49 protein-coding genes and 4 pseudogenes (1 of these 53 running past the window's edge) are annotated in these 57,671 nt (G+C 35.2%); 41 read left to right on the top strand and 12 right to left on the bottom strand.

From position 1 onward, the window contains the following. Positions 1-123, bottom strand: the 5' portion of a protein-coding gene (gene trpB / locus LS65_RS04280) for a tryptophan synthase subunit beta (protein WP_034361225.1). 1,137 nt of this gene lie to the left of the window's left edge; the window shows 123 of its 1,260 coding nt (coding positions 1-123); its start codon is at positions 121-123; its stop codon lies beyond the left edge, outside the window. Positions 124-242: 119 nt separating this feature from the next. On the opposite strand from trpB, the gene trpA reads away from it, so the two are divergent. Together trpA and LS65_RS04270 are read left to right on the top strand one after the other, a co-directional pair. Beyond that, positions 243-1,055: a tryptophan synthase subunit alpha gene (gene trpA / locus LS65_RS04275; protein ID WP_034361227.1), complete on the top strand. Its 813-nt coding sequence runs from the start codon at positions 243-245 to the stop codon at positions 1,053-1,055. A gap of 10 nt (positions 1,056-1,065) precedes the next feature. Further along, positions 1,066-4,026 carry a DUF2339 domain-containing protein gene (locus tag LS65_RS04270; RefSeq protein ID WP_034361229.1) on the top strand — a complete coding sequence of 987 codons (2,961 nt, stop codon included), beginning with the start codon at positions 1,066-1,068 and terminating at the stop codon, positions 4,024-4,026. Between the two features lie 73 nt (positions 4,027-4,099). Here the strand turns inward: LS65_RS04270 and LS65_RS04265 are convergent, their stop codons facing one another. Together LS65_RS04265 and LS65_RS04260 are read right to left on the bottom strand one after the other, a co-directional pair. Beyond that, on the bottom strand, positions 4,100-4,456 hold the full coding sequence (locus LS65_RS04265) for a methionine-R-sulfoxide reductase (protein ID WP_034361964.1): 357 nt from the start codon (positions 4,454-4,456) through the stop codon (positions 4,100-4,102). 2 nt (positions 4,457-4,458) lie between these two features. After that, positions 4,459-5,385, bottom strand: a complete 927-nt coding sequence (locus LS65_RS04260; RefSeq protein ID WP_138129767.1) for a lysozyme inhibitor LprI family protein — start codon at positions 5,383-5,385, stop codon at positions 4,459-4,461. Positions 5,386-5,601: 216 nt separating this feature from the next. On the opposite strand from LS65_RS04260, the gene LS65_RS04255 reads away from it, so the two are divergent. Continuing rightward, positions 5,602-6,027 carry a type I restriction endonuclease gene (locus LS65_RS04255; RefSeq protein ID WP_052061030.1) on the top strand — a complete coding sequence of 142 codons (426 nt, stop codon included), beginning with the start codon at positions 5,602-5,604 and terminating at the stop codon, positions 6,025-6,027. On the opposite strand, the gene LS65_RS04250 is transcribed toward LS65_RS04255, so the two are convergent. Together LS65_RS04250 and LS65_RS04245 are read right to left on the bottom strand one after the other, a co-directional pair. Next, a complete protein-coding gene (locus LS65_RS04250) occupies positions 6,008-6,946 on the bottom strand; it encodes an adenine-specific methyltransferase EcoRI family protein (RefSeq protein ID WP_034361232.1) in 939 nt (312 codons plus the stop codon). The two genes, LS65_RS04255 and LS65_RS04250, sit on opposite strands and share 20 nt — an antisense overlap. After that, a complete protein-coding gene (locus tag LS65_RS04245) occupies positions 6,947-7,795 on the bottom strand; it encodes an EcoRI family type II restriction endonuclease (protein ID WP_034361234.1) in 849 nt (282 codons plus the stop codon). 89 nt (positions 7,796-7,884) lie between these two features. Between LS65_RS04245 and LS65_RS04240 the strand changes: the two genes are divergently transcribed. The 12 genes and pseudogenes from LS65_RS04240 to LS65_RS10465 all read left to right on the top strand — a co-directional run bounded on the left by LS65_RS04240 (position 7,885) and on the right by LS65_RS10465 (position 15,991). Then, on the top strand, positions 7,885-8,559 hold the full coding sequence (locus tag LS65_RS04240; protein ID WP_034361236.1) for a type I restriction-modification enzyme R subunit C-terminal domain-containing protein: 675 nt from the start codon (positions 7,885-7,887) through the stop codon (positions 8,557-8,559). 109 nt (positions 8,560-8,668) lie between these two features. Continuing rightward, entirely contained in the window at positions 8,669-9,892 is a 1,224-nt protein-coding gene (locus LS65_RS04235) for an AAA family ATPase (RefSeq protein ID WP_138129766.1), read from the top strand. Between the two features lie 9 nt (positions 9,893-9,901). Next, entirely contained in the window at positions 9,902-10,555 is a 654-nt protein-coding gene (locus tag LS65_RS04230; protein WP_034361239.1) for an RloB family protein, read from the top strand. Between the two features lie 113 nt (positions 10,556-10,668). Continuing rightward, entirely contained in the window at positions 10,669-10,902 is a 234-nt protein-coding gene (locus tag LS65_RS09775; protein WP_034361240.1) for a hypothetical protein, read from the top strand. Beyond that, positions 10,871-12,004 carry a hypothetical protein gene (locus tag LS65_RS04225; RefSeq protein ID WP_034361241.1) on the top strand — a complete coding sequence of 378 codons (1,134 nt, stop codon included), beginning with the start codon at positions 10,871-10,873 and terminating at the stop codon, positions 12,002-12,004. Before LS65_RS09775 ends, LS65_RS04225 begins: the two co-directional genes overlap by 32 nt. Beyond that, positions 12,004-13,311, top strand: coding sequence for a restriction endonuclease subunit S (locus tag LS65_RS04220; RefSeq protein ID WP_138129764.1), 1,308 nt, complete (start codon positions 12,004-12,006; stop codon positions 13,309-13,311). The genes LS65_RS04225 and LS65_RS04220 overlap by 1 nt, the downstream gene beginning before the upstream one ends. Positions 13,312-13,381: 70 nt before the next feature. Continuing rightward, positions 13,382-13,618: an AbrB/MazE/SpoVT family DNA-binding domain-containing protein gene (locus tag LS65_RS04215; RefSeq protein ID WP_052061047.1), complete on the top strand. Its 237-nt coding sequence runs from the start codon at positions 13,382-13,384 to the stop codon at positions 13,616-13,618. Continuing rightward, on the top strand, positions 13,618-13,953 hold the full coding sequence (gene mazF, locus LS65_RS04210; protein WP_236096623.1) for an endoribonuclease MazF: 336 nt from the start codon (positions 13,618-13,620) through the stop codon (positions 13,951-13,953). The genes LS65_RS04215 and mazF overlap by 1 nt, the downstream gene beginning before the upstream one ends. A 78-nt stretch (positions 13,954-14,031) precedes the next feature. Then, the gene (locus LS65_RS04205) at positions 14,032-14,259 is read left to right on the top strand and encodes a ribbon-helix-helix protein, CopG family (protein ID WP_034361444.1); all 228 of its coding nucleotides are present in this window, start codon (positions 14,032-14,034) and stop codon (positions 14,257-14,259) included. Then, entirely contained in the window at positions 14,259-14,516 is a 258-nt protein-coding gene (locus LS65_RS04200) for a type II toxin-antitoxin system RelE family toxin (protein WP_034361445.1), read from the top strand. The genes LS65_RS04205 and LS65_RS04200 overlap by 1 nt, the downstream gene beginning before the upstream one ends. Positions 14,517-14,560: 44 nt before the next feature. After that, the gene (locus LS65_RS10500) at positions 14,561-14,710 is read left to right on the top strand and encodes a type I restriction-modification system subunit M N-terminal domain-containing protein (RefSeq protein ID WP_201274328.1); all 150 of its coding nucleotides are present in this window, start codon (positions 14,561-14,563) and stop codon (positions 14,708-14,710) included. Between the two features lie 181 nt (positions 14,711-14,891). Beyond that, positions 14,892-15,991 (top strand): annotated as a pseudogene (locus LS65_RS10465) (HsdM family class I SAM-dependent methyltransferase). A 10-nt stretch (positions 15,992-16,001) separates the two neighbouring features. Here the strand turns inward: LS65_RS10465 and LS65_RS04190 are convergent. From LS65_RS04190 to LS65_RS04165, 6 genes and pseudogenes are all read right to left on the bottom strand, one after another. Beyond that, positions 16,002-18,518 carry an AAA domain-containing protein gene (locus tag LS65_RS04190; RefSeq protein WP_034361447.1) on the bottom strand — a complete coding sequence of 839 codons (2,517 nt, stop codon included), beginning with the start codon at positions 18,516-18,518 and terminating at the stop codon, positions 16,002-16,004. 38 nt (positions 18,519-18,556) lie between these two features. Beyond that, positions 18,557-19,939, bottom strand: a complete 1,383-nt coding sequence (locus LS65_RS04185; RefSeq protein WP_052061048.1) for an McrC family protein — start codon at positions 19,937-19,939, stop codon at positions 18,557-18,559. Then, complete coding sequence (locus LS65_RS04180; RefSeq protein ID WP_052061049.1) at positions 19,936-22,101, bottom strand: McrB family protein; 2,166 nt, start codon at positions 22,099-22,101, stop codon at positions 19,936-19,938. Before LS65_RS04180 ends, LS65_RS04185 begins: the two co-directional genes overlap by 4 nt. Before the next feature lie 186 nt (positions 22,102-22,287). After that, a complete protein-coding gene (locus LS65_RS04175; protein ID WP_034363936.1) occupies positions 22,288-24,492 on the bottom strand; it encodes a DEAD/DEAH box helicase in 2,205 nt (734 codons plus the stop codon). A 363-nt stretch (positions 24,493-24,855) separates the two neighbouring features. After that, positions 24,856-24,967, bottom strand: a pseudogene (locus LS65_RS10460) (DNA methyltransferase); the annotation flags it as partial. A 194-nt stretch (positions 24,968-25,161) separates the two neighbouring features. Beyond that, positions 25,162-26,556, bottom strand: coding sequence for a site-specific DNA-methyltransferase (locus tag LS65_RS04165; protein WP_236096622.1), 1,395 nt, complete (start codon positions 26,554-26,556; stop codon positions 25,162-25,164). Positions 26,557-26,739: 183 nt separating this feature from the next. On the opposite strand from LS65_RS04165, the gene guaA reads away from it, so the two are divergent. The 22 genes and pseudogenes from guaA (at position 26,740) to LS65_RS04040 (ending at position 53,310) form a co-directional block, all read left to right on the top strand. Further along, on the top strand, positions 26,740-31,362 hold the full coding sequence (gene guaA / locus LS65_RS10135; protein ID WP_236096621.1) for a glutamine-hydrolyzing GMP synthase: 4,623 nt from the start codon (positions 26,740-26,742) through the stop codon (positions 31,360-31,362). A 3-nt stretch (positions 31,363-31,365) separates the two neighbouring features. Next, a complete protein-coding gene (gene yhdJ / locus LS65_RS04135) occupies positions 31,366-32,289 on the top strand; it encodes an adenine-specific DNA-methyltransferase (RefSeq protein ID WP_201274325.1) in 924 nt (307 codons plus the stop codon). Further along, complete coding sequence (locus LS65_RS04130; protein WP_034361013.1) at positions 32,286-33,368, top strand: hypothetical protein; 1,083 nt, start codon at positions 32,286-32,288, stop codon at positions 33,366-33,368. The genes yhdJ and LS65_RS04130 overlap by 4 nt, the downstream gene beginning before the upstream one ends. 5 nt (positions 33,369-33,373) lie before the next feature. Continuing rightward, positions 33,374-33,667 (top strand): annotated as a pseudogene (locus LS65_RS04125) (GMP synthase (glutamine-hydrolyzing)); the annotation flags it as partial. Between the two features lie 3 nt (positions 33,668-33,670). Next, the gene (locus LS65_RS04120) at positions 33,671-34,300 is read left to right on the top strand and encodes a hypothetical protein (protein ID WP_034363588.1); all 630 of its coding nucleotides are present in this window, start codon (positions 33,671-33,673) and stop codon (positions 34,298-34,300) included. Further along, positions 34,290-35,543 (top strand): Eco57I restriction-modification methylase domain-containing protein, encoded by a 1,254-nt coding sequence (locus LS65_RS04115; protein WP_201274324.1) that lies wholly within the window; start codon positions 34,290-34,292, stop codon positions 35,541-35,543. Before LS65_RS04120 ends, LS65_RS04115 begins: the two co-directional genes overlap by 11 nt. Before the next feature lie 63 nt (positions 35,544-35,606). Continuing rightward, on the top strand, positions 35,607-37,292 hold the full coding sequence (locus LS65_RS04110; RefSeq protein ID WP_034363591.1) for a DUF262 domain-containing protein: 1,686 nt from the start codon (positions 35,607-35,609) through the stop codon (positions 37,290-37,292). Next, positions 37,289-39,514 (top strand): GmrSD restriction endonuclease domain-containing protein, encoded by a 2,226-nt coding sequence (locus tag LS65_RS04105; RefSeq protein WP_034363594.1) that lies wholly within the window; start codon positions 37,289-37,291, stop codon positions 39,512-39,514. Before LS65_RS04110 ends, LS65_RS04105 begins: the two co-directional genes overlap by 4 nt. Then, positions 39,511-40,275: pseudogene (locus LS65_RS04100) on the top strand (restriction endonuclease). The gene LS65_RS04105 and the pseudogene LS65_RS04100 overlap by 4 nt, the downstream one beginning before the upstream one ends. 2 nt (positions 40,276-40,277) lie before the next feature. Further along, positions 40,278-40,589, top strand: a complete 312-nt coding sequence (locus tag LS65_RS04095; protein ID WP_034363597.1) for a DNA adenine methylase — start codon at positions 40,278-40,280, stop codon at positions 40,587-40,589. Between the two features lie 198 nt (positions 40,590-40,787). After that, a complete protein-coding gene (locus tag LS65_RS04090; protein WP_052061168.1) occupies positions 40,788-41,504 on the top strand; it encodes an RICIN domain-containing protein in 717 nt (238 codons plus the stop codon). A gap of 12 nt (positions 41,505-41,516) precedes the next feature. Then, entirely contained in the window at positions 41,517-42,338 is an 822-nt protein-coding gene (locus LS65_RS04085; protein ID WP_034363600.1) for a cytolethal distending toxin subunit B family protein, read from the top strand. A gap of 8 nt (positions 42,339-42,346) precedes the next feature. Continuing rightward, the gene (locus tag LS65_RS04080; RefSeq protein ID WP_034363603.1) at positions 42,347-42,898 is read left to right on the top strand and encodes an RICIN domain-containing protein; all 552 of its coding nucleotides are present in this window, start codon (positions 42,347-42,349) and stop codon (positions 42,896-42,898) included. Positions 42,899-42,993: 95 nt separating this feature from the next. Beyond that, positions 42,994-43,779 carry a TSUP family transporter gene (locus LS65_RS04075; protein WP_052061169.1) on the top strand — a complete coding sequence of 262 codons (786 nt, stop codon included), beginning with the start codon at positions 42,994-42,996 and terminating at the stop codon, positions 43,777-43,779. Positions 43,780-44,048: 269 nt separating this feature from the next. Beyond that, positions 44,049-44,465 carry a DMT family transporter gene (locus LS65_RS04070; RefSeq protein WP_034363606.1) on the top strand — a complete coding sequence of 139 codons (417 nt, stop codon included), beginning with the start codon at positions 44,049-44,051 and terminating at the stop codon, positions 44,463-44,465. Next, entirely contained in the window at positions 44,462-44,776 is a 315-nt protein-coding gene (locus LS65_RS04065) for a DMT family transporter (protein ID WP_034363608.1), read from the top strand. The genes LS65_RS04070 and LS65_RS04065 overlap by 4 nt, the downstream gene beginning before the upstream one ends. A gap of 181 nt (positions 44,777-44,957) precedes the next feature. Next, positions 44,958-46,583 (top strand): type I restriction-modification system subunit M, encoded by a 1,626-nt coding sequence (locus LS65_RS04060; RefSeq protein WP_138129763.1) that lies wholly within the window; start codon positions 44,958-44,960, stop codon positions 46,581-46,583. 318 nt (positions 46,584-46,901) lie between these two features. Continuing rightward, on the top strand, positions 46,902-47,174 hold the full coding sequence (locus LS65_RS10130; protein WP_236096620.1) for a hypothetical protein: 273 nt from the start codon (positions 46,902-46,904) through the stop codon (positions 47,172-47,174). Positions 47,175-47,204: 30 nt separating this feature from the next. Then, positions 47,205-47,447 (top strand): hypothetical protein, encoded by a 243-nt coding sequence (locus tag LS65_RS10125; RefSeq protein ID WP_236096619.1) that lies wholly within the window; start codon positions 47,205-47,207, stop codon positions 47,445-47,447. Between the two features lie 72 nt (positions 47,448-47,519). Next, the gene (locus tag LS65_RS04050; protein ID WP_052061170.1) at positions 47,520-48,701 is read left to right on the top strand and encodes a restriction endonuclease subunit S; all 1,182 of its coding nucleotides are present in this window, start codon (positions 47,520-47,522) and stop codon (positions 48,699-48,701) included. 58 nt (positions 48,702-48,759) lie between these two features. Then, positions 48,760-50,232, top strand: a complete 1,473-nt coding sequence (locus LS65_RS04045; protein ID WP_201274330.1) for an ATP-binding protein — start codon at positions 48,760-48,762, stop codon at positions 50,230-50,232. A 9-nt stretch (positions 50,233-50,241) separates the two neighbouring features. Continuing rightward, positions 50,242-53,310, top strand: a complete 3,069-nt coding sequence (locus LS65_RS04040; protein WP_138129762.1) for a type I restriction endonuclease subunit R — start codon at positions 50,242-50,244, stop codon at positions 53,308-53,310. 70 nt (positions 53,311-53,380) lie between these two features. Here LS65_RS04040 and LS65_RS04035 read toward each other — a convergent pair whose 3' ends face one another. Further along, complete coding sequence (locus LS65_RS04035; RefSeq protein ID WP_034362863.1) at positions 53,381-53,791, bottom strand: VOC family protein; 411 nt, start codon at positions 53,789-53,791, stop codon at positions 53,381-53,383. 95 nt (positions 53,792-53,886) lie between these two features. Between LS65_RS04035 and LS65_RS04030 the strand changes: the two genes are divergently transcribed. The 4 genes from LS65_RS04030 to LS65_RS04015 all read left to right on the top strand — a co-directional run bounded on the left by LS65_RS04030 (position 53,887) and on the right by LS65_RS04015 (position 57,572). Next, a complete protein-coding gene (locus LS65_RS04030; protein ID WP_034362861.1) occupies positions 53,887-54,309 on the top strand; it encodes a nuclear transport factor 2 family protein in 423 nt (140 codons plus the stop codon). A 15-nt stretch (positions 54,310-54,324) separates the two neighbouring features. Further along, positions 54,325-54,867, top strand: coding sequence for an MATE family efflux transporter (locus LS65_RS04025; RefSeq protein ID WP_084707955.1), 543 nt, complete (start codon positions 54,325-54,327; stop codon positions 54,865-54,867). A 125-nt stretch (positions 54,868-54,992) separates the two neighbouring features. Beyond that, a complete protein-coding gene (locus LS65_RS04020; RefSeq protein ID WP_138129761.1) occupies positions 54,993-56,924 on the top strand; it encodes a DUF1561 family protein in 1,932 nt (643 codons plus the stop codon). A 189-nt stretch (positions 56,925-57,113) separates the two neighbouring features. Then, on the top strand, positions 57,114-57,572 hold the full coding sequence (locus tag LS65_RS04015) for a MerR family transcriptional regulator (RefSeq protein WP_052061197.1): 459 nt from the start codon (positions 57,114-57,116) through the stop codon (positions 57,570-57,572). Positions 57,573-57,671 lie beyond the last annotated feature (99 nt).

The raw sequence follows: 57,671 nt of genomic DNA, 5'->3' as shown, positions 1-57,671 counted from the left end.
CTTTTCAAGTTCCTTTAATGCAGGGAGGAGAATTTCTGGAATGTATTGTCCCCCAAAGGCGTGTTTATCTCCCTTTTCCTCACCAAAGTAGCCATTCTTTGATTTTGTAAAGATTGTAGCCATTTATGCTCCTTTTTAAAAATAGTTGAAATTGTAAGCAAAAAACCATTAGCTTCACTTTAAAGTCAAGCACTTTTCAAGCAAAATATGATAGGATAAAGATTTATTTTTGGAGAAGCCAAATGAGTAAAAGTAAGAAAAAAATACCGCAAACACAACTTATGGGACATATCATTGCTGGTTATCCTAATATGGAATCTAGCTTGAATGCAGCACTTGGCATTTGCTATGCGGGAGCAAATTACCTTGAAGTGCAATTTCCATTCTCTGACCCAAATGCCGATGGAGCTGTGATTGAAGAAGCGTGTGATAAAAGTATAGCACAAGGATTCAAAGTTTCTAGCGGGTTTGCCTTGCTCTCTACTCTCTCCTCACTACTTAAACAAAATAAACGCAATACGCGTTTAATTGTGATGACTTATGCAAATGTGATGTTTCATTATGGGATTGAAGCATTTATCAAAGAAGCTAAAAAAAGTGGTGCGTGGGGGATTATCACACCTGATTTACCCATAGAATCTGATGAGGAACTTCGTAAATATGGTAAAAAACATCATATTGCAATTATCTCACTTATCGCACCTAAAAGTTCTACAAAGCGTATAGCAAAGGTTGCAAAGATAAGTGATGAGATTGTGTATGTTGTCGCTAGAGCAGGGACTACAGGTGAAAAAACACAACTCAATCGAGCTTTGTTTGATTATGTGAATCTTGTGCGTAAAAAGTGTAAAAAACCTATTGCGTTAGGATTTGGCATTAATTCTTATGAGCAAGTAAAAGCACTAGAGGGAAAAGTAGATATTATTGTTGCGGGAAGCTACTTTGTGCGCTTTATCAATGAACTTTCAAAGAGCCAAGAGCTCACGCCACAAGATTATATGCAAAAACTTCAATCACACGCACAGAATCTTATGGGTTGGGACAAGAATATCTAGGTAAAGAAAAATGATAGATTTCATTGTAATAGGCATTTTAATAAGTATCTTTGTCTTATGTGGGAGCATTGCTGGGCTTATAGCGTATTTTTCTACAAAAAAACTACAAGAGCATTTAAACGCACTCAATACGCAAATGATTGCCCTTAAATCGACCTTGAAAGAACTAAAAAGAGATGTTTTTAAAAATCAATTCGTTAAGTATAATTATGAGCAAAAAACAGAATCTACCCCAACTCCTTCACAGGTATTTTCACAAACTCATTTGAATCCTGTGAATCCTGTGGCGGATAATGTAGTAAAAAAAGCCTTTACAAATACAAGTCCGCAGCCCACAATCCAGCAAGATTCTCAAGTCTTAGAGCAACTACAAGCTTCTCCAATGAAAACTGCAACGGACACTCCCGCAATAAAAACTCCTCCAAAGGTAGCTACAATCACACAATCACAACCCTTTAAGCAAAAAGATTTTTTTGATTTTGAGTGGCTTTTTACGCAAAGGGTGATGGTATTTTTAGCAGGAATCTTCTTTATTTTTGCAGCCTTTTTTCTTATCCGCTATTCTTTAGAGCATAATTTGCTCACACCTGCTGTGCGCATAAGTTTATGTATATGTTTTGGAGCGATACTTTTTACAAGCGGTATATCTTTACATTTTGCTCATCATCGTAGTATTTTTTATCGAATCTACACTCTTGCGCTCCATAATCTAAAACGCATTACCAAAGCACAACCTAATGTTTCCACTTCACATTTTTCTATGGCAAATCTAACATTGCAAACCATTACCCAAACACTCATTGGCTCTTCACTTGTGGTGTTGTTTTTTAGTTTTTATGGAGGCTTTAAGATTTATGGCTTTTTTGGCGATTTTTTTACGCTCATAACTTTAAGTCTCATTGCACTTATAGGATTGGGCTTAAGTGTGCGTTTTGGTGTGATTATTGGTATTTTTGGATTACTTGGAGGCTTTGCAACGCCTATTTTGCTCTCAAGTGGATATTATAACGCACCTTTTCTCTTTGGCTATTTAGGAATATTTTATATCATAAGTATGTATTGTGTGCTACGATATGCTCAATCTAAGCCTCAACTTATATACTTAATAATGCTTGCAAATATCCTTATGGCTCTCTTTAGCTTACACTTTATAATATTTTACACTATGAGCAAGAGTGATTTATTCATAGCATTTTTGCTCTGCGTCGGTATGTTTTTAAGCAATATACTCTTACTTGCAAAATTTCATACCCTTAGAGAATCTCCTGTGTATAATAGCTTTATCGCCTTTAGTATTCTCTCTCCTGTATGCTTTGTGGTCTGTCTTTTTGGGCGAGATGATATGGCTATAACTTTTTCCTTTGTAGAATACGCTTTTTTAGCTGTGCTTTGTGTATTGACATTGCTTATCCCTTGTATGCTAAAAAATCTGAGTTCATTTGTGCTCCATACTCCTTTGATAGCGACTTTTCTCTCAATCGTAGCTCTTTTTATTAAAATAGACAATGCGCCATTTTTGCCCTTTTGTATCATATTTATGAGCTTTATCTCTGTGTATCTCTTCATATTTAAGCATAAGATTCTTTATCTGTGGCTGCAATTTATGGTTGTATGTGGATTTAGCATAATGATGGATATACATAACAAAGATGTATTGTATGTATATAGCGTATGGTTTGCGATGATTATTTTTGTATATAGCTATATTTACAAACATATCAACACAGAATGGGCAAAGGCAAAAAGCCTTGATTATCTTTTGCTACTTTATAGTGTTTTATGTGTTATAGGGGCACTTAATTTAAGTAATATGCCTTTTGTGATATGGGTAAGTAGTGGGCTGATACTTGCATATCTAGGTGGGCAGATTCTTAAACGCAATATTGCATATTTTGAATATATTTTTATTGCTCTTGGGATATTAGCAAATGTATTCTCAAAAGAGGGATTGTTTTATATTGATTCGGTAAGCGTTTACTCTCCAAATCCAAATATATTTATTACATTATCCGCCTTATTTGGAAAAACTATGCACTATCATTTTAGCACTCTTTTACTCTCTCTTGGCTCTTGTGCGATTTTGCTTTTTATTTTAAAAAATAAATCTTACGCATTTCACACCTGTGTCAATATCATCTTATTGAGTATTTGCTGCATAAGTGCAATTTTAATTGTGCAGGATCTATGCTCTATTCATCTTTTTGGACATCATCTTATCTCATATCCTCTAAGCACATTGTGTATTGGGTTTTTGGCACTTATTATGGGAAAATATTTATCTGCAATTAACACATTAAGCATAAAGGCACAACAGGCTTATGCTTTTATAGTAGGCTTTTTATGTGTGAAGTTTTATTATGATGTGGTTATTCTTGGTATATTTGCGTATAATCCGCTTATAATGCTTATCCCTCATTGGAATCTTTATGATATGGCTCTTTTACTTATTGGATTAATAGGTTGCCTTCTTATCGCATGGCACTTCCAAAGCATATTTACATATTTTCAAACACAAGATTATATGTTTAAAAAAGATTATAAGCACATCATTTCTGCTATCCTTTATGTAAATTATAGCCTTATTTTCGCACTCGGGCTTATAGTGCTACTTTTTGGAGTAGCTTATGGATTCTATGTATATTATTTTGTAGGAGATTTTATACATATACCTGATAGCACAATAAATTGGGATTTTTGGCTTATGTTTCCTTTGCAAAACTACACTTATTCGGTAACTTTAGTGCTAAGTGGAGTAATACTTTTATACTTCTACATCAAAAAGCATATAAAGATTTTTAGAATCTACTCCCTTCTCTTATTTATCCTTGCTACCTCAAAAGTCTTTTTACTTGATACAAGCTCTTTTGGTGGCATTGCCAAGATTGTGCTTTTTATTTTTATGGGTATTGTTTTTCTGCTCCTCTCTTATATTTATTCGCGATATATCGGCAAAGAACAAACTAAAGCATAAGATATAAGCAAAAATACAGAATGGGGGGTAAAAAGTATTTTAAGCAGAGAAATCGCCCTTAGATTCTATTATTTTATAAGTTTTTACGAAAACTAAGTGAGAGTGAATTTACACAATGGCGTATATTCTTAGGGGTAAAGCCCTCATTTTCAAAGATATGTCCTAAATGTCCGCCACAATGAGCGCAGACAATCTCAGTGCGCACACCATCACTATCAGGGACGCGCTTTATTGCACCTTGAATCTCATCATCAAAACTCGCCCAACCACAATGTGAAGGAAATTTTGCACTTGATTCATAAAGTGGTGCGCCACATTGCCTACACAGGTAGATTCCATTTTCAAAGCAATCTGTATAAGCACCGCTAAAAGGTGCTTCAGTGGCTTTATGTAAAAGCACTGCGCGTTCTTGCTCATTGAGTGGGGGCATTTTCATAATGAATCCTTTTTTTGAGACATAAAGACTTTTTGCAATGTTTTGTTTATATTCTCTATTTCATCTCTTGGGAAATTAAAGCCTAATTCACTGAATCTTTCCTCCATAACATTTCCTATACATTCGCTATTACCACTGCAAGATTCTCTCTTTTTCAAATACTCTCTTTGAGTGCTTAAAAGCTTTTTAAGCAGGAGGGATTTTTGTGTCTCTAGCTCTTGTTGCAGGGTGTTTATAAGCTTTGAATCTAGCTCATTGATAGACACTCTATTGTTTTCATCTGTGTCTGTGTATAGCGTAAATTCATCTTCTAAAGCGAGATTTTTTATATATTCTCTTGCACCAAGATACAGGGTATTGTTTATCCTATCATTATTTGCTAGAGAGGGGTGATAGCAAATGCTCTTTTCTGTTGCGCTTCTCGCCTTTGTGCAGTCAAATCCGGCTTTAAGCTTATAATATGTATCAGTGATATAGTATTCCTCTCCCACATCAAAACTGCATTTTTGTTCTAAAAATGCACAGGCTTTATTTGCCTTTTGCTCCTCTATATTGATATATAAATGTTGAGAATCTCTTTGCACCATAAGGGTGCATTGCGGAAAATTGGGGAATAGAATCTCTGCTTGTGTAGGGCTTAAAGGCTTTAAAAGTGCAGTGGGTCCATCTTTGCTCTCATTGTCTTCATAGCAAGAGCCTTCATTCCCCCATTCCCTAAGTCTAGCCCCACCATTTATCGCTTTTTCAAGTAGAAAGCCTAGCTGTAAAGTATTTTTATTGTGCTTTAGAATCTTTATACTAAATTCATCACTGCTTAGCCTTGATGTGCCAGAAAGTGGCGCATAGAAATAATCACTTGCAAAAAATTCCCCTATGTCGCTCCAAGATTTTAAATAAGGATTTATATGTGCTTGTTTTGGCATTGTATCCTTTTGACTTGCAAGGCTAGAAGTTGCTAAAAATACCACTACAAACAAGATTGTTAAAAAATAATGCTTATTCTTTATGGGAACTCCTTTTAGCTTTATTATACTTGCATTTCTTGAATGGTATTTTACCAAGAAATAGTTACGATTCCTTGCACATAACTTTTAAGTTTATTGTAAAATGCGATGAGGCAAAGAGAAAAAGGACAAGGTTTGGAACAAGATTTAAAGCCAGAGCAAAAGGCAAGAGAAGAGATTGATAAGCTTTTATCGCTAGCGGGATTTGAGTTAAGAGATTTTAAGGATTACGCTTTAGGGGATTCCACTCCCAATGCAGAATCTCATCTCGCCATAAGAGAATTTATCCTAGAAAATGGCACAAGGGCGGATTATTTGCTTTTTGTCAAAGGCAGAGCGTGTGGAGTGATAGAGGCGAAAAAATTTTCTTTGTCTCTAAGTGGGGCGGAAAACCAAGCTAAAAATTATGCTTATGCTCTTCCTGCGCATATTCCCTCTTTTCAAGGTATGTTGCCCTTTGTTTATACGAGCAATGCGAGTGAGATTTATTTTACAGATTTACATAATGTAATCCTAAGTTTTGCATCTTTGGATTTTGTTTTTAAACAATTCTCTTTATAAGAATGCGAAAATAAGGACATTTACCATTTATAGATAAGTCTTTATTATCATCTCCTTTTCGGAATTTGATGATTTCAAATTGATTTGGATTGAATTTATGTAGAAAGGTGATAGGGACTCCCATTGCTCCATAATAATCCATTGGAATATTTTTTGTTTGATTGACATTAATTCCATTGTAGTTATCATAGGTTGGATAATGTATTTCATTGCCTTTATATTTTTTAGTTAAAATAATATTTGTGTGTCTTATTTTATTGTCCAAATTTGTTAGCCATAAGCAATTATTGGGGGAAATAATTCTATCCCCATATTCATTGATTCTTGTTTCAGTGCCATATAATTCATATTCTGGAGGCACTATAAACCCAGATATTCCTCTTCCTAAATTCACTCCTAACCAAATTTTATTTTCTTTAATTAAATGAAAAATATCTTTATAAGTTATTGCATTGACATTTCCTATTATTAAGAATTTTTTTTTAAATTTTACAAGTTGATTAACATATTCTCTAAACAGAGAGAAAGGGGGGTTTGTTACAACAATATCACTTTGTTGCAACAATTTCTCGCTTTCTATACTTCTAAAATCACCATTTCCCGCAAATTTAGTAAGATCTTTAAGTGTGGGTTGTTTATTTTCATAACCAGTATATTCGTAATAGTATCCCCATTGATTATTTTTATTGTAACTTGCACATATAATTTTTTTTAGTCCTAGATTTTTAAAGTTTTGAACAAAATATTTAAAAAAATTACTTGTCCTTGCATCATCACAATTACAAAAAACTATTTTGTTGTAAAAATGTTCCTTATAGTGCTTCAATTCGTTGGCTATATCCACAAATTGTGTATAAAATTCATCTTTTTTATTGATTTTTGCTTGTTGTAACAAAATATGCTGAACTTTTCTTGTCATTTAAAATTCGCTTTTATTCGTCGTGGTTATTTGTTGAAACAAATCACTTGCTAGAATTTGTAACGAAGTTTTGGCTACATCATACATTATATTAAACATTTCTTGTTTGTTCCAACACTCGCCATTACCTTGCGTAAAAATGGAAGCTGCTTGAAGCATTATAATTCTATTATTTGACTTTACAAATTTATTGCGACAAAGATTTGTATTTATTGGTAATCCATAATTTGCAGAAGTTAAGCGATCTAGCCTATTGAGTGAGCCTGAATTATATTTGAGGGCAATAATTCTCCCATCTGGTCTTTTAATTGATACATTTTCGGTTAAAAAATTAGATCCCTCTAGAAACAAAACATAAGGAAAATGTGCTTCGCTCAGCATAAAATTAGCAATTTCTGATATATTTTTATGCGATCTTTCAATTGCATTTCCTGCAACCATTAGATCTTGATCGTTATTTTTGCCTACGAGTTTTCCTTGTTTAATATTTTCAATATCTTTACCCTGATGTTTGGCTTCAGATACCAAAACTATTCTCCACTGATTGTTATCATCTTTAACTTCAATTAAACCACCATCTGGTTTAATATTTGATTCTGGAACAAAAAGAGTTTGCCCCAAATCTTTGTCAATTTTCTTTAATGCAGTGTTTATCTCTCCTTTACTGATGACATTTCTATAACGAAAGGATAATTGAGGATATTCTTTTTGCAAACATTCTATTATATCTTTTGATACTCTACTGACAAGAGAATCGTGTTTTTGTGCTTCATCATTAAAAATACCTATTACACCTTGAGATTCTTTGTGTTGGTCTGTTAATCTGTGTGATTGATTCTTTTTTGACATATTTGCGTATTACCTATTGAAATAAATATTTACATATTGTATCAAATCATAAATTTATTTGCAAACAATATTTAGAGAGTGTAAATGTAGTGCACAATCCACTAGAGATTTTCACAAACGATACATTTTGCAAATTGCTTTTAGAGTTGGCAAAAAAGAGCAAAATCTATATTGATGAAATCTCGCAAGATTCTGTGCTTAGTGCAGAGTTTGACACGCAAAAAGCGCAGAATCTTATCGCGCAATTTAATGAATTTATTTTGCAGCATAGAGATGAAATTGCCGCCCTAAGTATTCTCTACTCGCAAAATTACAAAAACCGCCACCTAACTTATGAGGTGATTGCGGAGTTAGCGCATAAGCTCAAACAGGATTCTATGGATATTCCAAGCTTATGGAATGCGTATAAACTGCGTGATAAAGGCAAAGTGAGTAAGAATCCTAGCAAAAACCTAACCAACCTCATCTCCCTTGTGCGTTACGCGCTCAAAATAGATACAGAGTTGCAATATTTTGCGATTGGGGCGAATGCGCGTTATAATCTGTGGCGTGGGCGATGCAAGAAAAAGGGCATTGCATTTAGCTCCGAACAAGAGAAGTTTTTGGAGCTTATCAAAGAATACATTATCGCAAATGGCTATGCGGAAATTAAGGATATTCAAGAGATTTGCGCGGACTTGGGCGGGATTTATAGGGCAAAGGCGATTTTTAAGGAAAATTTAGGCGAACTCGTGGAGGAACTAAGCTTGGCATTGGTGGGGTAAGAATCCATAGTAATATTATTTTAGATTTAAAATTTACAATTTTTTAACAAATTATTGATTTAAAATAGTATATAATATAAATTTATATCATTTTATAAGGTTATTTTAAGTGTTGATTGAAGTAAAAATGAAAAATTGCTTTTCTATACAAGAGGAGCAGGTTTTAAGTCTCGTTGCAAGTAATGATAAACAACTTAAAGGAAATACTTTTCAAGCAGATAACCTTACCTTGCTTAAGAGTGTGGCAATTTATGGAGCAAATGCGGCGGGAAAGTCTAATATCATTAAAATTATGCAAGCAATCAGAGTGATAGTGTTACATAGTACTCTAATGCAAAGGGGTATAGAGTTTCCTTTAATGCCCTTTTTGCTTGGAAAAGATAAAGAAAAGCCATCAGAATTTGAAATATCTTTTATAGCGGAAAATGTGAAATATAGATATGGATTTACCGCTACGCAAAAAAAGATTTTAGAGGAATGGCTCTTTGCCTATCCTAATGGCAGAATGCAACAATGGTTTTTAAGGGCGTATGATACAAAGAATGATAAATATAAGTATGAGTTTGGCTCAAAGTTTTTGGGTGAAAAAAAGCTATGGGAAAACTCTACAAGAGAGAATGCACTCTTTTTATCTACTGCAATTCAACTTAATAGCAAGCAGCTTAGACCTGTTTTTGATTGGTTTCTTGGTAAGTTTAATATGAGTTCTATCTCTGGTTTGGGTGATTTTATTAATATTCTTAAGCAAAATCCACAGGAAATATCAAAATATTTAAAAGCGGTAGATTTTGATATTGAAAATTTAATTCTTAAAGAAGAAGAGGCAAACACGCAAGAAGCCTCTTGGGACTTGTTTAATGAAACAATAAGTATAGATTCTAGCGGTAAGGCAAAAAAATCAAGGGTTAAAGCCGTGCATTTAGACCAACAAGGACAACCTATTGAATTTGATATGGTATTAGAATCCGAAGGCACAAGAGAATTTTTTAGGTTTTTAGTGCCTATTATTAATATATTTCAAAAAGGAGGCATTTTAATTATAGATGAACTGCATAATCACCTCCACCCTTTAATGACAAAGTTTATTATCAATCTCTTTCATAATGAAAATATCAACAAAAACAACGCCCAGCTGATTTTTACCACACACGAGACATCTATTTTGGATAAAGATATTTTTAGAAAAGACCAAATTTATTTTTGTGAGAAACAAAACAAAGCAACCAAGCTTTATGCTATGAGTGATTTTAAGGGTTTAAGAGAGAATATAGACTTTGAGAAATCCTATCTTTTAGGACGTTTTGGTGCTTTGCCAAATTTGGGACAAATTTAAAGGTTTCCAATGGGAAGTGATGATTTGTTTAAGAAGCGTAAAGCTAGAGCGCAAAAGTCTCACAAAAGAAATACCAAAAATTTATTGCCTAAACAAGTTATTTTAATCGTTTGTGAGGGAGAAAAAACAGAGAAAAATTATTTTGAAACTCTTAAAAAACAGCTCAACCTTACAAATGCAAATATCATTATTGACCCAGATTCTAACCCCTCACCAAGTAACGTTGTAAAATACGCAAAACAAAAATTAGAACAAAATCCCAATGAATACGATGAAATCTATTGTGTCTTTGATAGAGATAGGCACAGAGATTTTAATGAGGCGTTAAATATGGTGAAAGATACGATAATTCAAACGATTGTTTCAGACCCTTGCTTTGAATTTTGGATTTTGTTGCATTTTACCAAAACAAGCAAGATTTTTGGAGAAAGTGGAGGCAGCCCCTGCAAAAAAGTGCAAGAGGAAAAAGCATTTAGGGAAAATGTGAAAAATTATGCTAAAGATTATGATTTTAAAGAAATCATAACACAGCACCTAGAAACCGCTATCAACAATGCTAAAGAAATCAATAGTCAAAATGAAGCACAAAGGCAAACGCCTTATACGCAAGTGGTGGTTTTGGTAGAGAGGTTGCAAGAGTTAGCAGGGGATAAGAAAGGTTAAGCTTGGCATTGGTGGGGCAAGAGGAAGTCAAGTTGATTTAGCAATTTGATAAGATATTAAATAGGGTTTTGATAAAATTTTATTTTAAATTTTAAACTTTGGGGGTTATTAAAATGACACGAGTAGAACAATTTGATACACAAGTAAGACAATTTTTACTTCAAATAAAAGATAAAGTAGAAAATTCAAATACAGCAAATTTAGACTATAATCAAATGTTAGAATTTGCTAGAGCAAAAAAAAGTCATAGAATACGCCTTAAACTACATAAATTTATTAGACCCCGATTTACTCCCATCAAACTTTTATACTCAAATGCAGCAAATACAGCAAAAAATTCAATCTAGCAATCAATCAATACAAGTTACACAGATTTTAGATGAAATTTTATCTATTTTGGCTTTTTATGGAAATATCTATATCCCAAAAAATCAAATTCCTAGTGCCATTAGTGAGATGATAGGTGCTTACAATGACACTATAAAAAAGTCTTTACAAGAAATTAATTTTCCTAAGGTTAAAAAAGATGCCAAAGCAATAGAAAATTATGAAGCTAGGTTATTAAGCGCAGAGGATAGTATTCAAAAGCAAATCACAGACTTTCAAACACAAATTCAAACTTGGTTTAATGAAATTCAAAAGTTTAGGAATAATTTTTTTGAAAAACAAGACAATAAAGAAATCTCCCTAAAAGCAGAAATTGAACAGATAAATAATAATATAAATGCCAGATATAAGGAAATTGACAATATGGCAATACAATTTGCACAAAAATTAATAGAACTAGACAACTTTCATATAGAGGTTTTTGGTAACTTAGAGGGTGATAAAAGAGTGGGTGGATTAAAACAAGAAGTGAAAGATAGGCTTAATGAGATAGATAAATACGATGAAACGCAAAAACAACAAATTCAAAAATGGAAAAATGAGATAAGGGATTTATTGGATATTGCCACAAATGCAAGTTTGGCAAGTTCTTATGAAAAGTCTAATAAAAGCTATAAATGCGCTATTATGGGTTGGAATGCAACATTTATTATTTCTATATTAGGTATTTTTGGTGTCGCCATTTGGGGTTTTGTTGAAATTGCAGACAAAATAAGCGACCCATTAGTCATTTTTGGAGCTATATTTGCACGATTGCCTTTTTATATCCCTTTAGCTTGGTTGGCTATTTTTGCAACGAATAGACGAAATGAAAACAAAAGATTGCAAGAGGAATATAAGCATAAAGAAACACTTGCTAAAGCTTATAGCGGATATAAGGAGCAAATAGAAAAGTTAGAGGATAGTAAAGCACAAGAGTTAGCAGAAAAATTAATGGATAAATTAGTTGAAATGACAAATGAAAATCCAAACAGAGCCTTAGATAAAGTCAAAAAAGAAAAAATGCCAACCTTTGAGATGATTGAAAAATTAAGTGATTTAATTTCTAAGGTTAAGAATTAATGGTAAAGCACAATCTCCCTAAAAATTGGGAAGTCAAAACACTTGGAGAATGCTTAACATACGAGCAACCCACAAAATATATAGTAAAAAATACTCAATATAGCGATGAATATGAAATCCCTGTTTTAACTGCTGGAAAAAGTTTTTTGCTGGGATATACAAATGATACAGAAAATATTTTTACCCAAACGCCTGTAATTATCTTTGATGATTTTACGACAGATTCTAAGTTTGTAGATTTTCATTTTAAAGTAAAATCATCGGCAATGAAAATTCTACACGCAACCAAAATTGCAAATATAAAATTTGTGTTTTATTTTATGCAAACAATTCAATACAGAAGCGACACGCATAAAAGATATTGGATTTCAGAATATGCGAAACTTCCTATCCCCCTGCCGCCCCTTGAAGTGCAAAAAGCCATAGTAGAAAAGCTAGAAAGTGCCTTTGCACATATTGATGAGGCGGTGCGTCATCTTAAGGCGGTTCAAACCAATATTCCGCGCCTTAAATCCTCCTTGCTCCACTCCGCCTTTAGCGGCAAACTCACAGAATCTCAAAATCAATCAAATGAAGTGCAAACCTTAAAAAGCATTGTCGGGGTGGAGGGAGAGTTTGAGAGGGAGGAGGGAGCGACTTCGCGCTCGTTTCGCAAGAAACTAGCCCAAACTTGCACATTCAAGCCCCTCCACCCTCTCATAAAAGCAGAAATTCCGCAAGGTTGGGAAATAAAAACACTTGGGGAAGTGTGCGAAATCGTTACAGGTTCAACTCCAAGCAAAGACAATGCAGAATACTATGGAGATGATTTTCCGTTTTATAAACCAACAGATTTAAATAATGGTTATTATGTTGAGGCTGCTTCAGACAATGTTTCACCAAAAGGGTTTGAAATATCAAGGCAACTTCCAAGTGGCTCTGTTTTGGTTACTTGCATAGGCGCAACGATTGGGAAAACAGGTTTAATTAGAAAGAAGGGAATATGCAATCAACAAATAAATGCTATTTTGCCATCACAAAAATTTATATCAGAATTTATATATTTTTATTGCATTTCTCCAAAAGTTCAAAATTTTATTAAAACAAATGCTTCATCTACGACATTGCCTATTCTTAATAAAGCAAATTTTTCAAAACTCCCTATCCCCCTCCCACCCCTTGCAACCCAAAACCAAATCGTGCAGATTTTAGAATCCAAATTTGCGCATTTGGAGAAGTTGGAGCAGTTTGTGAATGCAAGTCTAGAAAATCTCCAAAGGCTCAAATCCTCACTTTTAAACCAAGCGTTTAAGGGTGAGTTGGTGTGAAGCAAAACAAATTAAATCATTTAAGAAATTATAATGTATAATTGTATCAACAATGATACAAGGAGAAAGTATGACAAGTGAAGTCAAACTCAATAAATGGGGTAATTCATTAGCCTTGCGTATTCCTAGTAGTTTTTTGGAAAACTTGGGATTTAATCAAGATTCTAAGCTCAAACTTAGCATTCAAGATGAAAAGCTCATCATAGAAAAGCAAAAGGATTTAAAGCAAATATGCAAAGCGATGAATAAAAAGAATCTGAATATAGACAGCGTTTGGGAAAACGACACAATAGGCAAGGAATGGTAATGGCAAACTATGTGCCTCAAAGTGGTGATTTGATTTGGCTTGATTTTACTCCGCAGAGCGGACACGAGCAAAGGGGCAAAAGACCCGCACTTGTCCTAAGCCCAAAGGAATATAATCAAAAAAGCGGTTTGTGCCTTTGTGTGCCTCTTACGAGCAAGATAAAAGGCTATCCTTTTGAAGTGCCCTGTGTGATTGGAGAGAAAGAGGGAGCGATTTTAAGCGACCAGCTAAGAAATGTAGATTTTAAGGCAAGGGGAGCAAACTTTATAGAGCAGTGCGAAAAGGAAGTGCTGGAGCAAGTAAAATGTAATCTTGCTTTATTGCTTGGGATTTAAAGCAATAAAGGAGAATATTGATAAATATTTAAGAAATCTGTATCTATAATTGTAGATACAAAAGCAGAGGAGAGAGATATGAAAAGTGCGATTAATATAAGGCTTGATAAGGATTTGATACAAACACTTGATTATACTGCAAAGGAAATGAATCTCACGCGCACCGCTTTGATAGAACGAGCAATTATCGCATATCAAGACAGAATGGACGAAATGATAAGCGATAAAGTCATAGATGAGATTAAAGAGGGAAAAAGAAAAACAATACCCTATGATGAGTTTAAAAAGCAATTAGGTTGGGATTAATGTATCGTTTGGAAATTGCTGATTATGCAAAAAGTATTATTGCTAAGCAAAATCCAAAAAACCAAAGGCTTTTGCAATCAAAACTTGATGATTTAGAGCAGGGTAATTTTAGTGGAGATAAAGCCCTCAAAGGTCGCCATAAGGGTAAGTTTAGAAAGAGAGCAGGGGATTTTAGGATTATTTATCTTAAAAGTGAAGAAGTATTGCTTGTTTGTGTAATCCATATAGGACATAGAAAGGATATTTATAAGGATTAAAGAGGCTATGAAAATGTGCAATCAAAATGCGGGAGAGGGCAAAAATGAGTGAAAAGGCGATTGTCGCAAAGGTGTGGAATTTCGCAACGATTTTGCGTGATAGTGGCGTGAGCTATACCGAATATGTCGCGCAGTTAAGCTATTTGCTGTTTTTGAAAATGGAAAGCGAGAGGAAAAAGCATAGGAGAAAGTAGCAAAATCCCTGCAAACTGCAAATGGGAGCGACTCATAAACCTAGATGGGCTGGAGTTAGAGAGTGCGTATAATGCCGCACTCGCGCAACTTGCAAAGAGTGAGGGTGTAATAGGGCTTATCTACAATGACGCGCAAAACAAAATCAAAGAACCCGCAAATCTCAAAAAGCTTTTTGTGCTTATGGATAGTGAGACTTGGCTGGGCTTGAATATAGATGTCAAGGGCACGATTTATGAGGGACTGCTTGCAAAAAACGCCACAGAGACAAAGGCGGGAGCTGGGCAGTATTTCACGCCTAGAGTGCTGATAGATTCTATTGTGGGGCTAATGGAGCTAAGGCCTAATATGGAGGTATGCGACCCTGCGTGTGGCACGGGTGGATTTTGCTAAGTGCGTATGAGGCGATGAAAGCACAAACAAAGGACAAAGAGGAACTCAAACGCTTACGCAATGAGAGGCTTTATGGCAAGGATATTACGCCCTTAGTGGCGTCTTTGTGCGCAATGAATCTATATCTGCACGGAATCGGGGGAGAGGGAGGTGTGATAGAAATTGGGGATTCTCTAAGTGAGTTAGGCAATCGGCGGTTTGATAGGGTGCTAACCAATCCGCCCTTTGGCAAGAAGTCGGCAACTAAGATTCTAGCCGAAAATGGCAAGGTGAAAAGCCAAAAGGACGAGTATAATCGCGAGGATTTTTTCGCCACGACTTCTAATAAGCAGCTAAATTTCTTGCAACACATTATGAATCTCCTAAAAATCGGGGGTAAAGCGGCAGTAGTGCTACCCGATAATGTGCTTTTTGAAGCGGGAGCGGGGGAGAGGGTGCGCAAAAAGCTTTTAGAGGATTTTAATCTGCATACGATTTTGCGACTGCCCACAGGGATTTTTTATGCGCAAGGGGTGAAAGCAAATGTGCTGTTTTTTGACAAAGTCGCAACAAGTGAGGATTCCACGCAAAAGGTGTGGGTGTATGATATGCGCACGAATATGAATCTAAGCCTTGTAACAAGTCCTTTGAGTGCGGAACATTTGCGGAAGTTTGAAGCAAGTTTTTGCGTGGGGGCAATGGAAAATCGCAAAGAAAGTGAGCGATTCCGCGCTTTTGATATGGGCGAGATTCAAAAGCGTGATAAGATGAATTTAGATATTTTTTGGCTAAAAGATGAGAGTTTAGAGGATTTGGAGAATCTGCCAAGCCCAAAAGAGCTAAGCGAGGAAATTTGCATAAGTCTTAAGAATGCACTTAAGGAAATGGAGCAATTAGGGGCGGGATTGTGAAGATAGAAGTTTAGGGACAAGAATTTAATAGCTTATCCAAAAATGCTCTCACACGCGCAATTTCATCACTTTGGATTGTGCTAAGCCTAAGCAAAGGAATGCCACATTTTTGCAAAATCGCATTTTTTAACTCATCTCTTTTAATTTGTTTAGAATCTTCCTTGTGATAGGCAAATCCATCTATCTCTATGGCAAGGATAGGAAGCTTATTCATTGTGTTAAAAATGAGCAAATCAATATGACTTGAGGATTGCATAAACTCTTGCTCTGCTTCATTAAGGTTTTGAGTATTTATGATTCTATGTAGCGGTATATGCGTGATAATATCTAAATTCCCATAAGCACTAATGCAATCCTTTAAGTGATGATAAGCAAGATTTTCTGAATCATACAAAGAAATTCTCTTTTTGCCTTTTAAATATTCTAGTCTTGCTTTTGCATTTGCTTTATAAAGCAAGTCAAAAATAGATTTTACCTTGCTTTGGGTAACTTCAAAATTATGATAGTGTATATATTCAATTAAATCCTTTAAGTGATTATTTTCTTGGCAAATTTGGGCAGAGACAACCACCCTTAAATATCGTTTAGCACGACTTATAGCTACATTGAGTAAGTTTTTATCATTGATAAAATCATTGATTTCATTATCCACCGTGCTTAAAATTATCGCCTCTTTTTCTCTACCTTGATACTTATGAATCGTGTCTATTTGTAATGCACCTACGCTATCTCTTAAATGCTCCTTTTGTTTTTTATAAGGTGCAATAATGCCTATTTGTTCCTTTGTGAGATTTGCTTGTAAGGTCGGCAAAATTTCTTTTATGATTACATCAATTTGCCTTTGGTTATAGTGTCCCCTTGCGTGATTGCCCTCTTGTGTAACAAATACCCGTATTACATCTTTTTCCCCATTATCCTTGCTTAAGATAATAAGTTCATTGTTGTAGAATTTTTGATTGCAAAATCCAATGATTTTAGGGTGGCAGCGATAATGTTCTTTTAGCATTACTTTTGGCACATTTGGCAAAGTTGCTAGACAAGAACTTAATAAACTTTGTTTTAGAAAATCATAATGCAAAGGAATATGGTATTTTTGTGTGAGTTCTTGAATCAAAGGATATTTGCTTTGATTAATTACATTGGAGAGTTGCTTTGTATCCCCTACAATTACGACATTTTTCGCACTGCTTAATGCTAGAAAACCTGTAATCAAATCCACTTGTGAAGCCTCATCAATAATTACATAATCAAACAATTCCTCTTTAAGATTCAGTGAGGATTTAATAGAATGTGTCGTGCTTAAAATCACAGGATATTCTTGCAAGAAAGTAGCTGCATTTTGATTTAAATCCGATAATTCAAATTGCACTCTTTGTTGCTGGTTTTTGTATTTTGTTTTAAGATAAGATTTAAGTAAGAGTAAGGATTTATCTATAAGGTTTTGCAAAGGATTTGTTTGCTCTAAAGCTTTAAGAGCGGCTTTAGATGCTTCAATCTTTTTTGAAATTTCTAAATCTTTAAGGATATAATAAGTCTCATCTAAAGTATATAGAATCTGCTCTTTTGGGGATTTGTAAAATTTAAAATTACCAATTCTGCTTAAGAAAATCAATTTTAATTTCAGCCAAAAAGAGAGTTTTTGTTCTTGCTGTATTTGCACTTTTGCCCTTAAAACTTTATCAACATTTAAAGAATTAAGATTCTTTATTTCTAAAGGCAAATTATTTTCTTGTGCTTTAAAATACTTATATTCTAATCTCAATGCATTTAAAAATGCTTCATTTTTGGCAATATCATTGGTAAGTCTAAAACTTTCTAGTGCTTTTTGATTCAATATATTAATGTCTTGCTTTAGTTTTTGCGTATTTATCGTTGGTGTATCAAAAGAGGGATAAATACCACTTTGATTGGTAATAAAATTTTCTTTGTTTTCTTTATTGCCTAAAGTGGCACAAAAAAATCCGAATCCATTGCTTGAGAGCTTTTCAAATATATTTTGTGTAGCGGAGTTGTTGTTAGAAAGCATCGCAATACTTTTGTTTTGACAGATAAGATTAGCGATAATGTTTAAAATAGTCTGCGTTTTGCCTGTGCCCGGAGGTCCTTCAATAATGCTTATTTGATGGCACATTGCATTTTGCACCGCTTGATATTGGGAAGCATTAGAGCCAAAAGGAAAAATAAGCAAGGGTTTATCTTTAGAAACTTGCACAAAAGAGGAGGGATTAAGATAAATAGATAAGGCAGATTCCTTTGGGATTTTTTGCATTTTTTCATATTCTTTTAAAAGCACATTCAAATTGCCCTCTGGTGTCTCTATATTTGCTAAAATACAAAGCTCTTTGAGGTAATTAAAAAGGTTATAGCTTGTAGCCTTTCTGATAAGCGTGAAATTATCCTTTTTGTAAGTATAAATTTGTGGATTGTTCTTAAAAATCACCTTAAGATTTTCATTTTCAAAAGAGCAGGATTTGATCTCTTTGGTTTTATCTTTTCCTTTAAGGAGAATAAAATATTTTTGCGTCATAACTACCTCTTAAATGGATAAGGGTTGATTATAACAAACTACACATTAAAAAAACAGAGTGTAAGTTTAGCTGGATTGGCTTCTTGTTTGTCTTTGTTAAAAATTTCTGGCTTAAAAATTAGCTCTAAATTTTCTAATGTATCCTTACAATCTTTTATCTTTGGATAAATCAAAAAGCCTCTCTTGCATTGGTATTTGGCTAAATACGCAAAGATTTGATACATATCACTTTGAGAAATACCATAATTTTGTTTTTCTTGGCTTAAAATCTTCCATTTGGTATCAGCGATAAAAAGAGTTTGTTTTGCTTGGATTTGTTGTTTTTGGTAGCCGACAATATCGGGGTTGAGTAAAAATCTTTTTTCCTCTACAAGATATTTGCTCTTTTCTTGGGTTTTAAGATAAGAATCTTTTTTGTTTTCCCCAAAAATTTGTTCCATAAATGCCTCATTTTCATAACTTAACTTCATACCGCATAGCCACTTTTTCATTTCACTTGCGACAAAAGATTCAAAAAGTTTATTCATATCAAAGAGTAAGGCAAAGGCTTGAGAATTGCCTTGATAAGAGGTAAAAGTCTTGCACCTTAGAAATATTTCACACCATTGTAGTAGAGGATAATAACCTTTTAAATGCCTTGAGTTGTGGCATTGACTGAAGTCTTTTGCGATGTGTTGGCTAGGACTAATGTCTGTAAAGATAAATCGTGCTTGGGTGAGCTTCGTGCTTGTTTTTGCACTTAGATTCTGTGTGCTTAAAAACCCTAATGTGCTTTTAATAATACGATTTGGGGCGATATTAGCACTAAACTCATCACTGCTTGTAAAGAATTTCTCTTTGTGGGCGAAATTAAGCTTTAGATTTTCGTCAAAAAGCAGTTTGCCTTTTAAAAATTTGCGATTTTCCTCACGCACGATATAATCGCTTTTTAACCCCTTTTTTACTAATTTTTCTAATTCATCCAAAAACATTAAAATAAAAATTTCAAGCAAAGGCATTTTTGCTAACTTTAAGTGTGTAAAATGGCTTTGTTTAAAAGGGGAATCTTTAAGAGATTGAAGCATTTTGAGTAAAAGTGTTTTGGCGGATTTTATAGAGTTTTGTTTATCCTCTATATCCTTAGATACAAAACCCTCACTTTCTTTAGCTGTGCGAAAAGTTTTTGGCAAAATCTCTAGGCAAAAGCCGCTTTTAGTTTGGATAAGCCCGACATAATTTTGTGCCTTTAGCTTTTTACCTGCAAATTTTAGGTAAATATGATTACCCTCTATGTGTGCAAATTCTACCAATTCCTCAAAGATTTTTCGGGCTTGATTTTCTAGTTTTTCATTTATTTGATTATCTTTTTGCCCTAAAACTTGTTGAATCTCCTCTACCCCAAAGCTTTGCCATTCAGCGATACATAAGGTTTTATGATTCATTGTTGATTAGTTTCGTATATCTTGATATAAGTTTGAGGATTATCCCAAATCTCATTTTCTAATGGCACGATTTTATAGATTTTTTTCTCACTCTCCACAAACTCATCACTTAAATTTATTCCCAAATCTTGCATATTTTTAGATTCTATCATTTCATTCTCATTAAGCACCGCGTCAATCTTAGCATAATCCTCATAGAAATATTCTTGCAAAAGAGGGATAATCTTTTTAGCAAAAATTGTTTTTAAATCATTCAAACTTAATTCATACCAAACATTTTCATTATTTTTAAAAAATTTTGCTTTCTCAAAGAAAAATGCGTGTCCTATCGTATGCTCCCTATCAAGCAAAAATTCTATGCGATGATTAAGGGCTTTTAGAATCTGAAATAAAATTTCAGTTTCTTCTCTCACTCCATATTCACCAATATGTAAATTAGTATCTTGTAAATAGTTTTCTTTATCTCTTTTACCCTCTGTATCTTTCACTAACCAAATACTTTTGAGCACTTCACAATCTGGCATCATCTCGCTAAATTCAAATCTCCTACGCAACGCAGTATCAAGTAAAGCAATGCTTCTATCAGCTGTATTCATTGTGCCAATGATATAAAGATTACTTGGCACACCAAATGTCTCTTGGCTATAAGGTAGGGTTACCCTTAGCTCCTCATCATTCCCAATTCTTTTGCTTGGTTCAATAAGCGTGATAAGCTCCCCTAAAATCTTGCTAATATTCCCGCGATTAATCTCATCAATAATGAGGATATAGGGCTTAAGCGGGACTTTTTCCATAGGCTTAGAATCTTGCTTTTTATATTCTGTATCCTCAAATTCTTTGAGTTTTTTAAAAGTTGCAGTGTAAAATTCATTGTCGCAATGAGTTTCGTTATAGGGCGATGGGACTTTGATGTTTAGTTTCTTTTTATACTCATCGTAATATTTTAGAATTGCTGCAATACTTATAGTTAAATCTTTTTGCCTCCCTTCTTTTTTGAGCAGAAGCCAACGATTGTCGCTCCCCCATATTTTATAAGTCCAATTACGAAAAGTCTTTTGAAACTTCCACCCATTGCATTCCAATGCAATATCGCCATTTTCAAGCTTTGCAATAAAAGCACTAATCAAAGATTCTGTATAGTGTTCATTTTGAAGCTGTTTTAATTCTTTTTTGGAATCCTCATAATTTTTGAATGCCTCCTCACAAATCTTTTTAAAGATACCATTTTTCACTTTATAAGTCATATTTTGTGAAGAATCATCAACAACAGGTTTGATTCCCTCTACAAATTCCTCATAAGAAAAGCTTTGATGAAAGGTGATAAAGGCGATTTGTCCTTGTTTTTTAAATTGTTTAAAAATGGCATTTTGTTCTTGTCTTGTTTGCGGAATAGAATCTATCTGTTTAAATTCAGCCAAAATCTCTAAAGCCTTATCTATGGTATTATAAGTCTTGCCTGTGCCGGGCGGTCCATATAGGATTTGATTAAGGGGGATTGTGTTTTGGGTTTGAGTATTTAGATTATTTGACATTGGATTCTCCATTATTTCTTGTGAATTTTCACCATATTGTTGCCAAAGAAGCTTAGATTTTTCTCGTATCATTGTTTCAAGGGTGTAAGTTTTGTCTCCCAAAAGTTTTTCATAAATTTGTGCTGTGCTTAGATTGTCTCCTAAATTTTCTCCCTTTGCAATTTTTTGCAAAACATTGTTGCTAAATATGCAAACTATTTTCATATCCTCAATGTTTTGGTAATGAAAGGCAATTTTCCATTTATATGAATGCCCTAAATCTATTTTGTCTATCTTATCAAGTTGATTTTGCTGACTTAATTCTATGATTTTTATAATATAGGATTTAACTTTAGCAAAAGCTTCGTCCTTTGTTTCCCCATATTTTTTCAGCCAAGCATAGTCTTTTGTGTAAATGAAGCCTTGCCCATTTTCTTTTATATCCTTTGCATTACGCTTATAAATACCAAATTTAAACCCGCTTCCTCCCCATATACTCCCTAATTTATCAAGTTTAGATTCTATCCAATAAGTAAAGTCATCTCTATTTGCTCCACCTAGTCCTGTATATTCCTCTAAAGTCATATTTCTGACTTTTTCCAAACTCCAACGCTCTTGAAATTCCTTAAAAATTTTTTCATCATTTGTCATAAAACAACCCCTCTTTGTCTTAAAATTTCTAGCACATATTTTATCAAAAAAACAAATTCTACTACAAGCCAGTAAAATACTTACAATTCTCAATTACAAGGCTTAAATAAAAGCACTTATAAGCAACTTTTAGTTAAGATTGCGCAAAAAATTAACAAATTGGATTGTGCTAAACCCAATAAAATCTTAAGAAAATTTCTTTATTTTCTCTTGCAAGTCTTCAATGCCATAAAGAGTATTTTCCCCATTTTCAAAACATTCTATATGCCATTTATCATCTTTTAAAATAGGCAGGTAAAAGCAGTAGCCTTTAATGGTAGATTCTGCAGATTCTGTATATGTTGCTTTCTCGCATTCTTTTGCTAAAAGCTTTGAAGCATTCTTGTAGCATTTTTTTAATGCCTTAATTTTTTCGGTGTATTCGCCACTATCCACACCAGAATTTTTGCTTTTATTCACGCTTTTGACTTCAAAGATATGGATTCTATCTGCCCAATCTTTTAAAATAAAATCAGGATAAGAAAAATGATAGCCCTCTAAATAATATTCAAAGCGCACACTTGAGCCATAGGGGAAGTTTTTGCCTAAAAGATAGCAATTTTGATTGTTTAACTTTAAAATTTTTACTAAACTCTCACCCTCACTATTTACTTCTTTACGCATTTTATAAAGCGTTATAAACCACTTTTTCTCCGCCTCACTATCAAAGTGAAATTCATCTTTTTTGTCTAGCCTTTGCCAAATCCACTCCACCTCATCACTATTTTCTATTTTATCCTCACTCACGCTAAACACACTTTGCAAACTCAAAAGCCCAGAATCTTGAGCGTTTTCTATCTCCATAGTTTGTTCGTAATTATCCGCCCCGACTAACCCATTATAAGCTTTTTTTAAAGATTCAAAAGCATACGCAAAATTAAACCACCTTTGCACCCCCTCATTTAATTTTTCCCCATTGGAACTCTCTCTCACATATTTTTTACACTCTTTTGCTAAAAGCGCATTTTTTGCTAATCTCTCATACAGCGTGAAAATGCTCTCTCTCACCACACTTTCACTTTGTGTCTTTATAATCTCATCGGGCTTAAATTCTAGTTTCTCGCCCACTCTTTTAAGCTTTGTCGTGTGGATTTTAAACTCTTTTTGCACTTCATTTTCAAACATTCCGCTAGAGATTTCGCCTTTGAGTTTCACGCTTATAGAGCCTTCATCTTTAGGCTTGACACCATAAATATATGCTGTGCTTACAAGCTCTTGCACACTTGGGCTTAAACTCTCAAACTCTAAAAGGCAGGGATTCCGCCTCACACGCCCAATCACTTGCTCATCAAGCTGCTTAGATTTAGAATCTCGTATTTGATAAAGCATACAAGCGCGAGGTATATCCCAACCCTCACTTATGACCATTTTAAAGATGATTATATCAATGCTACTTGTATTCTCTTTGGCATAGTCTTTCCACCGCTTCACAGGCAAGTTTTTTGCCCGAAAAAAGTCATTTGTATCGCAATCCTTGTCTTTTTCTACAATTAAAAGCCATTTTAAATCCTTAAATCCCTCACGATTTAAAGTCGCCTTTAGCTCTTTGATTTGGGCTTCTGCCTTGTCTTTATTAGAGATTTGCACGATAAGACAAGGATTGATGCCAATTTGCGCCTCTTTATACGCCTCTCTTACTTCTTTAAATTTCTCTAACACTTCGGGCAATTTTACAGAATCTTCCTCTATAAACTCCGCTTCCTTAATGAGCTTTGCGCTCACTGCTTCTGCTTCACTAATTTGCACATCGGGGTATTGCCCACGACTAAGCTTTGGTGTGGCAGAGAGATTGATGACTTTTTCAAAATACCCTTTGCCTTTGGAATCTAAAATTAACTCATCTAAGTTTGAAGTCGCTATGTGGCATTCATCTTTGATAAGATAAATTTTCTTTGCTTTTTTGATTTCTTTTTGTCCTAAATGCGATAAATCTGCACTTAGCCCCTTTTGTGCGTATAAAAAGTTTGCAAACGCTCCTTGCTTTAGCTTACTTGTTTCTTTATACAAATCCCTTGCTAAGACATAGACATTAAAGTCTAGCGGAATATCTAGCGCATTTTCTCCACTAGATTCCGAACTAATCAAAAAGGGTTTAAGATGTTTAAATTCCTTAGCAAATTGCACAAAGGCTTTGAAATTCTGCTCTGCTAGATTGCCTTTTGAGAGTGTAGAAACGATGAAAATTACATCTTTATCTTGACTTAAAACCCTATTCATCAAATCACTCATCATATAGGTTTTGCCACTGCCTGTGGGGGCTTTGAAAGTGATTTCCTTTTTGTATGGCAGTAGTCCAACAAGTCGCGTAACTGCTTCGTTTTGTAAATCTTTAATTATCTGAGGTATTGCCATTTTTAAGCCTTTTATTTAATTCTTTTTCCCACTCTTTTTCACTCTTGCCTTGTATTTTTAAGCATTTTTTTGCCCTCTCAAAGTTTTCACATACCCATTTTATTTTTTCACTTACGCTTTTAAAAGGTTCTAGGTTATAGCAAGTTTCATCTATTACTTCAAAGGCAGATTCTCCCTTCCCCTTTTCGTATTCGCTTACCTCTGCAATCTCTAGCACTTCTAGGATTCCACCATAAGGCTTATTTTTCTCCAACCATTTGAAGTTTGTGCTTTTGTCATAGCATTCCCCACTCATTATACGCCTTAATCTCTTGCTTGTTACATCTTTGGCTATGCCATTGGGGTTTAAAGGAGTGATTTCGTTGTTAGTTACTAGAATAAATTGCCGATTGCCATTGTCTTCGCGGTTGAGTTCTAGCACTGCGTGGGCTGTTGTGCCAGAGCCAGCAAAAAAATCTAAGATAATATCGCCTTGTGTTGTCTCTTGGGTGATTTTGTGGGATTCTGCAGTGTTGTCTTCGGTCATTAATGCTTTATTAACTCCCTCACCTCCACCTTGAAAACCCGCAAAATCCCCGCAAGATACTTCCTTAGAATTTTTAGAATCTTGTGGATTGTGAGATACTCCATTGGAATCGTGGCAATCTGCAATATTAGAATCTTTGGATTTTAAGCAGCTAGGCTGCGGGGGGGGGGGGGGGTAAATTGTTCTTTAGTTGCTTGAGTTTGAGTGTTTGGAGTGGTGGAATGCCTTAAAATTTCCTTAATAAAATCTACGCCTTTTGGATAGGTAAAAACTTCGGCTAAATTTAAATCTAAAAGTTCTTTTGTCGCAACTTGATTCATAAAAGCATTTTCTACAAATTTCAAAGAATCAAAGGTTCTTAAATTTGTCTTTAATTCTTTTAAATAGCGTTTATAAATAAAGCCCCTTTCATTCTCTTTATGCTCTTCTTTAAAGCATATATGCCCCTCATCAATATGTTTTTGTAGAGTATTTTGAGAAAAACGCCAGAATCTCCCATTGGTTGGATAATCCTCTTTGCCTGTGTAAGGATTTTTTACTGCAAAATACCCCGTTTTCATATCCCCACTTTTTGCAGTAGGGTCGCTAGAAACCCACGCACCATTTGGGTCATTATCTGGATTTGTATATTTGCTTAAATCCTTTTCACCACCTAAAAGATTTACATTTTCCTTATTTTTCGCATAGCATAATAAAAATTCGTGTTGATAATTTACCCCTGTTTTTGCGTCATTTGTCGTGCTTTTTGTTTTGCGGATAAAATCTGCTACAAAATTCCCCTCCCCAAAAACCTCATCAAAGAGGCATTTGACATAAGCTTGATTTTTATCATCTATGGAGCAGAAAATCACGCCATCATCTTTTAAAAGTTCCTTTGCAAGTTGTAGTCTAGGATAGAGCATTGAGAGGAGATTATCTCTTGTAATGGCGTTGTGGTAGTTTGTCTTAGCAAACTCTCCTAAGTCGTCCTTGCCATAGGGTGGGTCAATATAAATAACCTTTACCTTTTCTTTGTAGGTGATGAGGAGGTTTTGCAGGGCGGGGTAGTTATCCCCGATAATCAAAGTATGCTTGAGTGGCGTTGCATTTACTAAAGAAACTTCGCCTTTGGCTTGTTTTGAGCGATAAATTGTGGATTCTTCGCCCTCAACTTCGGTCATTACCGCTTTGGTAACTCCCTTGTTTCGTGCTTGAAAACCACAATTTCTCATCTCAACTGCTTCCGCCTCCCCTTTAACTCCCTCGCCTTGCTTATTCCAAAAATCACAAGAAAAGCTTAATTCCTCATTTTTCTTAAAATAAAAGATTTTATCGCTACTTTTTTCTAATCTCTTATCAAAGTGGAATCCTGTGCGTTTATAAGTCGTGCCAAGTGCCATTATGGCTTGTGCTTCTGTTATGGAATCCGCATTTGAAATAAGCTTTGCTAAAAGCTCTTTGTTCTCATTTTCTAGGATTTTATCTTTTACGCGCTTTTCTAGCTCCAAAATAAGCGTTTGCTTTAGGCTTTGCAGTCCTTTAGATTCTTGCTCTCCCATTTCCGCTCCCTTAAACCTTAAAAAGTCTCAATTATAGTTTAAGAAATCTTAAAAGTGATTTTAAATCATACGAAAGGCTAAAGAAGTTTGATTGAACCAAATAAAAGCACTTATAAGCAACTTTTAGCTAAGATTGCAAGAAAAATTAACAAATGCAAATTCCATAACTTTTAAGGATTCTTTATGCAAACAAACAATGTCCAAATTTTAGTGCTAGATTTTGGGAGTCAATACACACAGCTCATTGCGCGTAGATTGCGTGAATATGGCGTTTATACCGAGATTGTCCCTTATTTTGAAAAGCTAGATTCTATTAAGGCAAAGAATCCTAAAGGCATTATCCTAAGTGGCGGACCTGCAAGTGTGTATGAGAAAGACGCTTATAAGCCCGATAGTGCGATTTTCTCACTCGGGATTCCAATCTTAGGAATCTGCTATGGTATGCAGCTCATCGCCCAACATTTTGGAGGACGCGTCATCAAGGCAGACGCGCAAGAGTTTGGCAAGGCGGTGCTAGAGATTATGGAATCCTATGCGGATAAAGATTCTAAAGCTTCATCTTATCCCACATTTCAAGGTGCGTCTCAAAGCGCACAAGCACCAATAAATCTTTCTTTTACGCTTTTTAGCCACAGCAAGTTTCCTCAAATGCTAACAGCCTTGCTTGATTTATGGGAAGATTCTGTGCGAGCAAGTCATACTTTTTTAAATAATCAGCACATTGCAGAGATTAAAATAGAAGTCAAAGCAGCACTACAAAGCTCTCAAAACATCATCACTGCGACAGATAAAAAGGATTTTTTGGGCTTTGTTGGTGTGGAAAAGAACAAAATTGAAATGCTTTTTGTTGCTTCAAAATCTTTTAGAAAAGGTGTGGGCAAGGCATTGCTTAAAGAAGCATTGGAGCGATATTTGAAAGATTATCCTTACATTTTGGTAGATTGCAACGAGCAAAATGCGCAAGGCTTGGCATTTTATAAATCTTTGGGCTTTAGAAAAATAGGAATGAGCGAAAAAGATTCCGCAGGGAGAGACTTTCCTATTGCGCATTTAAAAATAGACAAGACAACATTAAAAAAGGCACTTGAAAGAGAAACTAGCGATTCTGTGGCAAATGCTTTTGTGTGTGAGAGTGAGCGCGTCTTTTTGCGTCCTTACACACAGGCGGATTTTGCGGCATTGCATAAAATTGTGAGCGATAAAGAGACAATGGTTGCGTGGGGGCATGGTTTTAGCAAAAAGGAAAGCGAGGAATGGCTAGAGAAGCAATTAGCACATTATCAACAATATGGCTTTGGAATCTGGGCGATTGTGGAGAAGCAAAGTGGTAAGATTATCGGCAATGCGGGGCTAAACCATACAGAGATAAGCTTAAAGGGCAAAACTCAAAAAATCGTAGAAATCGGTTATCTTTTGCACCGCGATTTTTGGGGTAAAGGCTATGGAAGCGAAGTAGCTAGAATGTGCGCAAAATATGGCTTTGAAACTTTGGGATTAGAGGAAGTGTATTGCCTTATCAAAGAGGACAATCTAAGCTCTCTTAAAGTTGCAAAAAAGCTTAGTATGCAAAAAGTGGGGGAATATCCTAAGCCTTACAAGGGCAAAAAAATCAATCATCTTGTTTTTAGGTTTGAAAAAAATGCATGGCAAGAATCCAAAAATAACGCCACGCAAGGCTTTAAATCTTGCTCACTCTTTAAAAATGTGAAGCAAGATTCTATCGTATGGATGAGCCACGCGGATAAGGTGGAATCTATTCCGCAAGGATTTAGAGAACTTGCAAGGTCTGGAAATACGCATTATTGTGCGATTGCGGATTCTAAACGCAAGATTTATGCCCTGCAGTTTCACCCTGAAGTCGTGCATAGTGAGTGCGGAGGGCAAATGTTGCAAAACTTTGCAGTAGGGATTTGTGGGGCGGATACAAGCTGGAATATGCGGAATTTTGCACAAAATGAGATTGCAAAATTGCGTCAAATCGTGTATGGAAGTGGGGTTAGGCAATGTGTGAATCCTGCTTTTAAAACCATAAAAGAAGCTTTTAAAGAAATAGGCAAAGCACAAGTGATAAAAAAGCTTCTTAGAATTTGGGAAGTTTCTGTAAGAGCCACGCAAGAAGTGAGTGAGGAATTTATCACCCATAGACGTAAAGAGATAGAAAAAGATTATATTGCAAAGGCAGAGGAAATACTGATATGCACGACAACAGAGGAGTGGCTAGGCTTTATTGCTGTGCAAAAAAATGAAATTACTTTGCTTTTTATCACTCCGCAATATTTTGGCAAAGGGATTGGCAAAGTATTGCTTAAAGAGGCTTTGAATCGGCATTTATACCCATTTGAAAAAATCAAACTTAATAGTCGTAAGCAAGCCCTCTCTTATTATAGCAAACTAGGTTTTTACAAAGCAGGAGAACCCTTTTGCGTTGGAAATTATCGGGAGATTATGCTAACGCCTATGGAGGTAGCAAGGGAGGACTTAGAGTGTGCTTTGGAATCCTTAAGGGATTCTTTGCATTTTATCACCCTTGCAGAGGCCTTTAAGCACATTGGCAAAGCACAAGCCATAGAAAGGCTTGTTGAAATCTGGGAGCAGGGTGCGAGAGCCACCCACAAAGATTTAAGCGAAGATGAAATTGCGGGTATGAGAGAGGAGATGCGGGAGGATGTTTTAGAATCCAAAATTCTACTGATAGCGCAAAAAAATGGGGAATGGTTAGGCTTTATTGCAGTAGAAAAAAATGAAATTACAATGCTTTTTGTTGTGCCGAGTGCCTTTAAAAATGGCGTGGGTAAAGCACTGCTAAAAGAAGCATTTACGCGATATTTAGGCAAATATGAAGTGATAAAGGTAGCAAGTTTAGAGTGGGCTTTGGGATTCTATCAAGCTTTAGGATTTGCAAAAACAAGGGAAAAGCCTATCCCTGTGGGGAGTGCTGGGGAATTTTCACCCGAGCTTGTCCCTTTAAAAATTTCGTGTGAGAGTTTGCAAAAGTCTTTAGGGCTTGAGGCGCAAGATTCAAATGAGGGTGTGCGTGAAAAGGTGCGTTGCCCTTGGGCGACCGATAAGGACGCAGCAGCGCGTAAGCTCTATGAGGATTATCACGATACAGAGTGGGGCGAACCACTGCACGAGGATAAGAAACTCTTTGAATTTTTGATTTTAGAGGGCTTTCAAGCGGGGCTTTCTTGGATTACGATTCTTAAAAAGCGTGAGGCTTTTAGGGCGGCATTTGATGATTTTGATTACCATAAAATTGCTGCTTATAATGAAAGTAAAATAGAATCTCTAATGCAACACAAGGGGATTATTAGGAATCGTGCCAAAATAGAAGCTGCGATTTCTAATGCTAAGGCATTTATGGTGGTGCAAAGGGAGTTTGGGAGCTTTGATAAGTATATTTGGGGCTTTGTGGGAGGTAAGCCGATTATCAATACCTTTGAGAGTATCGCAGATTTACCTGCTTCCACGCCCCTTTCAGATACAATTGCTAAGGATTTGAAAAAGCGTGGGTTTAAGTTTGTCGGCACTACGACTATATATGCGTTTATGCAGGCGGTGGGAATGGTGAATGACCACCTTACCTCGTGTTTCAAAAGGCATTCAACTTTGGGCAATCATTCCGCAGATTTTTGGGATTTTGAGGGTTCGCAGACCATTAGTCTAGCCTCACCCCCAAAATCTCAAAAAAACTACGAAAGCACTACTGCAAATCTTAGAATACTAGATGAAAAGCAAAGCAAAATGAAAATGGAATCTAAAGATTTTGCCAAAGATTCTAAGGCGGAAAGATTTTTGAGGGATTTTAGTGGTTTTGGAGCGAGGGGCGAAGGGAGTTACCTTAAGGGTAATGACCAAGCACCGAGCGAACAATCCGCTAAAAGCACCAAAAAGCCAACACCTTCTAAGGTTTTGTGTGCGGTGAGTGGGGGGGTAGATTCTAGCGTTGTCGCTACGTTGCTTTATCGTGCCATTGGGGAGAATCTAATCCCTGTATTTGTGGATACCGGGCTTTTGCGTAAAGGTGAGAGAGAGGCAGTGGAGAAAATGTTTAGAGAGAATCTCAAAGTGCCACTAATCACTGCAGACGCTAGTGCGTTGTTTTTAAGCCGCCTTAAAGGTGTGATTGAGCCAGAGAAAAAGCGTAAAATCATCGGCGAGACTTTTATTGAAGTCTTTGAAAAAGAGGCAAAAAAGCACAATACCAAAGGCGAGATAAAATTCCTAGCACAAGGCACACTTTACCCTGATGTGATAGAATCTGTGAGTGTGAAGGGTCCCTCTAAGACGATAAAAAGCCACCATAATGTCGGTGGGTTGCCGGAGTGGATGAAGTTTGAACTCATTGAGCCTTTGCGGGAGCTTTTTAAAGATGAAGTGAGGGCGTTAGGGCGAGAGCTTGGAATGCCTGAATCTATGCTAATGCGCCATCCATTCCCGGGACCCGGACTTGCGATTCGCATTATGGGCGAGGTGAATAAGGCGGATTTAGATTTGTTGCGCGAGGCGGATTCTATTTTTATAGATGAACTGCACAAGCAAGGCTATTATGATAAAGTATGGCAAGCGTTTTGTGTGCTGCTCAATGTGCGGAGCGTGGGTGTAATGGGCGATAATCGCACTTATGATAATACAATTTGTGTGCGTGCAGTGGAAGCGATTGATGGAATGACAGCGACTTTTGCGCATTTGCCCCACGATTTTTTAGAATCTGTGAGTAATAGAATTATTAATGAGGTAGAGGGCATTAACCGCGTGGTGTATGATATAACTTCTAAACCCCCGGGCACGATTGAGTGGGAGTGAGGGATGAAAATTGAAAGTATTTTGCAAATGCACAAACTACCTAGTTTGGTTACTTATCATAATAATCATAATGGATTATTGTTTCTTGGTGATAGTTTGGGAATTTTAAGTAGCATAGAATCGCAAAGCATTGATTTAATTTTTGCTGACCCACCTTATGGGATTGGCAAAGATTTTGGAGTTTCAAAAGACACTTGGGAAAATGCCCAAAAATATTTAGAGTGGTGCAAGATTTGGATTGATGAATGTATGCGAATTTTAAAACCAAATGGCACAATGTATTTTATGTCTTCAACGCAATATATGCCTTTTCTTGATTGCTATGTGAGTGAAAAATATTTTGTGATTAATCGTATTATTTGGAGCTATGATTCTTCAGGGGTTCAACCAAAGAATAAATTTGGTTCAAGTTATGAGCCAATTTTAATGATAACGCATTCTAAAAATTCATCTTATATTTTCAATGCAGATGATATTCTAATAGAGGCAAAAACAGGAGCAAAACGAGGCTTGATAGATTATCGAAAAACACCCCCACAGCCTTATAGTAGTGAAAAGATTCCAAGTAATGTGTGGCATTTTAACCGAGTACGCTTTAAAATGGCAGAATACGAGAATCACCCCACACAAAAGCCAGAATCTTTACTAGAACGTATTATTCTTACTTCAAGCAATAGAGGCGATATTGTTTTTGATCCTTTTGCAGGGAGCTTTACAGCTTGCAAAGTTGCTTTAGATTTAGGACGTAAAACCATAGGCATAGATAATAATGAAGAATTTTTCAAGATTGGACTTAGGAGATGTAAAATTACTGATACCTATAATGGTGAAAAATTGACAAAAATTAAAATTCGCAAAACTTCCAATAAATCTAAAAAAGACCATTTATTGAGTATTCAAAATCTATTTAAGGAGAATGTTGTATGAAAGATTTTATTAGGGAAGTTTTAGAAAAATATTTTACTTCAAATGATTCAGTAAATATTTTTCAACAAAGTCCATTATTGCGTTATATTGATTTAAAGAATTCTGCAATTTATAGCAACACAAAAGCAAGAAGAAATTTAGCTAATCTCTACGCAGTCTATGCAATTTTATATTTCTATGTGCAGGATTTTTTCAATCAAAAGGAAAAATACAAAAGCTTTGATGGTTATGAATATACCAAGCTTTTTAGCCTTTATCGTTCTTTATATGGAGGAGAAAAATTACAAAATCACGCCTTAAATTCAAGAGTAAATGGAGAATTTAAAAATAAGATTGTTGGTGAGAATGGCAATGATTTGATTATTGTTAATAATGGAAAATATCTTTTGCATATTCAATATTTGTATGTGGGCAATATTGATATTGCACAAATTGCTTTAGAAATTATTGAAGAATATATAAGATTACTTCAAGAAAAGGATTCGTTTTTAATTAATCATTTGGGTGTTATTGTTTGTAGCACAGATATTGATTACAAAAGAGAGAGCATTAAAGATCTTTTGTTAGGGGATTGTGAAGCAAGAATTTTTGAAATTGTCGCTTATGCAATTTTAAAGAATCATTACAAAAATCAAAAAATTTATATTGGTAGTACGCCCTATGATATTAAAGAGATGTATTTGGAACTTTATAAGACAGGGCGGACAAATGCAAATGACGGTGGCATAGATTTTGTAATGCGTCCTTTGGGAAGATTCTTTCAAGTTAGCGAAGTAAATGATTATGATAAGTATCTTTTAGATATAGATAAAGTTTTACATTTCCCCATTACCTTTGTGATAAAAACTACAGATGATAAACTTAAGGTTTGGCAAGATTTCAATAATTATATTTTATATAAATCACAAGGTATGAGAGTTGTAGAGGAAAGATATAGAATGGCTATTGAAGAGATTATTACAATCAATGAACTAGTGCAATGGCTTAAATCTCTCGATGACTATTCTATAAATCTGCTTGTTTCTGATATAGATTTATATTATAAATTAGAGTTAAATTTGTTAGGTAATATCAAATGAGTTATTCTATTTTTATAAATGAACTACACAAGCAAGGCTATTATAATAAAGTATGGCAAGCATTTTGTGTGCTGCTCAATGTGCGAAGTGTGGGCGTAATGGGTGATAATCGCACTTATGATAATACAATTTGTGTGCGTGCGGTGGAAGCAATTGATGGAATGACAGCGACTTTTGCGCATTTGCCCCACGATTTTTTAGAATCTGTGAGTAATCGCATTATCAACGAAGTAGAGGGCATTAACCGCGTAGTGTATGATATAACTTCTAAACCCCCGGGCACGATTGAGTGGGAGTAGGAAGTGAGTGAAAAAACTACATTACCCAATCTATTAAATGACATTGTAGATTTTCTTAAAAAACGAAATTTACAACTAAGTAATCAAAGTCGTGATGGGCGGATAAATTCAGCTTTTAATGAAGATGAAATCTTTAGACTTTTAGAATCAAAATTTACAATAAATCACCCAAATATGCGTGACTGGGTGGATTTTAGCTTTTATGAAAATAATGTATTTTATCCTGTAAATATTAAAGTTAGCACGACAAAAACAACTGATAATCTTAATTGCAAACTTGGAATTTATTATGCTTTAACAGGTAAAATTCCGCCTTTTAATAATGGTGTAAGCTGGGAAATATATTTTAAAACTTTAAGTGAGAATCTAGAACCAAATAGTAAAGATTATTATTTTTTAATTATAAATAAAGATAACCCTAGTGATGTGTTTGTTACTTCGTTAAAAAGTTTAGAATCTATTTTGCCAAATGGTAATAATCTCCCCTTTCAAGCTAAGTGGGATAATAATCGCCAACTTATTAATAGAGATTTTGGAAGTGCAAAAGCCTTTTTACTTGGAACTTTTGAGGAATCTTTAAAGCTTCGGGCTGATGCTTATTTGCATTTTAGGACATATTTTTATGAATCTTAATGTAGTAAATCTTGGACAGGTTTTTACCCCACCACATATTGTAAGCGATATGTTAGCCCTTATTCAAAGCACAAAGAAGCTTTCTAATCCTAGATTCCTAGAACCAAGTTGTGGCAATGGAGCATTTTTTCAAAATCTACCTAAAAATAAAGTAGGCATTGAAATAGATTCTAGTGTAGTTTGTGATAAGGCGATTTTGCAAGAAGATTTTTTTGCTTATTCTACAAACGAAAAATTTGATTGCATTATTGGGAATCCACCCTATGTGCGCTATCAAGACATTGCTGTATCTACAAAAACTCTTCTTAAGCCTTATTCCAAGCTTTTTGATTCTCGCTCAAATCTCTATCTTTTTTTCATTTATAAGTGTATTTTGCACTTGAAAGAGGGAGGAGAGTTGATTTTTATTACCCCAAGAGATTTTTTAAAATCAACCTCAAGCGTGAGTTTAAACGAGTTTTTGTTTTATCAAGGCAGCATCACGCATTTTATTGATTTGGGCGATAAAAAGATTTTTGATAAAGCCCAGCCAAATTGTGCGATTTGGAGGTTTGAAAAGGATAATTTTACGCGTAAGACGCAGTGTTTAAGAGAGTTTTCTTGTATCAATGGACAGCTACTTTTTACTAAAAAAGCCTACACGATTCCTTTTAAAGATTTATTTTTTGTCAAAGTTGGAGCAGTGAGTGGAGCAGATTCTATCTTTGCGAATGAAAAATGGGGTAATATGGATTTTGTTTGCTCACAAAGTGCTAAAAGTGGCAAAACGAGAAAAATGATTTATGGAATTTATGGCAAAGATTGTGCATATTTGCAAAATTTTAAAGAACAGCTCTTGAGGAGGAGGATTAAAAAATTTAATGAATTAAATTGGTGGGAATGGGGTAGAGACTATTATAAAAGTGAGAATCCTAGAATCTATGTTAATACTAAAACACGAAACAAAAAGCCTTTTTTCTTACATCCTTGCAATGTTTATGATGGTTCTGTTTTAGCAGTTTTTCCAAAATTTAAGGTGGATTCTATAAGATTGGGGATATTATGTGAGAGACTTAATAATGTGGATTGGGAGGAACTTGGATTTGTGTGCGATGGGCGATTTTTGTTTTCACAACGAAGCTTAGAAAATGCAGTGCTAGATTCTAGTTTTTTAGAATTTGCAAACAATAGAATCATCAACGAAGTAGAGGACAAAAACCTGCGTGGTGCAGACAAACACAAGCAAACCTCCGGGCAAGATTGAGTGGGAGTGAGTGGAGTATGGATATATTATAATTTTGTTATAAAATTAGATAAAGGAATGGAAATGAGTGAGCAACAATATCAGTCTTTAAGAGCTATTGCAGATTTGGGGGGTAAAAATTTTATTGTCCCAAGTTATCAAAGAAGCTATCGCTGGGGTGAGAGGGAGATTCAAGCTTTATTGCAAGATATTTGGGATTTTGCACAAATGCAGAATCAATCTGATTTTTATTGCCTACAACCTGTGGTTGTGAAAAATAATAAAGAAAAATATAGAATCATTGATGGGCAACAAAGACTTACGACAATATTTTTAATCATAAAATTCCTTGAAAATAAAGATTTCTTTAATATTTCCTATGAAACTCGCCTTAATAGCACTAAGTTTTTGCAAAATATTCAAGACAAAACGCAAAAAGAAGTTGAGAATATAGATTTTTACCATTTTCATAAAGCTTATGAAGTTATACAAGATTTCTTTAATAATAAAAACATTAATAAAGATAAATTCTTAAAGATATTGCTCAATAAATGTAAAATCCTTTGGTATGAAATAGCCCCTAAAGAAAATGAAAATGAAGTTTTTATTCGCCTGAATATTGGAAAAATCCCTTTAGTGGAAGCAGAGAATATTAAAGCTTTATTTTTAAGCAAAAATGATGAATTAGATTCTGATGATTTAAAAGATAGGGCAGAACTTTGGTATCGAAGCGAAATTGAAGCAAGAGAAAATAGGGATTTTAGGTATTGCGTATTGAATAAAATCAATGAGAAAGAAGATATAGAAAATAAAATCCTAAAAGATGATATTCAACGAATTGAGGCATATTTAAAATCACTTGTTCCTCCCTCAAATAAAAAACATTATTTGTTTGAGTATTTTTACAAATATTATAAAGATGGAACACTCAATAATCAATGGAGTGAATTAGAGAATGCAATCAATACACTCTCTGGCTTTGCAAGCGGAAAAGGAAATGATAAAATAGATAGAGAAATTTTTCACTATCTTGGATTTTTGATTTTAAGTGGAGAAAATATTTATTCCCTCTATAAAGAATGGAAAAATGATACCAACAAAGAATCGTTTTCGCAAAAGCTTTTGGCAAAAATTCAAAATAAAATTTCAAAGATTGAAAATATAGAGCAACTACGGTATAAAAAAGATGATGCAAAAATAAAAGAGATTCTCTTACTTTTTAATTTGGAATATCTTATTCGTGAGGAAAGTTCTAATGAATATTTTAAATTCAATCGTTTTGTGCTGGAGCAATGGAGTTTAGAGCATATTTACGCTCAAAATTCTAAAAGTATCAAAGAGGCTATAAAAGGCAAAGACAATGAAAGTATTACTCAATGGCTTGAGGAAACTTTATTATATATTGATGATGATATGCTTAAGCAAGAAATTAAACAAAGTATCAAAGAATCTAATTTTACCGATGAATTATTTGATAAAATTAATGACAATTTTAAAAATGATGATACTTTACATACAATCCAAAATCTCACATTGCTTGATAAAGAGTCAAATAGTCAAATTGGTAATCAAATATTTAGTCAAAAACGCAAAGCAATACAAAAACTTGGCGAACAGGACAAACTCATTCCCATTGCTACAAGAAAAGTGTTTGAAAAAGTATTTTCTGAAAACAAGAGTAATCCTGATATTTTTGAACAAAAAGACCAAGAGGATTATCTTGCAGCCATTAAAGAGTCTTTAAAAAGATACACAAAGGAGAATAAATGAATCTCAAAGAATTGCTAAAAAAATATAGAATTGAAGTTCCTATATTACAAAGAGATTATGCACAGGGCAGGAAGTCTCAAAGTAAAATTGCTAATGAGTTTTTATCTGCAATCTTTAATGTATTAAATGGTAAAAGGCAATCCTTGCATATTGATTTTATTTATGGCTATCAAGAAAACGATAAATTTTTACTCATTGATGGGCAACAACGTATTACAACACTTTGGCTATTGCATTTTTATCTTTATAAAAAAGCGGGTTGTTTGGAGCAAATAAAAGATTTGCTGGCAAAGTTTTCTTATAATACTCGCAGAAGCTCTGCAAATTTTTGTAAAAATTTATTAAAAAAGGACTTTGATATAAATGAAAAACCAAGCGAAGCCATCAAAAATAAAGGTGGAGAGTTTGAGAAAGCAGAAAATCTCAATAATGATCCTACCATCAAAGCAATGTTAAATATGCTTGATTGGATTTTTGAAGAAGTTAAGAACAAAAGAGAGATTAAAAAACTTGCAGAAAACCTAGATAATATCACCTTTGATTTATTTGATATGGGAAAATTTGAGCTTGGTGAAGAGCTATATATCAAAATGAATGCAAGAGGCAAACAACTTAGTAAATATGAAAACCTTAAGTCTTTTATTGAAAAAGATTCTAAAATCTCTAGAGATCAAAAGCTTTTAGAGAGTATGGATGCGAATTGGAGTGATTATTTTTTTGATAGTCCAGAAGTATTTGATATACGAGGGTGTAATTTTCTCCATTATGCTACTCTCTTTTTTGCATTGGAAAATAAAGAAATAGAATCTAAAAATATTAAAGAGGCTATTGAGAATCCCAACCAACCCATAAATGAATTTTATGAACCTTTGCAAAATGTTGAAAACATCAAATTGCTTGATAGAGTGGTAAGCTTGTGTATTTTACTTGATACTTTAGAAATTAAAGAGGTTGTAAAAATAAAGGATTCCTCTTTTTTTGATAAAATATTGAGTTATTCAGATATTTGCTATTTTTTCTCTATTTTATTTTTTATGAAAGAAAATAGAGAGGTAGAGAATGATAAAACTGCATTGAATGATTATTTAATGGTGAGTAGGCATTTTATTGAAAATCATCGCCTTGATAAACCAGAAGAGCATATACCCCAATTTTTTAGATTATTTAAACACCTCTCGCAAGGACATCAAAATATTTATCAATTTTTAGTAGATAATCCTACACATAGTTTCCATTCTAATATTTATCATTTAGAAGTGAGAAAAGCGAAACTAATTTTGGCTAGTCGTGAGGGAGGAGAAAATTGGGAGGAAATACTCAACCAAACAAGTGAGCATAAAGTTTTGAAAGGTTGGGTAGATTTCCTCCTTGATTTTAGTGACGAAGAATTTGTATATAAAAGTTATTCAAATAATAAAAATTATAGAAAGGGACAATATGGCTTTACATCTCTTTATGAATCTCCAAATTTAGAAAAATTCAAATTATATGCCACTACAACAATGCAAATTTTAGATAAGGAACAATTCTTAAGTAATAATCTTACATTTTTCCAAAGAGCCTTTCTGTGTATAGGCGATTTTAGCTTTTATAGCACGAATTGGTTCTATGGAAATTCCCCTGCTGATATTTTTAGAGATAGGGAAGCCTTAAATTGGATTCTTAAAGGAGATAAAAATAATTCAGAATTACCTTATTTCAAAGAATTTTTAGATACTTTACTAGAGTGTAAGGGTAAAAATCTAATTGATAAAATGCAAGAGGTTATCAAAAAGACTGATTTATCACAAAAAGAATGGTGGGAGCAACTTTTAATTGGAGAGCCAGCACTATTTGACTTCCTTAATGAGAGAAAAGAGACTTTTCAAAGATATTCTAGAATCCGATATTTTGATGATATCGATAAAGTTGAACTTTTACCCGGTTTAAGAAATACAACAAATGTAAAAGATTTACTTGATTACGGATTTTACTGCTATTGTAAAGATAGAGATTTATCAAGAGTTTCTATGTATGAATGTGGTGAGAAACAATTTGGAGATAAATTTGAGTTATTACCACATTTTTCTTTAGATAATATGAAAGTTTTATGCAATAGTATGGAATCCAAGATTTACGTGAACAATAAAGAATATCTAATCAATCTTGAAAAAGGTAACAATATTTTTAATGAGTTTGATAGAATTTTAAAGCTAATTGATGAGGATAGAGTTATCAAATGAACCACTTTCTAAATCAAAGGGACTATTTAGACCAGCTTTTTAGGGGATATCCTATGAGTCCAGACAACATAAGAGAAATAGATTCTATCAAATAGGATAGGTTTGAAAAAGCCTTTAGCGCAGACGAGCAAGAAAAAATTATAGAATCTTTGCTTGATTTTGATTTGTTTCCTATCAAGGATTCTTATATCGCCTATCTAAGGCGCGACAAAAGCGCAATCAAAAGGAATCCTGCAACGATAGCAAGAATTTGCGGGAGATTAAAAGAAATGGGATTAAATAAAATTTATGAAAATCTCTCACAGCCGAAAGAAACGAATCGCCAAATAGGACCGCTTTTTAAGCGTTGGATAAATAGTGGCATTTTGGGAATCAAATCTAGTGATTTAAAGGATTTTGCAAACTCTAGTGACAATGCCATTTTAAATGCTTCGGATACAGCTATGCAAAAATTTGCAAAGGAAACTTTGGGCTACACTCGCTTAAAAGGCTTGGATTTCATCGCAAGATTTAATGGGAAAATGATTATCGGCGAGGCAAAGTTTCTAAGTGATTTTGGCGGACATCAAAATGCCCAGCTTGAGGACGCAATGAGTTTGCTTAACACCCCTTTAACTCCAAATATTATCAAAGTAGCAATTTTAGATGGAGTATGTTACATTCAAGGCAAAAACAAAATGTTTGAAACACTGACAAAAGGCTATCAAAATCATAATGTTTTATCGGCATTGCTCTTAAGAGACTTTCTTTATCAGGTATAGCAATGTTGCATTTTTTTAAATCTTTTCAATCTCCGCAAGATTTTCTAAAGCTCCCATTGAGCAGAGAATTACAAGGGGATTTTAATCAAGAAAATTTACTTATTTTTGATGATAACCTTAATGCTATGCAAAATCTCTTGCAAAATAAAGATTTTAATCATAAAAAGACTTTTAAAAATATTGTAGATTTAGTCTATATTGACCCTCCTTTTGCTACCAATAATACCTTTAGACTAGGAAGCACGATGAGCGCAAGTTTAGATTCAAAAATTGCATATAAAGACAAATTTAATTTGGAATCTTATTTCCTCTAATATGGATTCTAAGGATAAGTATTCTTGAATAGCAAGCATAAATGGATTTAAAAGTATAAAATATGATATAGAAGCATTTTTCAAGATTTTAAATAGCTATTGCTACATAAAAACAGCATAAAATCCTCATTTTATAGAAATTATTGTTATATTATCTTAAGATATAATTTCAAGAATTGCTATTGAAAAAGGATATTTATGCGGTATATATTTTTTCTTTTAATGACTTTTATGCTTATAGCATATTCCTCAACCCCAAAGACTGATGATTTGGGGTATTTGCCTATGAATAAAAAAGATTTGGGTATAGGCTCAACTCCAACACCTCCGCCTAATGAACCCATACCAAGCGAAAAATCAAGAAAGCTACGAATGAGTATGGAAAAGACAAGAGTTCCCATAATAAGTAATCCCAATAATAACAACAATAATACACTAGAAATAGATAGAAATATCTCTAATCCCATATCAATTATGTCTTCTTCTGGTGGGCTTTTAACGCTTTGGGCTTTAAATCCGGGAAATTGGGTATGGGGCTATACACCTCTTGATGCACAAAGTTTTCATCAAGCACCATTTTGGCGTATTATAAGCTTTCCAAATGGGCAAGTGATGATAAAAAATGAAGAAAAAGGCACTTGTCTTCAAGCCTATAGAAATGGGGCAGTTCATGAAGTGTGTGATACTAAAAGTCCGGGGCAATTTTGGATTTTGAACTTTTTTGATAATCAAGCAGTGCAAATTCAAAATGTTGATGCAAAAATGTGCCTGCAAACGCCAACCAATCGTGCAACGACCTATTACAGCATTTACATAACAAAATGCGCCATTAATGAACCTAATCTTGACCAACAATGGTATATCACCCCCATTATAGACAATGCTGCACCCATTTTTGTAACAAACCCAAAGTGAAAAGGAATGATGATGAAAATATTATTATGTCTTTTAATAAGTTTTAGCTTTGCTCTAGCCAATCTTGAGGATTATAGAGTAAGCACTTGGAACTTACAAGGTTCTTCAGCAAACACAGAAAGTAAATGGAATGTAAGCGTTCGGCAGCTCATCACAGGCGATAATCCCGCTAATATCCTTATGATACAAGAGGCAGGTGCTATTCCTGCAACTGCTAGGAGAACGGGCAGAATCATTCAGCCCGGTGGCACACCTATAGAGGAGTTTATTTGGGAACTTGGCACAAATTCTCGACCAAATTCTGTTTATATTTATTATGCCCCACTTGATGTGGGGGCAAGAAGAGTAAATCTTGCTATAGTTTCTAATATAATGGCTGATGAAGTCTTTGTAGTGCATCAAAATATTGTCGCAACAGATGTTTCTCGCCCAGCCATAGGCATTCGTATCGGCAATGATGTATTTTTTAATATTCACGCTTTAGCAAATGGGGGTGGCGATGCACCTGCTTTGGTTACAGCAGTCCATGATTTTTTTATAAATATGCCACAGATAAATTGGCTTATCGCAGGTGATTTTAATCGTGACCCAGCACTCTTGCAAGCTGGGCTTGATACAAGGATTACGAATCATATTCGTATTGCTGCGCCAAATTCTGCTACACATTTTAGTTCTAGAGGTGCAAATAGAATCCTTGATTATGCAGTAGTAGGTAGGTCAAGCCCTGAACGCACCGCCCTACCTTTACCACAAATTACCGCATTGCTTATAGCAGCAAGTATGCGTGCACATCTTGCATCTGACCATTCACCTGTGCATTTTGCACGCTTTTAGGAGGCAAAATGAAAAAAATTATTTTATCACTTATTTTTATTTCAAATTTTATATATGGGGTAAATCCTGAAGATTTACCCGATTTTACCGCACCATTTTCTTTAAGAAACCTTTTCACAGGGGATTTACTTGCTCCAGATTCTAAAAGACCTAATTGGAATCTTAAACAAGTTATGCTTGATGAAGAAATTCGCAAAAGCGACCCCTTTGATAGCTTTAAGTTAGGGGCTATGCAATTTGTCAATACAGAGGATTCAAAATTATGTTTAGGCATTGATGAAATTGGATTTTTTGCACTTAAATCTTGTGAGGAAGATTTAAAAAGCAAAAAGCTTGAAACCGTATTTACAATTATCCCTACAACGACTGCTGCCGTGCAAATCCGCTCTTTTGTTTTGGATAAAACAGAATGTATTGCAGCATTTTTTAACCCTAGATTACCTACAGGGAGAGGCATAGGTATCACTCCTTGCGATGTGGATAGTGCATTCCATATTGATATGCGTAAGCTTATGCTTATCCTCCCTCCTTTGATGGAGGCAAAAACGATTAATCCTTGAATAATAGTTGAACTTTAAAAATAAATATATAGAGAAACATTTTGTATATTTAGATATAAAACTTATAATCTAGGTAAATTCAAAAAGAGTATTCTATGCTTGATTTTTTAATAACTCCTACATTTGAGGGTATAGCGGTATATCTTTATTTTGTCTTATTTCTTGCCTCTGTAATAGGTGGGGTAGTGGGCGCACTCTCTGGAGGTGCTGGAATGATAACAATGCCCTTATTGCTTGTAAGCGGAATAAATCCCCTCCAAGCCTTAGCCACGAATAAACTTCAAGCCTGTGTTGGCTCGTTTGTTAGCGCAGCGCATTATTATCATCAAGGCTTGGTGGATATGAAAGAAAGTCGTATTTTAATGCTTATTGCTACATTGTTTGGGGCAGTGGGTGCGATTTTGGTGCAGTTTATGGAAATTTCCTTGCTCTCAAAAATCTTACCCTTTGTGATGATAGCTGTGGGTGCGTATTTTTTACTCTCTCCAAACATTAGCGATAAAGATAGAGCAAAGAATCCCCATAAAATATTTTTACTTATAAGTGCAGCAATAGCGGGCTTATATGGGGGATTCTTAGGGATTGGCATTGGTTCATTTGTTTTAGCCTTACTTGTAAGTGTCGGTGGATATGGATTGAGCAAAGCTCTAGCGCATTCGCGTTGGGTTGTATTTAGTATCAATCTCTCTTCCACTTTGTTGTTTATACTCGGGGGTAATGTGCTTTGGATTCTAGGTATTATGATGTGTGTGGGGCAGAGTATTGGTGCGAGTTTAGGGGCGAGACTTGCCATAAAGCACGGGGCAAAGATTATCCGCCCGATTGTAATATGTGTATGCTTTGCTCTCTCAACGCAATTGCTTATCAGGGAGTTTTTTTAGAATCTCTGGTTGCATTTTCACCCATAAATACTTTTATGCTATAATGCACGATTTTAAAAATCTTTGAATTAGGAGAGAAAGGCTAATGATTTGGGATCAAGGCTATTTTTCATATTCCCTTTTAGTGTGTTTTTTCTCCACAACCTCACTTTAGCTTTTATTCTTCTTTACATAATTTATCCAATCATATAGATTCTAAACATCGTATTTTAGGCTTTGGGCAAAGCTCTAAGCCATAAAATACACAAATAAAACATAAAGGAAATAGAATGCAAAGTATAAAACTTACCCCAAATTTGGCGTGGGGATTGGTTGTTTTTGGTGGCATTATAGAATGCTTTTGGGCAAGTGGGCTAAAGTATAGCGATAATTTGTTTGCTTTTACGCTCACAGGAATTGGGATTTTTATCTCCTTTATCTCTATGATTCTAGCGGTAAAGGTGCTAGAAATTGGCATTGCATACAGCGTGTTTGTAGGCATTGGCACAGCGGGGATTACACTCGCAGAGATTCTTATTTTTAATGAGCCTTTCTCGCCGCTTAAGATTCTCTTTATTGCTACTTTGCTCATTGGCGTCGTTGGCTTAAAGCTCTCTAGCAACGAGAAAGAAGAAGCGCAAGAAGAAAAGCTTGTCTCAAACTTCTCACACGATTTAGGGCTTGATGAAATAAAGGAGCAAAAATGAGCTGGGTATATTTACTTCTTGCGGGGTGTATGGAGATTGTCGGTGTGATTGCGCTGAAAAAATACTCATTAAGTGGGCGCAAAATCTTTTTGCTTGGAATCTTGGTGCAGTTTATGCTAAGTTTTGCGCTACTCTCTTTAGCAATGCAAGAGATTGCTATGGCAACAGCCTATGCGATATGGACAGGAATCGGTGCGGGAGGCGGTGTGCTTGTGGGTGTGGTGTTTTTCAAAGAAAGCAAAAATATCAAAAAGCTGTTTTTTATCACGCTCATCATCGCTTCCGTCATTGGGCTTAAGGCGATAGGCTAATTTTAAGTAGTGGAGAATCTTGGGCTTTGCTTATCCTTAGTGCAGTGCAGATTCTTGTAGGGTAAGACAAAAAGATAAATCCTTAAGGAGCATTAAGATTCTCTGTTGGAGGGTATATCTTATCTATAAGTAAAATTATGTCAAAATACAATCTAAGAAATCCAACACGAAAGAGGCTCTTATGACGCACAAAACCTTAGCACAAACGCTTTTTAAATCCGCCGATAAACTCCGCAAAAACATTGACGCTGCCGAATACAAGCATATCGTTTTAGGCTTAGTTTTCTTAAAATACATTTCCGATAGTTTCCAAGCCACTTTTGAGAGGGTGCAAAATGAGGGAGGAGATACAGAGGATAAGGACGAATATCTTGCATATAATGCGTTTTTTGTGCCACTAAAGTCGCGGTGGGAATACATTATGGCAAATGCGAAGCAAAGCAATATCGGCAGCATTTTAGATAACGCAATGCAAACCATAGAGCAAGAAAACCCAAGCCTTAAGGGAGTTTTACCCAAAGTCTATGCGAAAGAAAATTTAGATTCCATTTGTTTGGGTGGGCTGATTGATTTGCTCTCTAATCTCTCCTTGAGTGGAGAAGGAGGAGGCAAGATTACCCAAAGTAGCGATATTTTAGGGCATATTTTTGAATATTTCTTAGGTGAATTTGCACTAAGTGAGGGCAAAAAAGGCGGGCAGTTTTACACCCCAAAAAGTGTTGTAGAACTCCTTGTTACAATGCTAGAACCTTACAAGGGGCGCGTGTTTGACCCTTGTTGTGGTAGTGGGGGAATGTTTGTGCAAAGCGAACTTTTTGTGCAGAGCCATCAAGGCAAGATTGATGATATTTCTATTTATGGGCAAGAGAGCAACCAAACAACTTGGCGACTTGCAAAGATGAATCTTGCCATTAGGCAAATTGACTCTTCACAAGTCAAATGGAATAGTGAGGGGAGTTTCTTAAATGACGCACACAAGGACTTGAAAGCGGATTTTGTCATCGCTAACCCGCCCTTTAATGATTCTGATTATAGCAGCGAGCTCTTAAGGCAAGATGGACGCTTTAAGTTTGGCACACCCCCTAGCACAAACGCGAACTATGCGTGGATTCAACATTTCCTCTATCATCTAGCCCCCAAAGGCGTGGCGGGATTTGTCCTTGCTAAAGGTAGCCTTACAAGCAACACCGGCGGTGAGGGAGAGATACGCAAAAACCTAATAGAATCTAATCTCATTGATTGCATTGTCAATCTCCCCGCTAAACTTTTCTTAAACACGCAAATCCCCGCAAGTCTCTGGTTTATCCGCCGCTCTAAAACAAATAAAGAAATCCTTTTCATAGACGCAAGAAATTGCGGAGAGTTGATTAATCGCAAAAATCGCATTTTAACCAATGAGGATATTCAAAGGATAAGCCAAACCTACCACGCGTGGAGAAAAACGCAGAATCCACAAGGTGGAGATTCCAAAAATCTAGTTTCCCATACTGACTCTCTCCTTTGTCATTCTGAAGCTTTAGCCGAAGAATCCCAACCTATAAAATCCAAGCAAGATTCCAAAATTGTAGAATCTCTCCCGCCTTATACTGACATTAAAGGTTTTTGTAAATCCGCTTCTTTAGAGGAAATCGCCGCACTTGGCTACACGCTCACACCGGGTAGATTTGTAGGACTAGAAGAAAACGAGCAAGATTTTGACTTTGAGGCAGAATTTACACGCTTAAAAGAGGAGTTGCAATCTCAAATGCAAGAGGAAGAGGCGTTAAATCAAAGGATTCTAGCTAATCTTGCGTTGATAGAGAAATGAAAGATATATATACAAAGCGGTAAAGCACCGCCGTGAATGAGCAATAAATAATTGTAGTATTAATACCTTATACATAAAACACACAAAGGCAAGCAATGAATAAAACCACTTGGCAAAGGGTGAAGTTGGGGGAGAGAATAATAAAGCACAATCTATATAAAATTCAGAGTAACCTCTCATCAGCCAAGCCAACAAGCACCCACGATTCATCGTTGGTCAAGCTCTCTGAATTGCAAGGATTATAGTATAATTATCCTAAACACAAGTTTAACAAAGGGGATAAATGGGACATTTTAACCTAGAGATTGAGGAGCGACAATGGAACTAGAAAAACAACACAAACTTTTTTCTAAAAAAAGATTACAAAGCTATGAATCCCCCAAGCAACATTATGAAAATTTCTTACTTATTAGTCGCTTAAGCATTAAAATAGGGCTTTTAGAAATTATTACAAGAAACAAAATCGCCTCTTTGCTTCTTATACTAGATGATGAATTTATTTCTGCGCAGACTCTAGGGTATTGGTGCGAAAAGATACAAGAACACAAACTACATAATCAACTTATAAATATGAAACACCTAAGCTTTTAAGCCTATTCCCCTTTTAACAAAAAAGATAAAATGAGAAATTATCAAAAAGTAACCATTGCATATTCATTATTTCGCACAATTCGTAATCGTGCTTTTCATTTTGAAAATCTTTTCAAGAAAAATCCCAATGGCACACTTAGACTTTCCACTTGCTTAGTCTTTGGAAAAACAAAAGTGTTAGTTGATATAGAAGCGGATAAAATCGAGGGACTTTTAAATGATATGTTGGATTGTTTTGATTACGAGGTAAAAGAATTGTATAAAAGGCGGTAAAGCACCGCCGTGAATGAGCAAGGATTATAGCATTAATACCTTAAGAACATATAAAACACACAAAGGCAAACAATGAATAAAACCACTTGGCAAAGGGTGAAGTTGGGGGAGGTAGCGGAGAGTATCGTATCTGGTGGAACGCCACTTACATCTAAAAGCGAATATTACAATGGAGCAATCCCTTGGCTAAATACAAAAGAAGTGAAAAACAATAGAATTTATTTTACAGAAAAAACTATTACAGAATTTGGACTTGCAAATTCGTCAGCTAAATGGATAGAAAAAGATTCTGTAATAGTTGCAATGTATGGTGCAACAGCTGGAAAAGTCGCAATTAATAAAATTCCTTTAACTACTAATCAAGCTTGTTGCAATATAACACTTGACGCAAATAAAGCAGATTATAATTTTATCTATTACACTTTATTGAATAGTTTTGAAAAACTTGAGCAAATGACTTCTGGGGCTGCACAACAAAATTTGAATGTTGGATTAATTTCTAATTTTAGTTTTTCTTTGCCACCTCTTGAAACACAGCGTAAAATCGCGGAGATTCTAAGTAGCTTTGATGATAAGATAGATTTGCTTCATCGCCAAAACAAAACTTTAGAATCCTTAAGCCTCACTCTCTTCCACCATACTTTTATAGAGAATCCCAAACGCAACGCGTGGGAAGAAAAACCTTTAAGTGAAATTGCAGAAATAAAAATAGGTAGAACACCTCCAAGAAAAGAGAAGCAATGGTTTTCAACAGATTCTAAAAATACAAAATGGATTTCTATAAAAGATATGGAGGAAAAAATTTTCATATTTAATACTTCAGAATTTCTAACTGCGGAAGCCATAAACAAATTTAAAATCCCTATAATTCCTCCAAAAACAATTATTTTAAGCTTTAAAATGACTTTAGGAAGAGTGGGTATAACAACTGAAAATATGTTATCTAATGAGGCGATTGCCCATTTTAATTTATATGATAAATATGAGCATTTTACAGAGTATTTATATCTCTTTTTAAAAATGTTCAAATATGAAACTTTGGGTAGCACATCATCAATCGTTACAGCAATCAATACTTCGTTAATAAAAAATATAAAAATAGCTATCCCCGATAAAGCAACATTGAATGATTTTCAGATTCAAGCTAAAGGATTTTTTGATAAAATCTACAACAATGTTAAGCAGATTCAAAACTTAGAATCTCTGCGTGATATAATGCTACCAAAATTATTAAGTGGGGAAATGGAGGTATGAGATGAAAATCGTGAAAATGAAATTGAAAAACTTTAGAAGCTATTAAAGCGAAGTAGAAATTGATTTTGAAAACATAACTGCTTTTGTTGGTAAAAATGATGTAGGTAAATCTACAATTTTAGAAGCGTTAGATATTTTTCTAAATGGAGGGGTTATAAAACTTGACAAAAATGACGTCAATAAACAAAATGAAGAAAATGACAAAGAAATACAGGTTTCTTTAATATTTGAGAATATTCCAGATTCTATAATATTAGATGAAACCAACCCAACAAATCTTAAAGATGAATATTTGCTTAACAAAGATGACAAATTAGAAATTATTAAAAAATATCAGAATGGCAGAGAAAAAGAAAAAGTATTTCTCAAAGTCTATCACCCAACTAATCGCAATTGTCGTGATTTATTATATAAAAAAGTTAGTGAGTTACAAAAAATAGTAACAGATAGAAATATTGATTGCAAAGATAAAACCAAAAAAGCAGAGCTTAGGAAAGCAATTAGAGATGATTGTGATGATTTAGCTTTGGAAAATATGGAATTGGAGCTCAATAAAGAAGATGCAAAAAGTATATGGGAACAGCTGCAAAAATATATGCCTTTGTATGCCCTTTTTCAAAGTGATAGAAGCAATGATGATGGTAATAGTGAGATTCAAGACCCTATAAAGTTTGCAATAAGAGAAGTTTTACAAGATAACGAAATTTCTACAACCCTAAAAACAATTGCAAAAAAGATAACAGATGAATTGCAAAAAGTTACAAATACTACTCTTGAAAAATTAAAAGAAATGAATCCAAGTATTGCCCAGAGTTTAAATCCAAATATCCCAAGTGCAGAACAATTAAAATGGGGCGATGTATTTAAAAATATATCTATTATGGGGGACAAAGATATTCCAATTAATAAAAGAGGTAGCGGAGTAAAAAGGTTAATTTTATTAAATTTTTTTAGGGCTGAAGCAGAGAGGAAAAAAGATAGGGAAAGCAAACAGAGTATTATTTATGCAATTGAAGAACCTGAAACATCACAACATCAAGAACATCAAAGATTATTAGCAGAATCTCTCGTCCAATTATCTAAGCAAAATGGTATTCAAGTTATATTGACAACACATAGCCCTACAATCGTAAAAGGATTAGATTTTGATAATTTAAGAGTGGTAAAAAATGGAAACAATGGAGAGAAACAAATTGTCAAAATTGATAAAGCAAGTCTGCCTATCCCCTCTTTAAATGAAGTTAATTTTTTAGCCTTTGGAGAAGCTGATGAGGAATATCATAATGAGTTGTATGGGTATATTGATAAAGAAAAAATGATAGAAGAATATAAAAATAATATGAAAAATATGAAAAAGTATATCAAAATTGATAACAATAATTCCAAAAAAGAGAAAACAATAACACTAACTGAATATATAAGACACCAAATTCATCACCCAGAAAATGAACTTAATATAAGATTTACAAAGGACGAATTGCATCAATCTATTGAGAAAATGCGAAATTTTATAAAAAATAAAAACAATTAGGAATCAGTAATGCAACTCCTCAACGAAAGAACCATAGAATCCCTGCTCCTGCAAGATTTAGAAAACGCGGGATACACTTACAAAAGTGGCAAAGATTTAGAGCGCAACAGCAAGGAGTGGATACTTAAGAGTGAGTTTAAAGACGCGGTGCGGAGGATTAACTTTGCTGATTCTACGCAATGCAACCTCGCCTTAAGTATGGAATCCCAAGAGCAGCTTATAAGCGAAGCGTTAGCAAAGCTTAAAGCCCTTGAAAATGAGGAACTTTTAGAATCTAACGCCAAATGCCACGCTTATCTTACGCAGGGTATCCCGCTTGAAGTGCTACTTGATGGCGAAATGCGGGGCATTCTCTTGCAAGTGCTAGACTTTGAAAACCCGCAAAACAATCACTTTTTAGCTTGTAATCAACTCCATTTTGAATCTAAAATGCCCAAACGCCCTGATATTGTGCTCTTTGTCAATGGCTTGCCTCTCGTAGTGTGTGAGCTTAAAAATCCCCTAGATGAAAACGCCACCTTGCAAAACGCCTATAACCAACTGCAAACCTACAAGGCACAGATTCCTACACTTTTTATCCCTAATGTGCTATGTATGGTAAGTGATGGGCTAAATAGCAAGGTGGGGAGCTTGAGTGGGGATTTTGTGCGCTTTATGGTATGGAAAAATGAGGAATCCAATACGCAAATGCCCCTAATGCCCGATGTATTAAAACCTCACAATCTTTTAGAATTTACGCGCTTTTTTGTCCTCTTTGAAAAAGAGACTTTTAACGACAAAACAGGCTTATCCACGACAAAAATTATTAAAAAAATCGCTGCCTATCATCAATATTACGCAGTGCAAAAGGCAATAGAATCGGCTAGAAGCGCAATGAATGGGGATAAAAGAGGCGGGGTAGTCTGGCATACGCAAGGCAGTGGCAAGAGTCTCACGATGGTATTTTTTAGCGCAAAGGCAATTATGAGCTTTGCTAATCCCACGCTTTTAATCATCACCGATAGAAACGACCTTGATGAGCAGCTTTTTAGCACTTTTGCTAAGGCAAAGGAGCTTTTACGCACAGAGCCAATCCTTGCAACGAGCACACAGGACTTAAAGGCAAAGCTCAAAAGGGCAAGTGGAGGCATTGTCTTTAGCACGATTCAAAAGTTTAGAAGCGAGAAAGAAAGCTTTGAATGCCTAAGCAAGAGGGAAAATATCCTCGTGCTATGTGATGAAGCCCACAGAAGCCAATATGGCTTTGAAGCACGACTTGATGAGGAGGCGCAGTTGCACTATGGCTATGCAAAATATTTGCGAGACGCGCTGCCAAATGCCACTTATCTAGGTTTTAGTGGCACGCCGATAGAAAAGGCGGACGCGGACACAAGGCGCGTTTTTGGAGAATACATTGATATTTATGATATTGCAAGAGCGGTAGAGGATAAGGCAACTTTGCCGATTTTCTACGAAAGCCGATTAGCCAAAATTGCTTTAAGCACAGAGGGGCAAGAGCTTTTAAATGCACTAGATTCTAAACTAAGTCAAAGCGAGGAGCAAGAGAAAATCAACGCTAAAGCCACGAGGTTATGCGAGATTGTCGGGGCAAAGGAGAGGTTGCAGACTATTGCAAAGGATATTTTGGAGCATTTTACGCAGCGGCAAAAGATTTTGCAAGGCAAAGCGATGATTGTTTGTATGAGCCGAGAAATCGCAGTGTCTTTGTATGAACAAATCGTGCATTTAAAGCCCTCGTGGCATAATGAGGACTCCACAAAGGGTAAAATCAAAGTGATAATTACTGCAAAAAGTGATGATGGAGCAAAGATAAGCCAATACCACACGAGCAAAGCACAACGAAGCGAAATCGCCAAAAGGCTTAAAAGCATTGATGATGAGCTACAAATGGTTATCGTGTGCGATATGTGGCTTACTGGCTTTGATGTGCCACCGCTGCATACGCTTTATATGGATAAATTCCTAAGCGGACATAACCTTATGCAAGCCATTGCGAGAGTAAATCGCGTATATAAGGACAAACCCGCGGGGCTAGTCGTGGATTATCTAGGCATTGCCAATGAGCTAAAAAATGCACTAGAGTTTTATACGCAAAGCGGAGGTAAAGGCGCGTTTATACAAGACAAGACAAAAATCATAGAAAAAATGCAAGAAAACTATGAAATTACCGCCCAAATGCTGCAAGGAATGAATTATTTGCAGTATTTTAGGCTTAAAGCACAGGATAAACTTGCATTTATCGCCCAAGTTTTAGAAACTATCCTAGCCCAAGAAAATGGCAAAAAGCGGTTTTTGGATAATGCAACGAGGCTTTTAAAATCCTATGTAATGGCTCTACCTTGCGAGGAAGCGGAGAAAATCGCAAAAGATGTGGCGTTTTTTGACCTCATCAAAAGAACTTTGAAAAAATACGAAAGAGAGGAGGAGGGAAAATCTCTCGTGCCGCAAAGCGCAATTAAACAAATCATTAATGACGCGATTGTGAGCGAAGGAGTGGTGAATATTTTGGATAGCATTGCAAAGCCCAATCTCTCTATTTTATCCGAGGAATTTTTAAGCGAACTTGCCTCTCACAAGCACAAAAACCTTGCCTTGCAGACTTTGCAGAAGCTTTTAAACGATGAATTAAGTGCGCGTCTTCACTCCACACTCTCTGCAAAAAGCTTGATAGAGCGACTGCAAACGACAATGCGAAAATATCAAAACAACCTTATTAGTGTGGTTGAAGCCATAGAGGAGCTTATTGCCCTAAGCAAAGAACTTATTGCGAGTGATACGCAGAGAAAAGAAATGGGATTAAAAGATTACGAGTTTGCCTTTTATGAAGCGATTGCTCAAAACAAAAGCGCAAAAGAAGTGATGAGTAAGAGAGAGCTAAAAGAACTTGCCATAGCGATTTTTCAAACTCTAAGGCAAAATGTTAGCCTAGATTGGCAACATAAAGAATCTGTGAGGGCGAAGCTAAGAGTGGCGGTTAAAAGAGTGCTGCAAAAATATGGTTATCCGCCGGATATGCAAAAACTCGCGGTGGATAGAGTGATAGAACAAGCCGAGCTTGTGGCAAGTAAGCTTGTGTGAGGTTTGCAGGCAAAGACATTAAAGAGGGATATTCTAAAGTATTAGAAAATCAAACCTATACATCTATATTTCAGGACTTTTCTACTGCGATTTCTACTAAATTTCCATCAGGGTCTTTAAGATAAATTGAGTTAAGCTTGGAGTGTGCGCCTGTGCGCTCTACCACACCAAGCAAAATCTCTGCTCCCTTTGCTTGCAGATTTTGCTTAATCTGCTCTATGTCTCCCTCTGCAAGAAGACAAAAATCCAGCGCACCCACGCAAGAAGCAGAAGCACTCGGGCTAAACTCACCAAAAGATTGATGAATGTTGATTTTTTGCGCTCCTAAATGCAAAGCATATCTTGCAACGCTTTTACCCTCGCTATTTGTGCCTTTTTGTTCCTTTACTTCAAGCCCTAGCAAATCTCTATAAAATCTTAAACACTCACTCAAATTCTGCGTTACAAGCACAAAATGGTCTATACCTTTTATTATTTGCATTCCTTTTGTATTGAACTTACTTTTAGGATAGCATTATACATTAGTTTATATTTAAAATATTGTATAATGTTAGGATTTTATCTTAAGGAGCGCAAATGCGGAAGTTTATGGCTATCGCTTTGATTACAATGTTAGGTTATGCAAATATTGCTTACGCAAAGGAGGCGCAAATGCAAAAGGAGATTATAGAATCTGTGAAAACCTATCTTTCAGGCATTACAGAGGGTAAAAGTGCAAAAATGAAGCCTGTTTTTGTCAAAGAGGCAACTATTTTTGGTGCAAAGGCAGGGCAAAAGGTGAGCGGAGGGCAGATTCAAATCCTCTATGATGTGATAGATTCGCTAGGCAAAGCGCAACAAGCCAAATCAGACATTGAGATTCTCTACCAATTTGAAAATATTGCCGCTGTGAAAGTGGATACAAAGAATCTGCATAATGCTAATGTGATAGACTTGCTCCTGCTTACCAAAATAGACAATGAGTGGCGTATTACCTCTAAACTATGGCAGGAGTATTAAAAAAGTGCAAACCCTATTAAGTTTGCGATATTTTCTATTATACTTTATATAGACACTTTTATCATTGCTTTTATTATGAGCCTATGCGAGGGTATGCAACCCGCTCTAAGCTATAATTATGCGAAGAGAGACAAAGCAAGGCTAAAATCTCTCATTTTCTATATTTTTGCCACTGCTTTTTTGCTTTGTTTTGGGGTGGTTATAGCAATTATGCTATGGAGTGAAAGCCTCATTACGCTTTTTGCAGAAAAAACCAATCAAGACTTTATCGTTTTTAGTGCTTTTGCGTTAAGCCTATATGCGCTCAATTATTGTATCACTTGGTTTAATGTATGCGTAAGCTCCTTTCTCACTGCCTTTAACAAAGCCTCTTATTCTCTCTTGCTTTCTTTGATGCAGGGCTTTTTTGCGCCACTTTGTAGCCTCTTTGTTTTAACTTATCTTTTTGGGCTGAATGGAATCTGGTGCGCTGCTTTTGTGGGTGATTTGCTCTGCGTTGCTTTAAGCTTTGCGCTACTCAAAAGGGCTTTTATATTAGTCAATCCATACTTTGCTTAATTCCTCAATGTCCATAGATTTAAGAAAAGAGGCAAGATTCTACGCTTAGGCAGACAAAATTTTATATTCAATTAAAACTGCTATAATAAGACACAAGTTAGATATTCCAAGAAGGATATATTAATATGAAAAGTATAGTTCTACGCTTATATGCCTTTGCTCTCTTTTCCTTTAGCCTTTGTGCATTTTTTTCTTCTGCTCTTGCTCTTGAAAATCCTAAACAAGTTTCCCAAAAACTTGCCAATAAGCCTAAAGACAGACCTATTGCTTTTGTAAGCAAGCCTGATTCGATAACACAATGCCTCACACCAGTTTTTACAGGCTCTGAAGGCTATGTGGGGGTAAGTGATTGTGAAAAAGCAATAGATGCACGTTATGATGTCTTTAGCCGTATAGCGTGGAAACTTCTTGATGGTTGGGTGTGTTTAAGTGCAGAAAATGAAAAGTATATTCAAGGCAAGCGACTCATCTTAAGACCTTGCGTCATTGATGATAAAACGCAAAGCTTCATAATTAAAGATAATATGCTCTACACTCCTGATTTGCGCTTTGTGCTTCAGATTAACAATGGATTCCTTACCCTGCAAAAAAGTCCATCTAAGGGCACGCAATCTAATCTTATTCTCTATAATATGCAAGAATGGCTCAATACAATAGCCACTCCTGCACCTTTAATGCAAAAAGGCTTTATTGCTTGGAGATTTTTCACCCCTCAAGGTTTTGATTTGTATTATTTGCGCAATGATGAATCGATTAAAAATAACCCCCAAGAGCTGTATTTCAATCTTGAAAATGGCATTATTGCACAATATGATTCGGCTACTGCAAAGATGTTTTGCCTTACTTCTAAGCAGAATGCAAAACAAGATTGGAATTGGGTGAGTTGGGAAGAATGTTTGCAGCAAAATTTACGAGAAAACAAAACAGCATCATCGAAATTAAACGCACAAAATTGGAAAATTTTTATGTTTGCAGATAATGATAGCGCAATGCTTAAGGATTATTTAGGCAATTTTTTACGTGTTACTAAATATGGCACAAATTGGGGTGTGCCATATACCGCTAAAGCAGATTATTTGGCTAAAGATACAAATGAGGGGCAGACTTCGTATTTTCAATTTAGTCATAATATGCAAGATTGGGAGAGATTCAAAAATGCAAATCTTTCGGATTCTCTTCCCACTTGTCCGGCAAATGGTTCTTATACGAAAAATCTAAAAGCTATTGTGCAATTACCGCCTAGCTTTGCCTTAACGCAAGAGTGGAAAAAGCGATTGTGGCAGATTGCGACAACAACTGATGGAGTTTCGGAAAGAGCTGGGGATTGCGGTGTGTGTTTATTGCATAGCTATCAAATAATTGCTGAAATGAATGAATATACTGCTACTCCATTAGAATCCGGAGGTTTTTTCTTTGATACAGCTTTTGGGCGCAATCCTTTCACTTCTTTTCGAGCGCGTTATCCAATGCTTGCTGCCTCCCTTGAGCAATATCGTGCCTCTAATACTCCACCCGGATTATCTCGTTCTGCAGCGTTTGAATATGCCGCACAAATGTATAGAGCCATTGCTCTAAGCCTCTTTCCCGGGAATTTTTGGCTTTCTTCAGAATTTGCTACAAATGATGTTGCGATAAGAAGTGCATTGAGAGATTTATTTCAGCAACCTGCTGGGACTTTATGGATAGCGCAAATGTATTATGTCGCTCGAGATGGTAGCTATAATGCACACGGAATGCCTGTGCTACGAACAGGTGATGGGATTCAATTTATCCCAACTAATTTAGTAAATATGAATTATGAAAGCTATGAGCGGGCATTATCCAACTCTTTTGCACATAATTTAAGAGAGGCATATAATGTCGTTACACGCAATGGCACACTCAACTTATATATGTTTTATTCTTTGCGTTTGCGTGAGATTTATCCTAATCCTATCAATGCGTTTTTATCTAATAATAATTGTAGCGGTGAGGGGGAAGAACGAAGGGGAACACGTAATATACCTCTTAGTAGCTTTATTAATCAATGTGCAAGTGGGAGATGTATTTTGCAATAACGCATTAATCAATGTGCTTGGGCATTTGTCCTTGTCTTACAAGTTTTATGCGTGGTTGCAAAAGTTTTTGATTTACTCTTATTTTATTTAGATTTTTATCCTCCAACCCCTTGACAAACACTAGGTGTTAGGATTTATAATATCATTTCAAAAACTGCAAACTTAGCTAAAACTTTCAAAGGAGTTTCAATGACTTACACGATTTTAGAAGCAGAGCATAAAAGCGGTATTCCCTCGCGCAAGATTCGCTTTTGGCTGGATAAGGGGCTTTTTCCAAGTATTTACAAGGATAAAAATGGTGTGCGGCTTTTTAATCAAAAAGATATTGATTGGTTGTGTTGGATTAACCTTTATCGTGAGCTTGGAATGAGTATCAAAGAGCTTAAGTATTACAAAGATTTGTGTGAGAAAGGCGATGATACATTAAGAGAGCGACTAAAAATCATTCAAGCGCAAAAGAAAAAGAATCTCGCCCAACTTGCAAAAGCGCAAGAAAATATTGCAATGCTTGAATACAAAGAGCAACTTTATACAGATTTAATTGAAAATGGAGTGGATTATCGGCATTCTAGCTTTAGTGAGTGCAAAAGGGCGATGAGAAAAAAGGAGAAAGATAAGAATCTGAAAGACACAAGTGCTTTTCGCTAGATCTCTCTTATAGCCACTATATGCGAGTAAATCGCGCAAACTCTGCTCACTGAAATCCTTACAAGTCAAATCCTCACAGAGATTTTTCATAAAATCTTT

The organism is Helicobacter japonicus (genome assembly GCF_000762845.2).
Lineage (GTDB): Bacteria > Campylobacterota > Campylobacteria > Campylobacterales > Helicobacteraceae > Helicobacter_C > Helicobacter_C japonicus.
Note: the sequence above shows the minus strand (reverse complement) of the source record. Positions and strands in the feature narration are given on the sequence as shown.

Coding starts and splice junctions, on each gene's coding strand:
- LS65_RS04105 (WP_034363594.1), top strand. CDS start 37,289: ATGAATCTCAAAGAATTGCTAAAAAAATATAGAATTGAAGTTCCTATA.
- LS65_RS04050 (WP_052061170.1), top strand. CDS start 47,520: ATGAATAAAACCACTTGGCAAAGGGTGAAGTTGGGGGAGGTAGCGGAG.
- LS65_RS04130 (WP_034361013.1), top strand. CDS start 32,286: ATGAAAGATTTTATTAGGGAAGTTTTAGAAAAATATTTTACTTCAAAT.
- LS65_RS04180 (WP_052061049.1), bottom strand. CDS start 22,101: ATGACAAATGATGAAAAAATTTTTAAGGAATTTCAAGAGCGTTGGAGT.
- LS65_RS04230 (WP_034361239.1), top strand. CDS start 9,902: ATGGGAAGTGATGATTTGTTTAAGAAGCGTAAAGCTAGAGCGCAAAAG.
- LS65_RS04110 (WP_034363591.1), top strand. CDS start 35,607: ATGAGTGAGCAACAATATCAGTCTTTAAGAGCTATTGCAGATTTGGGG.
- LS65_RS04175 (WP_034363936.1), bottom strand. CDS start 24,492: ATGGCAATACCTCAGATAATTAAAGATTTACAAAACGAAGCAGTTACG.
- LS65_RS04260 (WP_138129767.1), bottom strand. CDS start 5,385: ATGCCAAAACAAGCACATATAAATCCTTATTTAAAATCTTGGAGCGAC.
- LS65_RS04165 (WP_236096622.1), bottom strand. CDS start 26,556: ATGGGAGAGCAAGAATCTAAAGGACTGCAAAGCCTAAAGCAAACGCTT.
- LS65_RS04035 (WP_034362863.1), bottom strand. CDS start 53,791: ATGCAAATAATAAAAGGTATAGACCATTTTGTGCTTGTAACGCAGAAT.
- LS65_RS04200 (WP_034361445.1), top strand. CDS start 14,259: ATGTATCGTTTGGAAATTGCTGATTATGCAAAAAGTATTATTGCTAAG.
- LS65_RS04095 (WP_034363597.1), top strand. CDS start 40,278: ATGTTGCATTTTTTTAAATCTTTTCAATCTCCGCAAGATTTTCTAAAG.
- LS65_RS04115 (WP_201274324.1), top strand. CDS start 34,290: ATGAATCTTAATGTAGTAAATCTTGGACAGGTTTTTACCCCACCACAT.
- guaA (WP_236096621.1), top strand. CDS start 26,740: ATGCAAACAAACAATGTCCAAATTTTAGTGCTAGATTTTGGGAGTCAA.
- LS65_RS04270 (WP_034361229.1), top strand. CDS start 1,066: ATGATAGATTTCATTGTAATAGGCATTTTAATAAGTATCTTTGTCTTA.
- LS65_RS04225 (WP_034361241.1), top strand. CDS start 10,871: ATGCAGCAAATACAGCAAAAAATTCAATCTAGCAATCAATCAATACAA.
- LS65_RS04250 (WP_034361232.1), bottom strand. CDS start 6,946: ATGACAAGAAAAGTTCAGCATATTTTGTTACAACAAGCAAAAATCAAT.
- mazF (WP_236096623.1), top strand. CDS start 13,618: ATGGCAAACTATGTGCCTCAAAGTGGTGATTTGATTTGGCTTGATTTT.
- LS65_RS04015 (WP_052061197.1), top strand. CDS start 57,114: ATGACTTACACGATTTTAGAAGCAGAGCATAAAAGCGGTATTCCCTCG.
- LS65_RS04020 (WP_138129761.1), top strand. CDS start 54,993: ATGAAAAGTATAGTTCTACGCTTATATGCCTTTGCTCTCTTTTCCTTT.
- LS65_RS04090 (WP_052061168.1), top strand. CDS start 40,788: ATGCGGTATATATTTTTTCTTTTAATGACTTTTATGCTTATAGCATAT.
- LS65_RS04065 (WP_034363608.1), top strand. CDS start 44,462: ATGAGCTGGGTATATTTACTTCTTGCGGGGTGTATGGAGATTGTCGGT.
- LS65_RS04215 (WP_052061047.1), top strand. CDS start 13,382: ATGACAAGTGAAGTCAAACTCAATAAATGGGGTAATTCATTAGCCTTG.
- LS65_RS04185 (WP_052061048.1), bottom strand. CDS start 19,939: ATGAATCATAAAACCTTATGTATCGCTGAATGGCAAAGCTTTGGGGTA.
- LS65_RS04190 (WP_034361447.1), bottom strand. CDS start 18,518: ATGACGCAAAAATATTTTATTCTCCTTAAAGGAAAAGATAAAACCAAA.
- LS65_RS04060 (WP_138129763.1), top strand. CDS start 44,958: ATGACGCACAAAACCTTAGCACAAACGCTTTTTAAATCCGCCGATAAA.
- yhdJ (WP_201274325.1), top strand. CDS start 31,366: ATGAAAATTGAAAGTATTTTGCAAATGCACAAACTACCTAGTTTGGTT.
- LS65_RS04070 (WP_034363606.1), top strand. CDS start 44,049: ATGCAAAGTATAAAACTTACCCCAAATTTGGCGTGGGGATTGGTTGTT.
- trpA (WP_034361227.1), top strand. CDS start 243: ATGAGTAAAAGTAAGAAAAAAATACCGCAAACACAACTTATGGGACAT.
- LS65_RS04245 (WP_034361234.1), bottom strand. CDS start 7,795: ATGTCAAAAAAGAATCAATCACACAGATTAACAGACCAACACAAAGAA.
- LS65_RS04040 (WP_138129762.1), top strand. CDS start 50,242: ATGCAACTCCTCAACGAAAGAACCATAGAATCCCTGCTCCTGCAAGAT.
- LS65_RS09775 (WP_034361240.1), top strand. CDS start 10,669: ATGACACGAGTAGAACAATTTGATACACAAGTAAGACAATTTTTACTT.
- LS65_RS04265 (WP_034361964.1), bottom strand. CDS start 4,456: ATGCCCCCACTCAATGAGCAAGAACGCGCAGTGCTTTTACATAAAGCC.
- LS65_RS04080 (WP_034363603.1), top strand. CDS start 42,347: ATGAAAAAAATTATTTTATCACTTATTTTTATTTCAAATTTTATATAT.
- LS65_RS10125 (WP_236096619.1), top strand. CDS start 47,205: ATGAGAAATTATCAAAAAGTAACCATTGCATATTCATTATTTCGCACA.
- LS65_RS10130 (WP_236096620.1), top strand. CDS start 46,902: ATGGAACTAGAAAAACAACACAAACTTTTTTCTAAAAAAAGATTACAA.
- LS65_RS04030 (WP_034362861.1), top strand. CDS start 53,887: ATGCGGAAGTTTATGGCTATCGCTTTGATTACAATGTTAGGTTATGCA.
- LS65_RS04220 (WP_138129764.1), top strand. CDS start 12,004: ATGGTAAAGCACAATCTCCCTAAAAATTGGGAAGTCAAAACACTTGGA.
- LS65_RS04075 (WP_052061169.1), top strand. CDS start 42,994: ATGCTTGATTTTTTAATAACTCCTACATTTGAGGGTATAGCGGTATAT.
- LS65_RS04205 (WP_034361444.1), top strand. CDS start 14,032: ATGAAAAGTGCGATTAATATAAGGCTTGATAAGGATTTGATACAAACA.
- LS65_RS04085 (WP_034363600.1), top strand. CDS start 41,517: ATGAAAATATTATTATGTCTTTTAATAAGTTTTAGCTTTGCTCTAGCC.
- LS65_RS10500 (WP_201274328.1), top strand. CDS start 14,561: ATGAGTGAAAAGGCGATTGTCGCAAAGGTGTGGAATTTCGCAACGATT.